Origin of the sequence: Saccharopolyspora gloriosae (genome assembly GCF_014203325.1) — a bacterium.
GTDB classification, from domain to species: Bacteria; Actinomycetota; Actinomycetes; order Mycobacteriales; family Pseudonocardiaceae; genus Saccharopolyspora_C; species Saccharopolyspora_C gloriosae.
The window spans coordinates 2,524,577-2,582,247 of the sequence record NZ_JACHIV010000001.1; the positions used below are offsets into that span (position 1 = coordinate 2,524,577).

The 57,671-nt window shown below is 73.0% G+C and carries 44 protein-coding genes (2 of these 44 running past the window's edge); 22 read left to right on the forward strand and 22 right to left on the reverse strand.

All coding sequences use genetic code 11. The annotated features are described in order from the left end of the window. On the reverse strand, window positions 1-697 hold the 5' portion of the coding sequence (locus BJ969_RS11165; protein WP_184478873.1) for an aldo/keto reductase. The gene continues 344 nt to the left of window position 1, outside the view; the window shows 697 of its 1,041 coding nt (coding positions 1-697); its start codon is at window positions 695-697; the stop codon falls past the left edge of the window. A 530-nt stretch (window positions 698-1,227) separates the two neighbouring features. Here BJ969_RS11165 and hpnC point away from each other — a divergent pair. From hpnC to BJ969_RS11205, 8 genes are all read left to right on the forward strand, one after another. Next, window positions 1,228-2,040 (forward strand): squalene synthase HpnC, encoded by an 813-nt coding sequence (hpnC, locus tag BJ969_RS11170; protein WP_343071339.1) that lies wholly within the window; start codon window positions 1,228-1,230, stop codon window positions 2,038-2,040. Next, entirely contained in the window at window positions 2,034-2,900 is an 867-nt protein-coding gene (locus tag BJ969_RS11175) for a phytoene/squalene synthase family protein (protein WP_221316388.1), read from the forward strand. Before hpnC ends, BJ969_RS11175 begins: the two co-directional genes overlap by 7 nt. Beyond that, window positions 2,897-4,261, forward strand: a complete 1,365-nt coding sequence (gene hpnE, locus BJ969_RS11180; RefSeq protein WP_343071340.1) for a hydroxysqualene dehydroxylase HpnE — start codon at window positions 2,897-2,899, stop codon at window positions 4,259-4,261. The genes BJ969_RS11175 and hpnE overlap by 4 nt, the downstream gene beginning before the upstream one ends. Next, window positions 4,258-5,271, forward strand: coding sequence for a polyprenyl synthetase family protein (locus BJ969_RS11185; protein ID WP_184478875.1), 1,014 nt, complete (start codon window positions 4,258-4,260; stop codon window positions 5,269-5,271). The genes hpnE and BJ969_RS11185 overlap by 4 nt, the downstream gene beginning before the upstream one ends. Before the next feature lie 53 nt (window positions 5,272-5,324). Further along, the gene (shc, locus tag BJ969_RS11190; RefSeq protein WP_343071704.1) at window positions 5,325-7,199 is read left to right on the forward strand and encodes a squalene--hopene cyclase; all 1,875 of its coding nucleotides are present in this window, start codon (window positions 5,325-5,327) and stop codon (window positions 7,197-7,199) included. A 13-nt stretch (window positions 7,200-7,212) separates the two neighbouring features. Continuing rightward, the gene (locus BJ969_RS11195) at window positions 7,213-7,863 is read left to right on the forward strand and encodes a nucleoside phosphorylase-I family protein (protein ID WP_184478877.1); all 651 of its coding nucleotides are present in this window, start codon (window positions 7,213-7,215) and stop codon (window positions 7,861-7,863) included. A 60-nt stretch (window positions 7,864-7,923) separates the two neighbouring features. Next, window positions 7,924-8,925 carry an adenosyl-hopene transferase HpnH gene (hpnH, locus tag BJ969_RS11200; protein WP_184478878.1) on the forward strand — a complete coding sequence of 334 codons (1,002 nt, stop codon included), beginning with the start codon at window positions 7,924-7,926 and terminating at the stop codon, window positions 8,923-8,925. An 82-nt stretch (window positions 8,926-9,007) separates the two neighbouring features. Then, window positions 9,008-9,664 carry a VC0807 family protein gene (locus BJ969_RS11205; protein ID WP_221315781.1) on the forward strand — a complete coding sequence of 219 codons (657 nt, stop codon included), beginning with the start codon at window positions 9,008-9,010 and terminating at the stop codon, window positions 9,662-9,664. A 6-nt stretch (window positions 9,665-9,670) separates the two neighbouring features. On the opposite strand, the gene BJ969_RS11210 is transcribed toward BJ969_RS11205, so the two are convergent. Genes BJ969_RS11210 through BJ969_RS11220 form a run of 3 tightly spaced genes read right to left on the reverse strand, consistent with a single transcriptional unit; the run spans window position 9,671 to window position 13,681 of the window. Next, window positions 9,671-10,384 carry an SDR family NAD(P)-dependent oxidoreductase gene (locus tag BJ969_RS11210; RefSeq protein WP_184478879.1) on the reverse strand — a complete coding sequence of 238 codons (714 nt, stop codon included), beginning with the start codon at window positions 10,382-10,384 and terminating at the stop codon, window positions 9,671-9,673. A gap of 7 nt (window positions 10,385-10,391) precedes the next feature. After that, on the reverse strand, window positions 10,392-11,291 hold the full coding sequence (locus BJ969_RS11215; protein ID WP_184478880.1) for a DMT family transporter: 900 nt from the start codon (window positions 11,289-11,291) through the stop codon (window positions 10,392-10,394). Continuing rightward, on the reverse strand, window positions 11,288-13,681 hold the full coding sequence (locus tag BJ969_RS11220; protein ID WP_184478881.1) for an MGDG synthase family glycosyltransferase: 2,394 nt from the start codon (window positions 13,679-13,681) through the stop codon (window positions 11,288-11,290). Before BJ969_RS11220 ends, BJ969_RS11215 begins: the two co-directional genes overlap by 4 nt. Window positions 13,682-13,882: 201 nt before the next feature. Here BJ969_RS11220 and cynS point away from each other — a divergent pair, with 201 nt between their 5' ends. Next, window positions 13,883-14,326 (forward strand): cyanase, encoded by a 444-nt coding sequence (gene cynS / locus BJ969_RS11225; RefSeq protein ID WP_184478882.1) that lies wholly within the window; start codon window positions 13,883-13,885, stop codon window positions 14,324-14,326. Window position 14,327: 1 nt separating this feature from the next. On the opposite strand, the gene BJ969_RS11230 is transcribed toward cynS, so the two are convergent. From BJ969_RS11230 to aroQ, 4 genes are all read right to left on the reverse strand, one after another. After that, window positions 14,328-15,203, reverse strand: a complete 876-nt coding sequence (locus tag BJ969_RS11230) for a LysR substrate-binding domain-containing protein (RefSeq protein WP_184478883.1) — start codon at window positions 15,201-15,203, stop codon at window positions 14,328-14,330. A 1-nt stretch (window position 15,204) separates the two neighbouring features. Continuing rightward, entirely contained in the window at window positions 15,205-16,392 is a 1,188-nt protein-coding gene (locus BJ969_RS11235; RefSeq protein WP_343071341.1) for a low temperature requirement protein A, read from the reverse strand. Window positions 16,393-16,498: 106 nt separating this feature from the next. Further along, window positions 16,499-17,254 (reverse strand): SDR family oxidoreductase, encoded by a 756-nt coding sequence (locus BJ969_RS11240; RefSeq protein ID WP_184478884.1) that lies wholly within the window; start codon window positions 17,252-17,254, stop codon window positions 16,499-16,501. Between the two features lie 160 nt (window positions 17,255-17,414). Then, the gene (gene aroQ / locus BJ969_RS11245) at window positions 17,415-18,002 is read right to left on the reverse strand and encodes a gamma subclass chorismate mutase AroQ (RefSeq protein WP_184478885.1); all 588 of its coding nucleotides are present in this window, start codon (window positions 18,000-18,002) and stop codon (window positions 17,415-17,417) included. 450 nt (window positions 18,003-18,452) lie between these two features. Here aroQ and BJ969_RS11250 point away from each other — a divergent pair, with 450 nt between their 5' ends. The 5 genes from BJ969_RS11250 (at window position 18,453) to BJ969_RS11270 (ending at window position 24,968) form a co-directional block, all read left to right on the forward strand. After that, window positions 18,453-20,066 (forward strand): AMP-binding protein, encoded by a 1,614-nt coding sequence (locus tag BJ969_RS11250; protein WP_343071342.1) that lies wholly within the window; start codon window positions 18,453-18,455, stop codon window positions 20,064-20,066. Window positions 20,067-20,184: 118 nt separating this feature from the next. After that, window positions 20,185-21,657, forward strand: coding sequence for a flavin-containing monooxygenase (locus tag BJ969_RS11255; protein WP_184478887.1), 1,473 nt, complete (start codon window positions 20,185-20,187; stop codon window positions 21,655-21,657). Window positions 21,658-21,802: 145 nt separating this feature from the next. Continuing rightward, window positions 21,803-23,491, forward strand: coding sequence for a GMC family oxidoreductase N-terminal domain-containing protein (locus BJ969_RS11260; RefSeq protein WP_184478888.1), 1,689 nt, complete (start codon window positions 21,803-21,805; stop codon window positions 23,489-23,491). Between the two features lie 51 nt (window positions 23,492-23,542). After that, a complete protein-coding gene (locus tag BJ969_RS11265; protein WP_184478889.1) occupies window positions 23,543-24,169 on the forward strand; it encodes an acetoacetate decarboxylase family protein in 627 nt (208 codons plus the stop codon). A gap of 139 nt (window positions 24,170-24,308) precedes the next feature. After that, the gene (locus BJ969_RS11270) at window positions 24,309-24,968 is read left to right on the forward strand and encodes a thiaminase II/PqqC family protein (RefSeq protein WP_184478890.1); all 660 of its coding nucleotides are present in this window, start codon (window positions 24,309-24,311) and stop codon (window positions 24,966-24,968) included. A gap of 264 nt (window positions 24,969-25,232) precedes the next feature. Here BJ969_RS11270 and BJ969_RS11275 read toward each other — a convergent pair whose 3' ends face one another. The 8 genes from BJ969_RS11275 to BJ969_RS11310 all read right to left on the reverse strand — a co-directional run bounded on the left by BJ969_RS11275 (window position 25,233) and on the right by BJ969_RS11310 (window position 39,142). Beyond that, window positions 25,233-27,317, reverse strand: a complete 2,085-nt coding sequence (locus tag BJ969_RS11275; protein WP_184478891.1) for a diguanylate cyclase — start codon at window positions 27,315-27,317, stop codon at window positions 25,233-25,235. 478 nt (window positions 27,318-27,795) lie between these two features. Then, window positions 27,796-28,410, reverse strand: a complete 615-nt coding sequence (locus BJ969_RS11280; RefSeq protein WP_184478892.1) for a TetR/AcrR family transcriptional regulator — start codon at window positions 28,408-28,410, stop codon at window positions 27,796-27,798. Between the two features lie 92 nt (window positions 28,411-28,502). After that, the gene (mycP, locus tag BJ969_RS11285) at window positions 28,503-29,738 is read right to left on the reverse strand and encodes a type VII secretion-associated serine protease mycosin (RefSeq protein ID WP_184478893.1); all 1,236 of its coding nucleotides are present in this window, start codon (window positions 29,736-29,738) and stop codon (window positions 28,503-28,505) included. A gap of 27 nt (window positions 29,739-29,765) precedes the next feature. Next, window positions 29,766-32,474 carry a hypothetical protein gene (locus BJ969_RS11290; protein ID WP_184478894.1) on the reverse strand — a complete coding sequence of 903 codons (2,709 nt, stop codon included), beginning with the start codon at window positions 32,472-32,474 and terminating at the stop codon, window positions 29,766-29,768. 341 nt (window positions 32,475-32,815) lie between these two features. Further along, a complete protein-coding gene (locus BJ969_RS11295; RefSeq protein ID WP_184478895.1) occupies window positions 32,816-33,208 on the reverse strand; it encodes a DUF2237 family protein in 393 nt (130 codons plus the stop codon). A 189-nt stretch (window positions 33,209-33,397) separates the two neighbouring features. Then, window positions 33,398-34,141 (reverse strand): decaprenylphospho-beta-D-erythro-pentofuranosid-2-ulose 2-reductase, encoded by a 744-nt coding sequence (dprE2, locus tag BJ969_RS11300; protein WP_184478896.1) that lies wholly within the window; start codon window positions 34,139-34,141, stop codon window positions 33,398-33,400. Window positions 34,142-34,166: 25 nt separating this feature from the next. Further along, window positions 34,167-35,891 carry an alpha/beta hydrolase family protein gene (locus BJ969_RS11305; protein WP_184478897.1) on the reverse strand — a complete coding sequence of 575 codons (1,725 nt, stop codon included), beginning with the start codon at window positions 35,889-35,891 and terminating at the stop codon, window positions 34,167-34,169. Window positions 35,892-36,001: 110 nt separating this feature from the next. Further along, window positions 36,002-39,142, reverse strand: a complete 3,141-nt coding sequence (locus BJ969_RS11310) for an AfsR/SARP family transcriptional regulator (protein ID WP_184478898.1) — start codon at window positions 39,140-39,142, stop codon at window positions 36,002-36,004. Window positions 39,143-39,626: 484 nt separating this feature from the next. Here BJ969_RS11310 and BJ969_RS11315 point away from each other — a divergent pair, with 484 nt between their 5' ends. After that, the gene (locus BJ969_RS11315) at window positions 39,627-43,601 is read left to right on the forward strand and encodes a Pls/PosA family non-ribosomal peptide synthetase (RefSeq protein ID WP_184485136.1); all 3,975 of its coding nucleotides are present in this window, start codon (window positions 39,627-39,629) and stop codon (window positions 43,599-43,601) included. Next, entirely contained in the window at window positions 43,598-44,920 is a 1,323-nt protein-coding gene (locus tag BJ969_RS11320; RefSeq protein WP_184478899.1) for a M1 family metallopeptidase, read from the forward strand. The genes BJ969_RS11315 and BJ969_RS11320 overlap by 4 nt, the downstream gene beginning before the upstream one ends. Here BJ969_RS11320 and BJ969_RS11325 read toward each other — a convergent pair. Then, window positions 44,909-45,373, reverse strand: coding sequence for a MarR family transcriptional regulator (locus tag BJ969_RS11325; protein WP_184478900.1), 465 nt, complete (start codon window positions 45,371-45,373; stop codon window positions 44,909-44,911). The two genes, BJ969_RS11320 and BJ969_RS11325, sit on opposite strands and share 12 nt — an antisense overlap. Window positions 45,374-45,534: 161 nt before the next feature. On the opposite strand from BJ969_RS11325, the gene BJ969_RS11330 reads away from it, so the two are divergent. Then, window positions 45,535-46,719, forward strand: a complete 1,185-nt coding sequence (locus BJ969_RS11330; RefSeq protein ID WP_184478901.1) for a 4-hydroxybenzoate 3-monooxygenase — start codon at window positions 45,535-45,537, stop codon at window positions 46,717-46,719. 10 nt (window positions 46,720-46,729) lie between these two features. Here BJ969_RS11330 and BJ969_RS11335 read toward each other — a convergent pair whose 3' ends face one another. The 5 genes from BJ969_RS11335 to BJ969_RS11355 all read right to left on the reverse strand — a co-directional run bounded on the left by BJ969_RS11335 (window position 46,730) and on the right by BJ969_RS11355 (window position 52,389). Continuing rightward, the gene (locus tag BJ969_RS11335; RefSeq protein ID WP_184478902.1) at window positions 46,730-48,388 is read right to left on the reverse strand and encodes an AMP-binding protein; all 1,659 of its coding nucleotides are present in this window, start codon (window positions 48,386-48,388) and stop codon (window positions 46,730-46,732) included. 32 nt (window positions 48,389-48,420) lie between these two features. Continuing rightward, entirely contained in the window at window positions 48,421-49,548 is a 1,128-nt protein-coding gene (gene metX, locus BJ969_RS11340; protein WP_184478903.1) for a homoserine O-acetyltransferase MetX, read from the reverse strand. 4 nt (window positions 49,549-49,552) lie between these two features. Beyond that, entirely contained in the window at window positions 49,553-50,890 is a 1,338-nt protein-coding gene (locus tag BJ969_RS11345) for a bifunctional o-acetylhomoserine/o-acetylserine sulfhydrylase (RefSeq protein WP_184478904.1), read from the reverse strand. A 256-nt stretch (window positions 50,891-51,146) separates the two neighbouring features. After that, window positions 51,147-52,112 (reverse strand): formylglycine-generating enzyme family protein, encoded by a 966-nt coding sequence (locus tag BJ969_RS11350; RefSeq protein WP_425503544.1) that lies wholly within the window; start codon window positions 52,110-52,112, stop codon window positions 51,147-51,149. Between the two features lie 139 nt (window positions 52,113-52,251). Beyond that, the gene (locus BJ969_RS11355) at window positions 52,252-52,389 is read right to left on the reverse strand and encodes a hypothetical protein (RefSeq protein WP_184478905.1); all 138 of its coding nucleotides are present in this window, start codon (window positions 52,387-52,389) and stop codon (window positions 52,252-52,254) included. A gap of 126 nt (window positions 52,390-52,515) precedes the next feature. Between BJ969_RS11355 and BJ969_RS11360 the strand changes: the two genes are divergently transcribed. The 5 genes from BJ969_RS11360 to hydA all read left to right on the forward strand — a co-directional run. Continuing rightward, entirely contained in the window at window positions 52,516-52,929 is a 414-nt protein-coding gene (locus BJ969_RS11360) for a DUF5313 family protein (RefSeq protein WP_184478906.1), read from the forward strand. Next, window positions 52,917-54,326: an NAD(P)/FAD-dependent oxidoreductase gene (locus tag BJ969_RS11365; protein ID WP_343071344.1), complete on the forward strand. Its 1,410-nt coding sequence runs from the start codon at window positions 52,917-52,919 to the stop codon at window positions 54,324-54,326. The genes BJ969_RS11360 and BJ969_RS11365 overlap by 13 nt, the downstream gene beginning before the upstream one ends. A 229-nt stretch (window positions 54,327-54,555) precedes the next feature. Then, window positions 54,556-55,398: a nitrilase-related carbon-nitrogen hydrolase gene (locus BJ969_RS11370; protein ID WP_184478907.1), complete on the forward strand. Its 843-nt coding sequence runs from the start codon at window positions 54,556-54,558 to the stop codon at window positions 55,396-55,398. Between the two features lie 254 nt (window positions 55,399-55,652). Continuing rightward, a complete protein-coding gene (locus BJ969_RS11375) occupies window positions 55,653-56,963 on the forward strand; it encodes an aspartate aminotransferase family protein (protein ID WP_184478908.1) in 1,311 nt (436 codons plus the stop codon). Continuing rightward, window positions 56,960-57,671 carry the 5' portion of a dihydropyrimidinase gene (hydA, locus tag BJ969_RS11380; protein WP_184478909.1) on the forward strand. The gene runs 689 nt beyond the window's last position, so only the first 712 of its 1,401 coding nucleotides appear in the window; the start codon lies at window positions 56,960-56,962; its stop codon lies off the right edge, out of view. The genes BJ969_RS11375 and hydA overlap by 4 nt, the downstream gene beginning before the upstream one ends.

Below are 57,671 nucleotides of genomic sequence, written 5' to 3' on the forward strand. Positions count from 1 at the left end.
TGCCCTCGGTGGCCTGCTGGCCGCGGCGGTACTTGCCGGACAGCAGCCCGCCCGCGAGCGGGCTCCACACCAGCACGCCCAAGCCCTGGTCGATCGAAGCGGGGATCAGCTCGTACTCGGCGTCGCGGCTCTCCAGCGAGTAGTAGATCTGGTTTGCCACGAACCGCTGGTAGCCGTGCCGATCGGCGACGCCGAGCGCCTTGACCAGCTGCCAGCCCGCGTAGTTCGACACCCCGAGGTAGCGCACCTTGCCGGACCGCACCAGCGTGTCCAGCGCTTCGAGCGTCTCCTCCAGCGGAGTCTGGCCGTCCCACTCGTGGACGTGGTAGAGGTCGATGTGGTCGGTGTCGAGCCGGCGCAGGCTCGCCTCGGCCTGGTTGATGATGTGGTGGCGCGAGAGCCCGGCGTCGTTGGGCCCGTCGCCCATCGGGAACCGCACCTTCGTGGACAGCAGCACGTCGTCGCGCTTGCCCGCGATCGCCTGGCCGACGATCTCCTCCGCGAGCCCGGTCGAGTACATGTTCGCCGTGTCGATCAGGTTCACCCCGGCGTCCAGGCACATGTCGATCTGCCGCTTGGCGCCGTCGACGTCGGTGTTGCCCAGGTCGCCGAACCTCCCCTCGCCGCCGAAGGTCATCGTCCCCAGGGTCAGCGTCGAGATTCGCAGTCCGGATCGTCCCAGCTGGCGGTACTCCACTGTTGCTCCTCCTGTCGGCGCTGCGGGCCGGTCACGGCCCCCGGGGGACAACGATCAACGCGCTCTCGTTTGTTCCCGCACGAAGTCTCCCGGCCACCGGGTTCATCCGTCTTGGTGCGGGACCGGTCGCTCGTGGTGAGGGGACGCCGTCCCGGATGCCCCGGTGGCGGTGAATCCACCGTCTGCGCCACGTCCGAAGTGACTCCCGGTCACGACACCACCGGCGCGGCCCGCGGGCATCGGCCGCGGCGGGATGCGCCCGGCGGCGCGAAACCCGGTTGCGAGACTCCTGCATTCCATATTCAGTCCACAGTGGACTCCGTCGTCGGACGTGAATTCCCCTCACCACTCGAAGGGGTTGCTTCGGCCTGCGTCCGGCTCAGCAGCGGTCCTACGCTGGCCGGACCATCCCTGGTCGTAGGCGGGAGAGGGCCACAGTGGACATTTCTCGGGCTCGCGGGCGCCCTGCCCGCGAGCGCACGACCGCGCGGGGTGCGGACTTCACCGCACAGCTCCCCGACACCGCGGCCGTGCTCGCTCGAGCGGGAAGCGAGAACTTCCCCGTCGCGGCGCGCGTGCTGCCCAGCGGGCCGCGCACGCACCTGATGGCGCTCTACGGGTACTTCCGCCTGGTCGACTACGCGGGCGACGAAGCACCCGGCAACCGCGAGATCCTCCTGGACCACCTCGAAGCCGACCTCCGCCACGCCTACCGGGGCACCCCGCGACTGCCGCTGCTGCGGGCGCTGGCCATCACCGTCCACGAGTGCGGAATCCCGCAGGACGTCCTGGTACGGCTGATCGACGCCAACCGCCGCGACCAGCACGTGCGCCGGTACCGCACGTTCACCGAACTCGTCGACTACTGCGCGCTGTCGGCCAATCCCGTCGGCGAGTCCGTCCTGCACGTCTTCGGCTGCGCGCGGCCCGAACTGGTAGCGCTCTCGGACCGCATCTGCACGGCCCTGCAGATCCTGGAGCACTGCCAGGACGTCCTCGAAGACCACCGCCAAGGCCGCGCCTACCTGCCGGAAGCGGACCTGCGCCACTACGGGTGCCGGCTCGACGAGCTCGAAACCGGCCGCGCGCCCGAGCACTGGCGAGCGCTGCTGCGCTTCCAGGTCACCCGAGCCCGCCGGTTGCTCGACTCCGGCGCGCTGCTGGTGGGGCGGTTGCCGTTGTTCGCGCGGCTCGCCGTCGCCGGGTACGTGGCAGGCGGACGAGCCACCGCCCGCGCGCTGGCCGCCGCCCGGTTCGACCCGGTCAGCGGTGACGTCACCCCTGCTCGCGCGCGCACCGCCGCCGAAGGCGCGCGCCTGCTGCTGTCAGGAGGCTCCTGGTGAACACCTCGGTGCAGGAGGCCTACCGGGAATGCGAGCGCATCACCCGCACCCGCGCCCGCAACTTCTCCTACGGGATCCGGCTGCTGCCGGGACCGAAGCGCCGAGCGCTGTCCGCGGTGTACGCGTTCGCCCGCCGCGTCGACGACATCGGCGACGGGGAACTGCCCGCTCCGGAGAAGCTGCGCCTGCTCGCCGAAGCCCGCGCCGCGCTGCACGACGCGAGCCCGCGCTCCGCGGACCCGGTCCTCGTGGCGCTGGCCGACGCCGAGTCGCGGCTCGCGCTGCCGATGCCCGCGTTCGACGAACTGATCGACGGCTGCGAGGCGGACGTGCGCGGCGCCGAGTACACGACGTTCGCCGACCTGCTGCACTACTGCCGCTGCGTCGCCGGATCGATCGGCAGGCTCTCGCTCGGCGTGTTCGGCACCGGTGACCGGGCGCTCGCGGAACGCCGCGCCGACTCCCTCGGGGTGGCGCTGCAGTTGACCAACATCCTGCGCGACGTCCGCGAGGACCACGACAACGGGCGCGTCTACCTGCCCACCGACGACCTGCGGCGCTTCGGCGTGCACCTCGTCCCCGGCGAACCCGGACCGGCCGCGCGCGACGCGGACGGGCTCGCCCGGCTCGTGCGGTTCGAAGTGCACCGGGCCGAGCAGTGGTACCGGGAGGGCTTCGCGCTGCTGCCGATGCTCGACCGGCGCAGCCGCGCCTGCTGCGCGTCGATGTCCGGGATCTACCTCGAAGTGCTGCACGCCATCGCCGTCGCGCCCGCGCGCGCCATGCGCTCGCGCACCTCGCTGTCGCCGTGGCGGAAAGCGGGCGTCGCGGCACGATCGCTGGCGGGGATGGCGCCGTGAGCCGCGACGTGCTCGTCGTCGGCGGCGGCCTTGCCGGGGTCACCGCGGCGTTGCGCTGCGCCGACGACGGGCTCGACGTGACGCTGCTGGAGAGCCGCGCCCGCCTCGGTGGCGCGGCGGGTTCGTTCCAGCGCGGTGAGCTGGCCGTCGACACCGGGCAGCACGTGATCCTGCGCTGCTACACGGCCTACCGCGCGCTGCTGCGCAGGATCGGCGCGGCCGACGGGGTCCGCATCCAGCCGAGGCTGCGGATCCCGGTGCTCGGCCCCGGCGGGCGGAGGAGCGTGCTGCTGCGGCGGCGGCTGCCCGCGCCGGCGCACCTCGCGCCCGCGCTGCTCGGCTACGGCGAGCTCGGGCCCGGCGAGCGCCTCCGCGCCGCGCGCACCGCGATCGCGCTGCGCGCGCTGGACCCGGCGGACCCGGCGCTCGACGAGATCAGCTTCGGCGCCTGGCTGCGGTCCCGCGGCGAAACGGGGAGAGCGGTCGACGCGCTGTGGGGACTGCTGTCGGTGGCGGCGCTCAACGCCCCACCGGACCGGGCGTCGCTGGCGCTGGCGGTGAAGGTGTTCCGCACGGGCCTGCTCGACACCCCGGACGCCGCCGACATCGGCATTCCGCGCCGCCCGCTGGGCGAGCTGCACGGCACCGTCGCGCACCGGGCGCTGGAAGCCGCCGGAGTCCGGGTGCTGCTGCGCACCAAGGCGGTCGTGCTGCGCCAGGACGAACTGGGCTGGCGGGTCCCGGTCCGCGGTCGCGGCGGGCAGGACGTGCTCAACGCCGACTCCGTCGTGCTCGCCGTGCCGCACTCGCACGCCACCGCGCTGCTGGCCGAACAGCCGCTGCCCGCCGCGCGGCGGTGGGGCGGGCTGTCGGCCGCGCCGATCGTCAACGTGCACGTCCGCTACGACCGGCCGGTGCTCGCCGAGCCGATGGCCGCCGTCCTCGACTCACCGGTGCAATGGCTGTTCGACCGGACCTCGATCGCCGGGGCTCGCCACGGCCAGTACCTCGCCATCTCGCTGTCGGCCGCGCACGAGCACCTGGACCGGCGGACCGATGAGCTGCGCGCCGTGTTCCTGCCCGCGCTGCAGGAAGTGCTGCCCAGGGCGCGGCGGGCTCGGGTCGAGGACTTCTTCGTCACCCGCGAACCGCGGGCGACCTTCGCCCAAGCCCCCGGCACCGGCGCGCTGCGCCCCGCGGCGGGCTGCGGGCCGACCGGCCTCGCGCTGGCGGGTGCGTGGACCGCCACCGGCTGGCCGGACACCCTCGAAGGCGCTGTGCGCAGCGGAGAACTGGCCGCGCACGTCGTGCGGGCGGCCGTCGGACAGGCTCGGCGAGCGGGCGTGGAGGTACCCCGATGACCATTGCAGTGCCCACCGTGCTGACCACCTCCCGCAAGCAGGTGGAGCCGGCGCTGCGCGCCGCGGTCGGCGAGCTCGACGACCACACTCGGCGCGTCTGCGAGTACCACTTCGGCTGGGTGCACGCCGACGGCACCCCGGACGGGCGCACGGGCAAAGCGCTGCGCCCCGCACTGGTGTTCCTCGCCGCGCGAGCGATCGCCGAGGACGGGCCGGGCACGGTGCGCGCGGCGGCGGCGGTCGAGCTGGTGCACAACTTCTCGCTGCTGCACGACGACCTGATGGACGACGACACCTCCCGGCGGCACCGGCCCACCGCGTGGACCGTGTTCGGCAGGCCCGCCGCGCTGCTCGCCGGGGACGCGCTGCTCGCGCTCGGCACGAACGTGCTGGTGGACGAGCCGATCGCGCACACCGCCGAGTCGGTGCGGATTCTGAGCTCGGCGACCGGTGGCCTCATCGTCGGGCAGGCCGCCGACCTCGGGTTCGAGTGGCGCCACGACGTCGGCCTCGCCGAATGCCTGCGGATGGTCGAAGGCAAGACCGCCGCGCTGCTCGGCTGCGCCTGCGCGCTCGGCGCGCTGACCGCCGGGGGCGACGCGGCGACGGTCTCGCGGCTGCACGCCTTCGGCCGCGAACTGGGCATGGCCTTCCAGCTCGTCGACGACGTGCTGGGCCTGTGGGGAGATCCGGCGACCACGGGCAAACCGGTGCTCTCCGACCTGCGGGCGCGCAAGAAGACCGCGCCCGTCGTGCACGCCCTCACCTCCGGAACCGCGGCGGGTGAACGGCTGCGCGGGCTCTACCAGGATCCCGAGCCGCTGATCGGGTCTCGGGCCGAGCTGGCCGCCGACCTGGTGCGGCAGGCCGGCTCGCGGGACTGGGCCGAGACCGAATGCGAACGCAGGCTCACCGCCGCGTACGCGCACCTGCACACCGGCGGCCGAACAGGTCCCGCGGTGGACGCCCTGACCGAACTCGCGGAATTCATCGTGCGGAGGCAATGGTGACCGAACAACTGACCCGATCCGGGGTCGAGCAGCAGACCCTTCCCGACCTGCCCGTGGGCGGCGGCGTCCGCGCGCACGCGGCGCTGCTGGCGGCCCGCGAACACCTGCTGTCGCTGCAGGACGACGCCGGTTGGTGGAAGGGGGAGTTGCAGACCAACGTCACGATGGACGTCGAAGACCTGCTGATGCGGCAGTTCCTCGGCATCCGGACTCCCGGTGAGACCGAGCGCGCGGCGCGCTGGATCCGCTCCCAGCAGCGGGAGGACGGCACGTGGGCGAACTTCCACGGCGGTCCCGGGGAGCTGTCGACGACCGTGGAGGCGTACACGGCGCTCAAACTCGCCGGTGACGCCTCCGACGCCGAGCACATGATCACCGCGCGGTCGTGGATCCTCGCCCACGGCGGAATCGAGGGCACGCGGGTGTTCACCCGGATCTGGCTGGCCCTGTTCGGCGAGTGGTCCTGGGACGACCTGCCTGCGATGCCGCCGGAAGTGGTGCTGCTGGGCAAATCGGTGCCGCTGAACCTGGCCGACTGGGCGTGCTGGGCGCGCCAGACCGTCGTCCCGCTGACCGTGGTCTGCACCCTGCGCCCCAGCCGCGAACTGGGCGTGAGCGTCTCGGAACTGCGCACCGGGCGCAGCGCGCCGCGACCGGCGGGGGCGTGGGACCGCGCCTTCCACGCGCTCGACGCCGTGCTGCACCGCTACCAGCGGCGGCCGGTGAAGGCCCTGCGGGAATTGTCGATGCGCCGGGCCGCGGAGTGGATCGTGGCCCGCCAGGAGGCCGACGGTTCCTGGGGCGGCATCCAGCCGCCGTGGGTGTACTCGCTGCTGGCGCTGCACCTGCTCGGCTACCCGCTGGAGCACCCGGTGCTGCGCGAAGGGCTCGCGGGCCTCGACGGATTCCTCATCCACGAGCTGACGCCGGACGGGCCGGTGCGGCGGATGGAGGCCTGCCAGTCCCCGGTGTGGGACACGGTGCTGAGCGTGCAGGCGTTGCGCGACGCGGGGCTGGCCGCCGACCACCCGGCGCTGCGCTGCGCCGCGGACTACCTGCTCGCCGAGGAGGTCCGGGTCACCGGGGACTGGGCGGTGCGCAGGCCGAACCTCGCTCCGGGCGGGTGGGCGTTCGAGTTCGAGAACGACGGCTACCCGGACACCGACGACACCGCCGTCGCGCTGCTGGCGCTGAACCGGGTCGAGCACACCAAACCCGTCGCGGTGCGCCGGGCCCTCGATCGCGGCGTGCACTGGCTCCGCGGCATGCAGTCCCGCGACGGCGGCTGGGGCGCGTTCGACGCCGACAACACCGGCACGCTCGTCACGCGGCTGCCGTTCTGCGACTTCGGCGAGGTCATCGACCCGCCGTCGGCCGACGTCACCGCGCACGTCGTGGAGGCGCTGGCGGCGCTGGGGCATCGCGACGACCCGGTGGTCCGGGCGGGGGTGCGCTGGCTGCTGGAGAACCAGGAGGCGGACGGCTCGTGGTTCGGCCGCTGGGGCGCGAACCACCTGTACGGAACGGGTGCGGCGGTGCCCGCGTTGGTCGAAGCCGGGTTGCCCGCCAGCCACCCGGCGCTGCGGCGTGCGGCGCGTTGGCTCGAACAGCACCAGAACTCCGACGGCGGCTGGGGCGAAGACATGCGCTCCTACACCGACGCGCGCTGGATCGGCGTCGGTACCTCCACGGCCTCCCAGACCGGGTGGGCGCTGATGGCGTTGCTGGCGGTGGGCGCGCACACCGGGGAGGCGGTGCGCAACGGCGTGGAGTTCCTGGCCACCACGCAGCGCCCGGACGGCACGTGGGACGAGCCGCACTACACCGGCACCGGATTCCCCGGCGATTTCTTGATCAACTACCACCTGTACCGGCTGATCTTCCCGCTCACCGCGCTCGGCCGCTACGAGCGCGCGGTGGCGCGGTGAGCAGGTGAACGCGATGGCCCGGCCCGGTTCGGCGGCACTCGGCGGCGGTGAACGCGCCACCGCCCGAGTGCGGTTGTGCGCGCCGCTGCGGTGCGAGGCGCTCGCGCTGCGCGGCGCGTCGAGCGCGCGCGTGCTGCGCACCGGGTTCGGGCCGCGGCGCAGCGCCCTCGCCGCAGCGCGACTCGACGGGCACCGGCCGCTGGCCGTCGCCGGGCTGGCCGGCGGGGTCGGTGCCACGGCGTGCGGAGTGGTCGTGGTCGCCGACGAGGTGCGCGACGAGTCGGGCGCGATGCGGTTGCCGGGGGCGAGAGTGCTGGCAGATCGGCTGCGCGCTGCCGGGTTCGCCGTGCTCGTCGGGCCGATCAGCAGCGCCGACCACGTGGTGAGCGGGCCGGAGAGAGCGGCTCTGGCCACCACGGGTGTGGTGGCCGTCGACATGGAGTCCGCCGCGCTGGCGCGCGCGGCGGACCGGCGGCTGCGCGCGGTGGTCCGGGTGGTGGTCGACACCGCCGTGACCCCGCTGGTGCACGTCCGCACGCCCGACCGAGCGGTGCGCGCGCTGCTGCGCTTGCGGCGGCTCGCCCCGGTGCTCGCCGATTGGGTCGCCGAAAGCGGTTCCGCGGACCGCCGATGTCGGCCGGGCCCCCGCGATCCATCCCAGTGAGACGCCGCCGGGCGGCGCTCGCACAACGTCAATCCACCGATCCGTGCTGGAGGTACGGCCATGGGCATTCCGATGCGGCAGGCCATTCGCGTCGGCTCCTACCTCGTGCGGCAGAAGCTCGCACGACGGGAGAAGTTCGCACTCACCCTGGAACTGGAACCGCTGTTCGCCTGCAACCTGGCCTGCGCGGGGTGCGGCAAGATCCAGCATCCAGCCGGCGTGCTCAAGCAGCGGATGCCGGTCGACCGCGCGCTGGCAGCCGTCGAGGAGTGCGGCGCGCCGGTGGTATCCATCGCCGGGGGAGAACCGCTGATGCACCCCGAGATCGAGGTGCTCGTCGCCGAACTCGTACGCCGCAAGAAGTTCGTGTACCTGTGCACGAACGCGCTGCTGATGCCGCGCAAGATCGACAAGTTCCGCCCGTCGTCCTACTTCTCCTGGGCCGTGCACATCGACGGCCTGCAGGAACGCCACGACGCCTCGGTGTGCAAGGAGGGCGTGTTCGCGCAGGCCGTGGACAACGTGAAGGACGCGCAGCGCCGCGGGTTCCGGATCACCACCAACAGCACGTTCTTCAGCACCGACACCCCGGCGTCCGTGATCGAGGTGCTCGACTACCTCAACGACGAGCTCGACGTGGACCAGATGATGCTCTCGCCCGCGTACGCCTACGACAAGGCTCCGGACCAGGAGCACTTCTTGGGGGTCACCGAGACGCGGGAGCTGTTCGCGAAGGTGTTCGCCGACGGCAGGCGCAAGAAGTGGCGGTTCAACCACTCGCCGAAGTTCTTGGACTTCCTGGAGGGCAAGGTCGACTTCGGCTGCACCGCGTGGGCGATCCCGTCGTACTCGCTCTACGGCTGGCAGCGCCCCTGCTACCTGATGGGCGACGGGTATGCCGAGACGTACCGGGAGCTGCTGGAGGACACCGACTGGGAGTCCTACGGGCGGGGCAGGGACCCGCGGTGCGCCAACTGCATGGCCCATTGCGGTTATGAGCCGACGGCGGTACTGGCCACGATGGGTTCATTGCGCGAGTCAATTCGTGCCCTGAACGGGTGAGAGCGTTCACCCGCACCCCTGGTTTTCGGCAACAGAACGGTTACGATTGGGTTCCCGCCCCCGACGACGGACACCGATACGAATGCAGAAGCCATCGCAGGTCGTGCACCTCGACGCGCTCCCATCGCACCTGTGGCACGCCGCCAAGCACCTGGGCGAGACGGTCATCGCACCGCTCGTGCTGTTCTACGTCCTGTTCACCTTCACCGGCCTGACCGGCGGTCTCATCGCCGCGCTGGTCTGGGGGCTGGGGGCCGTCGCGGTCCGGTTGGCGCTGCGCGTGCAGGTGCCGTTGGTGCTGATGTTGACCACCGGGGTGCTGGTGGTCCGCACCGTCGTGGGGTTCGTGACGAACAGCTCGTTCCTGTACTTCCTTGAACCCAGCCTGCAGAACTTCCTGGTAGCGCTGCTGTTCCTCGGGTCGCTGCTGTTCGAGCGGACGCTCATCGCGAAGCTCGCCGACGACTTCTGCATCCTGCCGCCGTCGCTGATCGGCAACGCCAGGGTGCAGCTCTTCTTCCGCCGGGTGTCGCTGCTGTGGGCCCTGGTGTTCACGATCAACGGGTTCACCACGCTGTGGGCCCTGGCGCAGGCGACCATCGGGCACTTCCTGCTGGCCAGCACCGCGGGCTCGTTCAGCCTGGTCGCGGTCGCGGCGGTCGCCTCCATCTGGTGGCTGCGCCGGGAACTGCACGGTGAGGGCATCACGCTGCGGTTCGCCCGCCGCGCGACCGCCTGACCCGCCTCAGCCGAAGCGGCGCGCGAGCCGGTGGAACGTCGCCGGCAGCGCGCCCTGAGCGCGGGCGGCGAGGCCCAGCCAGCTCGGCACGAACACCTCCGCGGTCCCCTCCGCCAGCGCGCGCAGCAGCACGTGCGCGACCCGCTCCGGCGGCACCGGACGCGGGCGGCGGCGGGTGTAGGCACCGCGCCGGTCGAAGAACCGGGTGTCCACCACGCCGGGGAACACGGTCGTGACCGGCACGCCTTCGTGGGCGACGCTCGCGGCGAAGGCGCGCAACCCCGCCTTCGTCGCCGCGTACACCGCCTCCTGCCGCACGCCCACCACGGCGATGGACGAGACGAAACCGACCTGACCGCCGCGCCGCGCCAACCCGGGCAGCGCCGCGCGAGTCAGCTGCAACGGCGCGGTGAGGTTGAGCGCGACCAGCTCGTCCACCAGCCCGTCCGGCATCGCCGAGAGCGGCGCCGCGCAACCCAGCCCGGCGTTGTTGATCAACAGGTCGGTTTCGGCGGCGGCCGCGGCCACCCGGTCCAGCCCGGCCGGATCGGTCAGATCGGCCACCAGCGCCCGGCCGCTACTGCGCCGTGCCACGGCGGCGAGCCGTCCGGCGTCCCGCCCCACCAGCACCGGCTCGCACCCCATCGAGCCCAGCTCCAGCGCGAGCGCGGCACCGATGCCGGAGGAACCGCCGGTCACCAGGGCGCTGCGCCACGTCATCGGGGCCTCATCCGGCGCGCATCTCCGCGACCCGCCGCAGGTGCTCGCCGCGGTGGGTCAGCACCCAGATCCCCGCCATCAGCGCGACCGCGGCGAGGGCTTGGCCCGCCAGCGCGGGCGGGGAGGTCTCGACGCGCTCGCCGAGCCAGCTCACCCCGATCGCCATGCCCACCAGCGGATCGACCGCGGTGATCACCGCCAAGGCGGGGGAGATGAACTTGCCCTGCTGGAAGGTGTTCTGGCTCAGCAGGAACCCCACCGGCCCCAGCGCGCACACGACGTAGAGGGTGGGGTGCACGAACGGTTCGGCGATGCCGCCGTGGCGGAGCTGCTCGGCGACCACCTTGATCAGCCCCGCGGTGACGCCGTAGAGCACTCCTGTGGCCAGCGCCAGCGCCAGCACCCGCACCTCGCCGGGGAACCGGTGCGCGGTCAGCACGCATGCCAGCACGACTACCGCGAGCAGCACGGCCAGCGGTCGCACGTCGGTCGTCGCCGTGAACCCGGTGCCCTCCCCGGCGGGCCGTGCCAGCAGCAGGAACAGCGCCAACCCCGCCATCACCGCCAACGCGCCCAGCACCAGCACCCGGTCGAGCCTGCGGTGCGCCATGCCGGCCGCGAACACCGCCCCGAACAGCACCGAGGTCACCAGCAGCGGCTGGACCAGCACGAGCGGGCCGAACGCGAGCGCCACCATCTGCAGCGCCAAGCCCGCCAGGACGGTCCCGATGCTCAGCAACCAGATCGGCTTGCGGACCAGGTCCCACAGCAGCCGGGGGTCCAGTGTGCGGCTGGTGGGCACCTGCTTGGTCGCCCGCTGCTGCACCGCGCTGGCCAGGCCGAACCCGGCCGCGCCGAGCACCGCGGCGGGCACCGCCACGACCAGCGTCGTGCCCGTCGAACTCACGAGTCGACGCCTGCCGGCTCGGCTTCGCGCAACGCGGTGAACGCGTCGCGCAGGTGGTCGGCGAGCTTGTCCACGTCGGCGAACAGGCCCGGATCGGTGGTGATGCCGATGCCGGTGCGCTCCGCCCAGTGCAGCATTCCGACGGCCAGGCCCACGCCGTCGGCCAGCGGCAGCACCGGGTGCGCGGTGTGCAGCGACGCCCCCGCGATCGACGCCGGTTCGACCCGGCCCGGCATGATGGAGACGAGCGCCTGGAAGAACCGCGCGCGGTACGCGGCCCGCACCGCGCGGGCGTGCAACGGCGCGGGCAGCGCGGCGAGCGCGCGCAGCACGGCCGCGGCGGCCTGCGGACGGCCGTGCGCTTGGGAGCGGCCGAGCCGGGCCGCGACCTCGTTGAGCCGGCGCCGCGGTGCCATCGGGCCCAGCGGCAGGTCGACGGCCACCCCGGCCGCGTGGTTGCCGAAGTCGTCGTCGCTCTCGCCGGTGCTGCGCGGCACCATCGCGCGCAACGACCGCTGCACCGCGTTGTTCTCGTCGAGCCGGTGCAGCGCCTCCGCCAGCACCGCCAGCAGCAGCGCGCTGCGGGTGACCCGGTGGGCGCTCGCGCAGTCGCGCACTTCGTCGGCGGGCAGCTCCAGCCACGCGAACCGGCGCGCGGAAGTGCTGTTCCTCGGCGCGGTCGCGGCGGGTGCGGCACTCGTGGCGGCGAGGCTGAGCAGGCCGCGCAGCACGATCGCGGCCCTGCGCGGCCCCGACGGGACCGGTGCCGCGGGAGCGGGCGGCTCCGGTGGGACGTCGGAGACGAGGCGGAGCAGCGAAGAGGTCATCGCCAGTCCGTCGCCCAGCGCGTGGTGCATCTTGATCAGGATCGTCACCCGTTCCGTGCCGGGTTCGCGGACGAGCTTCGCCGACCAGGGCGGCCGGTCCCGGCGCAGCGGGGTCGTGAAGAAGTCGCGCTCGACCTCGTCGCGTTCGCGGGGGTCGCCGGTGCGCAGCTCGTGGTGGCTCAGGTGGTCGGGCACGGAGATCTCCCGGACCGGCACCCAGCACGGGCGGTGGCCGTGGGGCGTGCTCAGCCGGTGGTGCAGCATCGGCAGGTCCGGTGCTCTGCTGCTGATCAGGCCGCCGAGGTGGTCGATCCAGTCGGCGGTCGTCATGGCCCGGTCCGTGGAGCTCAGCGACAGGACGGCACCGGTCTGCTGGGGCACTTCGGCCGAGTCGGCGTGCACGAAGAACGCGTCCTGGGCGCGCAACCGCCGGGGCTGGGACGGCACCCGCAGGTGCGCGAGTTCGGCTACCTGGTCCGCGAACCGGCCGGTGGCGGCGAGGTGGTCGAGCACGCGCTGCTCGGCGGCGCGCAACTCGGCCGGTTCGGCGAGCAGCCGGTGCACGGTCTTGGTCAGCGCGCCCGCGTCCTCGCACAGCTCGGCCAGTCCCGCTTCGGCCATCAGCAGCGCGTTGGCGCGGCCGTGCCCGGCGATGGGTTCCACCATCAGCACCGGGCGACCGCACGCGAGCGCTTCCAGCGCGGTCGCGCCGCCCGCATTCGTCACCACGACGTCGGCGGCGGCCGTGTACGCGGGCACGTCGCGCACCCAGCTCAGCGGAACCAGGCGAGCGTCCTGGTCGGCGCGGTGGCGCAGCCGCCGCAGCAGCGCGTCGTTGTGCCCGCACAGCACCACGACGCGGTCGATCCCGGTGCGCAGCGCGGCCTCGGCGGCGCGCTCGACGGAACCGAAACCCAGCGACCCGCAGGAGATCAGCAGCACCCGGCCCTCGGCGGGCAGCCCGCAGTCGCGGCGCGCGGCGGCCTTGTCGCGGGGGTGGAACCGGGTCTCGACCGGAGGGGCGCTGACGGCGTGCACCGAGCGGGGTTGCGCGCGGTGCGCGGCGCGCAGCCCGTTCTCGCTCATCACGTAGTGCAGGTCGATCCGGGAGTACACCCAGAACGGGTGCGGGGCGAAATCGGAGATCACCGCCGCGATCGGCACGTCGAGCTGACCTCGCCCGCGCAGCCAGTCCAGACCGGCGGTGCCCAGCGGGTACGTCGAGACGATCAGGTTCGGGCGGCGCGCCGCCAGCAGCGGGCGCAGCCGCCGTCCGCACCAGGACCCGACGAAGCGGCGGCAGCCGTCGGCGAACCACCGCTGCCGCCACAGCGCGGCGTAGAAGAAGTCGTAGAGCCACGGGGTGGATTCGACGTTGGTCACGTAGATCCGCTGGAAGGTCCGCGGCACCCAGGAACCCATCAGCTCCAGCGCGTCCACCCAGGTCACCGAGCACTCCGGCCAGCGGGCGCGGGCGGCCTCCTCCACGGCTCGCGCGGTGGCGTTGTGCCCTTCGCCGATGGTGGCGCTGACCAGCAGGAGGCGGCGTGGCGGCTGAGTCACGAGGCGAGCTCCTTCCGAGGACGGCTCGTCGTTCCGGAGGCTAACCGCGCCGCCGGGGCTCGGCTTGATGAGCGGATGCGGCTGGTGAGCTCGTCTCGGGAAGGGGCGGTGTCCGCCGGATTGCCCGGCGCTGTGCCGCGGTCACGATGGTGGGCGGACTGGTCGACGGCCCGGTCGACCGGACGGGACGGAGGAGCGCGCATGACCGGCAAGCAGGAAGCGGCGGCCAAGGTCCGGGAGAAGAAGACCGAGCTGGGGGTGACGTGGGCGCAGCTGGCGGAGGCGGTGGGCAGGCCGGTGGCGTGGACGACCTCGGCGCTGCTGGGCCAGCACCCGATGCCGGAGCGGGAGGCGCGGGCGGCGGTGGAGCTGCTGGAGCTCGGCCCGGACGTGCTGCACGCGCTGCGGCTGCAACCCACCAGGGGAGCGCTGGACGCGGCGGTGCCCACCGATCCCACGACGTACCGGTTCTACGAGGTGCTGCAGGTGTACGGGCCGACGCTCAAGGAGCTGATCCACGAGGAGTTCGGCGACGGCATCATGAGCGCGATCAACTTCCGGCTCGACGTGCGCCGCGCGCCGGATCCGAAGGGTGACCGCGTGGTCGTGACGCTGGACGGGAAGTTCCTGCCCTACGAGTGGTGAGCTAGCCGCCGGTGGCGGCGAGGAACGCGTCGCGGACCTCGCCGGTGGTGTGCGCGGGCCACAGCGCGTGCAGCGGGGCGAACACCGCGGGGCGCAGCTCGACGACCTGGGTGCGCCCGCCCGCGGCCGGTCCGGGCGGTGCGGTGACCAGCGCGACGTGGTTCGTGGCGATGACGGCGGTGACCGGCGGAGTGCCCTGGATCGGGTTGCGCACGTAGTCCGGTTCGAACCCGGCCTGGCGGCAGTGCGCCAGCAGCAGATCGGTGTAGCCGGACCGGCCGGGGTCGCCCCAGACGACGAGCCGTTCCCCGGCCAGCTCGGCCAGCCGCACGTGGTCGCGCCCGGCGAGGTGGTGGTCGGCGGCCACGGCGACGGCCAGCCGGTCCTGGGTGAGGGTGGTGCGCGTCAGCCCGCGCTCGGGCCGCATGCCCCGGCACAGGCCGAGGTCGATGTCGCCGCCGATCAGGTCTTCGGCCAGCCGCGGCGGGTAGTGCTGGTGCACGTCGGTGTGCAGACCGGGCAGGTCGGCCAGCGCCGTGTGCACGAGCGCGGTGACCTCGTCGCTGGTCACCGCCGGGGTGTGGCCGATGCGCAGGACTTCGGTGCCACCCCGCCCGATGCGGCGCGCCCGCTGCAGCGCCGAGCGGGCGACGCCGTGCAGGACACGGGCGTCGTCGATGAGCGCCTGCCCCGCGGGCAGTGCCGTGACGCCGCCGGCGTCCCGGCGCAGCAGGGGGACGCCGACCTCGCGTTCGAGGCTGCGCACGGAGGTGCTCAGCGCCTGCTGCGAGAGGTGCAGCCTGGCCGCCGCGCGGGTGAACCCGCCCTCTTCGGCGACGGCGACCAGGTGCTCCAGCTTGCGCAGGTCCAGGCCCACGTCAGGACCTCGACGCCGAGCGCGCGGTGCTCACGAGTTCCGCCGCGAGCGTGGCTGTGGTGGCCAGCCCGATCGCCAGCACGGCGGGACCGATGCCGAGGGCGTCGCTGGTTGCGGCCAGCACGAGGACCAGCACGGCACCGGCGGCGATGATGATCGGCCTGCCGACGGCGCCGGTGCCGGTCATCCGGTGCAGCAACAGCAGGACCAGCAGGAACAGCCCGACCGGGACGGCGAGGGCGAACGCGTCCGCGTGGACCGAGGTGTGCGCGGTGTGCTCGGCGATGTTGAGCGCGGTGTGCAGCCCGGACCCGACCGCGGCGATCGAGGCGAAGATCAAGTAATGGCCGTATCCCCAGATCAGCGCGGTCCGCAACGACGCGAAGGTGGTCTCGGCGCCGGTGAAGTAGATCCACCACAGGGAGAACACGAGGACGAGCCCGCCGAGGATCACCATCAGGACGGACGGGGACAGGCCGTGCTCGGAGATCGCGTCCTGCACGCCGGCCAGCGTGGCGAGGATGACTTCGCCGAGCACGATGATGGTCAGCAGGCCGTACCGCTCGGCGATGTGCTCCGGGTGCCAGCTGGTGGCCTCGCCGCGGTACTCCGCCCAGATGGGCACGAGCATCTCGGCGACCGCCAGCGCGACGAATCCGATGAGCCCCCAGGGCTGCGGGAGCGCGAGCCGGGCGATCCAGCCGAGCTGGACCACGGCGATCCCGGTGGCGTAGCGCAGCGCGGTGCGGCGTCCCTGCGCGTGCTCGGCCGCCGCGCGCAACCACTGCCCGATCATCGCCACCCGCATCACGACGTAGCCGATCGTGATCACGGTGAAGTCGTACTCGGTGAACGCGGCCGGAACGCCCGCGGCGAGCACCAGCACTCCGGCCATCTGCAGCAGCGTCAGCAGCCGGTACGGGACGTCGTCGGTGTCGTAGGCCGAGGCGAACCAGGTGAAGTTCATCCACGCCCACCAGATCGCGAAGAACACCATCAGGTAGCCGGCCAGCCCGGCCCCCGCGTGCCCTTCGCTGAGGGCGTGGTGCCACTGGGTGGCGGCCTGCGACACGGCCACCACGAAGCACAGGTCGAACAGCAGCTCCAGCGGCGTCGCCGCACGGTGCCCCTCGCGCGGGTCCCGCGCGCGCATGACCGTGTGCCAGTCGGCGATTCCTCGTTCAGTCACGTTCCCTCTCCTGGCGTGTCCGGAGCACGCTCCCCGTGCCCGTGGGGCGGCCGACCCCCCGCTCCGGCCGCCCCACGATCCTGCGTCACCCTCTCGGGTGGTCCGATCAGCGGGTGGTGTAGCCGCCGTTCGCGAAGATCGTCTGCCCGGTGATCCACCAGCCCTCGGTAGCGAGGAAGCGCACCAGCGGCTCGATGTCCTCGATCTTGGTGAGCTGGTTGCCGAGGCCCTGGGACTTGTGGAACTCCACCCGCTCGGGGGTCTCCTGCGGGTAGAAGAACGGGGTGTCCATCGGGCCCGGCGCGATGTTGTTCACCGAGATGCCGCGGTCGGCGAACTCCTTGGAGGCGGCGCGGGTGAAGTGCTCCAGCGGCGCCTTGCCGCCCGCGTAGGTGGAGTAGCCGTCGGTGAACGCCGCCAGCAGCGCCGTCACCAGGTTGATGATCTTGCCGTTGTCGTTGATCCGGCGACCGGCCTCCTGCAGGAAGAAGTACGCGGCCTTCGCGTTGATCGCGAACATCCGGTCGTACTCCTCCTCGGAGGTCTCGACGATCGGCTTGCGCAGCACCATGCCGGTGGTGTTGACCGCGACGTCGACCCCGCCGAACTCGTCGACCGCCACGTCGAACAGCCGCCGCACGTCGTCGACCTGGGTGAGGTCGCCCTGCACCGTGACCGCGGCGGAACCCGCGGCCCGGATCGCCTCGGCGGTCTGCTCGGCGTCGGCCTTGGAGGTGTCGGAGTGGTGGTGGACCACGACCTTGGCACCCGCCTCGGCGAGTTTGGTGCTGATCAGGCCGCCGAGGTTCTTGCCGCCTCCGGCGACCACCGCGACCTTGCCGTCGAGCGTGTGCGCTGCCATCTCGCCCTCCTGTTGATCGGTCGGCCGGCGATACCCCGTTCGCAGCACGGGTTCGCCCCTGTGCCGACGACGTTAGGCAGGATGGGCGAACAGGGGAAACGCGAACGTCGGGTAGCCCGACAAGGTCGGTTGATAAGTCCAGGTCGCCGCGCGTGCGGGGTCAGCTGCAGACGCTGCTCAGCGCGTCCCCGAGCTCCTCGCCGTGCAGGTCGTCGAGGCGGTGTTCGACGACGGTTCCGAGCACGGCGACGGCCAGGTCCGCCCGGCAGTGGGTCGTGGGGGAGCGCACGGGTTCTGTCGCGCGCAGTTCGCGCACCGCCTCGGCGCTGATCCGGTCGAGTCGCGGACGCACCTGCGCACCGAGGTCGGGCCGGTGCGCCGGACGCAGTTCCGGGTGCTCGTCCCAGCGCTCGTGCAGTCCGCGCTGGACGTCCTTGCCCGCCTCGATCTGGTCCCGGAAGAACCGGATTCCGACGGCCGGGTCCAGTCCGGACGCGGAGGACAGGTCGGCGACGGTGTCGAGGACCTCCTGCTCGCGCCGCGGATCCTCGATGGGGGTGCCGGTGCCGTACTTGGCGGCGGCGACCTCGTCGGCGAGCAGCAGCCGTTGCGCGGCGAGGTCGACCAGCGGGGCGAGCCGGGCCCGCGATTCCGCGGCGGGCTCGGGGGCGCTGAGCGCGGCCGGGGCGGTGATCGCGCTCAGCGCGCTCAGCACGGCGGCGGTGATCGTGGTCGATCGCAGGTTCATGTCCGCTCCTCGTGGTCGGGTGCGGAGGAGTCTGCCGTGCCGAAGGCGGAGGTCAGAAGCGGACACGCCCCGGCGTGTCGGACGCACGACCGGTCGTGGCACGGATTCCGCGCCGCGCGATCCACTGTGTATCCGATGTGGACGAAAGCGCACGAGCGCGAACGCGGACCGACGTCGGGTCCGACGTGCAGGAAGGCGATGCGATCACCGTCGTTGATCCGAAATGGACAGTCGAGGTGCGGCGCAACGGAGTGCGCCACTGCTCCTGTCGGCGTAACCGGAGGGCGGATCTTTATCACCCGCGTGACAAAGAAATCCGGCCGCGGCTCAGCTCGCTTGACGTGCTCGGCGCCGACGTCGAAAAGTGGTCGGATCAGTCCGGCGGAGATCCGCAGAACCGGCGAGGGAGCGTTCATGGCGAAGGAAGGCCGAAGCGACCGTGCGGGAGCGGTGCGCAGAACCGTCCACGGCGCGCGCGGAATGCGAGTGCTGGCGCGAGCAGGCATGGCCTCGCCCGCCGCGCCGGGCCAGGCGCTGCGCGGACTCGCCGACGTGCGCGCGTGGGGGCCGCTGGTGGGCGCCCTGCGGCACGTGTCCCGCACCCGGCCGGACGCCGTCGGGCTCATCGACGAGCGCGGCGGCATGACCTACGCCGAGCTGGACCGCGCATCGGACCGGCTGGCGATCTCGTTGCGGGACAGGGGATTCGAGGCCGAGCACACGATCGCCGTGCTGTGCCGGGATCACCGCTGGCTGGTGCTGAGCCTGCTGGCCTGCGGCAAGCTCGGCGCGCACGCGGTGCTGGTCAACACCGGGTTCGCCGCGCCGGAACTGACCGAAGTGCTCGCCCACGAGCGGGCCGCGGCGCTGGTGGTCGACGCCGAGTTCCAGCCGCTGGTGGCCGAGGCGCGGCTGCGGCTGCCGTGCTTCCAGGCCTGGCCCGCCGCCGGCGCGCGGCGCGGCACGACGCTGGAGGACCTGCTCGAGGAGGCCCGGCGGGCGCCGGAACCCGACCCGGTGGTGCCGCAGCCGCGCCGTCCGGGCGGTGTGGTGCTGCTGACCAGCGGCACCACCGGCCGCCCGAAAGGCGCTCGCCGCGAGGTGCGGTCGGCGTTGAGCGCCGCCGAGTTCCTGGACCGGATCCCGCTGCGCTCCGGCGAAGCCACCTTCATCGCGTCCCCGCTGTTCCACGCCATCGGCTACTCGCAGCTGACGCTGGCGTTCGGACTCGGCAGCACCGTCGTGGTGCGGCGCAGGTTCGACGCCGAGCAGGTGGCCCGCGCGGTGCACGAGCACGGGTGCACCGCGCTGGTGCTGGTGCCGACGGTGCTGCAGCGGCTGCTCGACCTGGACGAGGACTTCCTGCGCGCGACCACGTCGACGTTGCGCGTGGTGGTGGTGTCGGGTTCGGTGCTGGCGCCGGAACTGGTGCAGGACGCCGCCGAGCTGATCGGTGAGGTGCTCTACAACCTGTACGGCTCCACGGAGGCGGCGGTCGCCGCGGTCGCGACGCCGCGAGAGCTGCGCCGGGCCCCAGGAACGGTGGGGCGCAGCCCGCGCGGGTGCGCCGTGCGGCTCTACGACGCGGAGAACCGGCGCATCACCCGGCCCGGCGCGGTGGGGCGGATCTTCGCGGGCGGGCCGCTGATGTTCACCGGGTACACCAGCAGCGCCGGCCGGCCGCAGATCGACGGGCTCGTCGACACCGGGGACCTCGGCCACCTCGACGACTCCGGCCTGCTGTTCGTGGACGGCCGAGCCGACGACATGATCATCTCGGGTGGGGAGAACGTGTTCCCCGCCGAAGTCGAGCACGTGATCGCCACCCACCACGCCGTCAAGGACGTCGCGGTGCTCGGCATCGCCGACGCGGAGTTCGGCCAACGCCTGCACGCCTACGTGGTGCCCATCCCCGGAGCCGAGCTGCACCCGCAGGAGATCGTCGAGTTCGTCCGCGCCCGGATGGCGCGGCACAAGGTCCCCCGCGAGGTCGAACTGGTGCGCTCGGTGCCGCGCAACCCCACCGGCAAGATCCTGCGCCGCGCCCTCGCCGAACCGCGCTGAACCCGCAGCGCACCGCAGTGTCCGAAACTGTCAATGATCTGACCGTCGGCGTCAGACCGGACGAGCGAACCCGGCTTAACGTGATCGTGTCCGCAGCGCACGAACACGAGGAGCATCCATGTCGCCGATCCGCCAACCGCATGTCGCCATCATCGGCAGCGGGTTCGCGGGCATCGCGGTGGCCGCTCAGCTCAAGCGCGCCGGGCACACCTCCTTCACGATCTTCGAGCGCGCTCCCGGCGTCGGCGGGGTGTGGCGCGACAACACCTACCCGGGCGCGGCCTGCGACGTTCCCTCGCACCTGTACTCCTACTCGTTCGTGCCGGAACCCACGTGGCGGCGCCGGTTCGCCGAGCAGCCGGAGATCCTGCAATACCTGCGCCGCTGCGTCGAACAGCACCGGCTGACCCGGCACCTGCGGTTGAACACGGCCATCGAGGCGGCCGACTACGACGAGAGATCCCGGCGCTGGCGGCTGCGCACCGGTTCGGGCGAGGTCGTCGAGGCCGACGTGCTGGTGCCCGCGGTGGGCCAGCTCAGCGAACCGCTCATCCCGGAGCTGCCGGGCATGGGCGACTTCGCGGGCCCGATGTTCCACTCGGCCCGCTGGGACCACCAGGTGGACCTGCGCGACAAGCGGGTCGCGGTGATCGGAACCGGGGCGAGCGCGGTGCAGTTCGTGCCCGCCATCGCGGGCCGGGTGCGGGAGCTGACGGTGTTCCAGCGTTCCGCGCCGCACGTCGTGCCGCGGCCCGACCGCGCCTACCGGCCCTGGCACCGGTTCGTGTTCCGCAACGTGCCCGGCGCGCAGTCGCTGGCGCGGTTCGGCCTGTGGAGCTTCTTCGAGGCCGCCGGTCGCGGCCTGACGACGGCGCAGCCCATCGGCAAGGTGTTCTCGCTCGTCGCGGGCTGGCACCGGTCCACCCAGCTGCGGGCCGAGCAGGTGAGCGACGACCTCGCCCCGGACCATCCGATCGGGTGCAAGCGGGTGCTGTTCTCCAGCGAGTACTACCCGGCGTTCAACCGGCCGGGCGTGCGGGCGGAGACCAGCCGCATCGAGCGGGTCACGCCGCAGGGCCTGCGCACCGCGGACGGCACCGAGCACCCGGCCGACGTGGTGATCTTCGGAACGGGGTTCGACGCGAGCAACTTCCTGTCCTCGATGGCGGTGCGCGGTGTCGGCGGCACCCGGCTCGACGAGGTGTGGGAGCAGGGCGCCCGCGCCTACCTGGGCATGGCGGTGCCGCGGTTCCCGAACATGTTCGTGATGTACGGCCCGAACACCAACCTCGGTTCCGGTTCCGTCGTGCACATGCTGGAGAGCCAGGCCAAGTACGTGGTGCGCCTGGTGCGCAGGCTCGCGCGGCGTCCCGGCGCCGCGCTGGAGGTGCGCCCGGAGGCGGCGGAGCGCTTCGACCGCGAGATCCAGCAGCGGCTGCGCGACAGCGTGTTCACCTCCTGCCAGAGCTGGTACCGCGACGAGAGCGGCCGGATCAGCACGAACTGGCCGGGTTCGATGACCGAGTACCGCCGCCGCACCCGCTGCCCCGACCTGTCCGACTACCAGGTGCTCGCGCCGTCCACGACATGATCGCCCGACGCGGCGCGGCCGCGGTGATCACCCGCCGTCGCGGCGATTCCCGCTCCCGGTACGGTCACGCGACTCGTCCTGCAAGATCATCAAGAGCTGACAATTCGAGCGGGCCGACGCCGGCCCGGATCCCTGCGAGGTGTGCATGCCCGGCCACGATTACGACGTGCTCGTCATCGGCTCCGGTTTCGGCGGCGGAGTCTCCGCGCTGCGGCTCACGGAGAAGGGCTACCGCGTCGGAGTGCTGGAAGCGGGCAAGCGGTTCACCGACGCGGACTTCCCGAAGACGTCGTGGCGGCTGCGGGACTACCTCTACATCCCGGCGCTGGGCTGCTACGGGATCTTCCGGTTCAGCCTGCTCAAGGACGTGCTGATCCTCAGCGGAGCGGGGGTCGGCGGCGGATCGCTGGTCTACGCGAACACGCTCTACGAGCCGCCCGCGGAGTTCTACGCCCACCAGCAGTGGGCCGGGATCACCGACTGGAAGGACGAGCTCGCCCCGTACTACGACCAGGCCAAGCGGATGCTGGGCGTGACGGAGAACCCGCGCGACACGCCCTCGGACCGCGCGATGCGCGAGGTCGCCGAAGACCTGGGCATCGCCGGGACCTACCACCGCGCCCAGGTCGGCGTGTACTTCGGCGAGCCGGGGGAGACGGTGCCCGACCCGTTCTTCGGCGGCGCCGGACCGGAGCGCAAGGGCTGCCTGCACTGCGGTGAATGCATGACCGGCTGCCGGCACAACGCGAAGAACACGGTGGCGAAGAACTACCTTCACCTGGCGGAGAGCGCGGGCGCGGCGGTGCACCCGATGACCACGGTGACCGCGGTGCGCCCGCTGCCCGACGGCGGCTACGCCGTCGACACCGTGCGCACCGGGCGGCGGATCCGCAAGCAGCGCCGCACGTTCACCGCCGCCGAGGTGGTGTTCTCCGCTTCCGCGCTGGGAACCCAGAAGTTGCTGCACAAGATGCGCGACGAGTCGGTACTGCCGCGGATCTCGCCCCGGCTCGGGGTGCTCAGCCGCACCAACTCCGAGCAGATCCTCGCCGCCCGCGCCCGCGGCGACGAGCAGGACTACAGCGAGGGCGTCACCATCACGTCCTCCATCCACCCGGATTCGACGACCCACATCGAGCCGGTGCGCTACGGCAAGGGCAGCAACCTGCTGGCACTGCTGGAGGCGACGCTGGTCGACCCGAAGCCGGGCCGGAACCGGTTGCTGCTGGGGCTGCGGCGCATGTTGCGCAACTGGCGGGACCTGCCGACGCTGCACAACCCGCGCCGCTGGTCGCAGCAGACGATCGTGCTGCTGGTCATGCAAGCGGTGGACAACTCCCTGACGCTGCGGACCAAGCGCGGGTTGTTCGGCCGCAAGCTCAGCAGCGAGCAAGGCGCGGGGGAGCCGAACCCGACGTGGATCCCCTCCGGGCACGCGGCGGCGCGCTCGCTGGCGGACAAGATCGACGGAGTGCCCGCGGGCAGCTGGGCGGACCTGGCGAACGTGCCGATCACGGGGCACTTCATCGGTGGCTGCGCGATCGGTTCGGACGCCGAGCACGGCGTGGTCGACGCCTACCACCGGCTCTACGGCCACCCCGGGCTGCACGTCGTGGACGGTTCGACGATCTCGGCGAACCTCGGGGTGAACCCGTCGCTGACCATCACCGCGCAGGCCGAGCGCGCGATGGCGCTGTGGCCGAACAAGGGCGAACCGGACCGCCGCCCCGAACTCGGCGAGCCCTACCAGCGGATCACCCCGAGCCGGCCGGTCGGCCCCGTCGTCCCCGAGGCGGCACCCGGCGCGCTGCGGCTGCCGGTGACACCGGTCTGACAGCCTGTTCCGGTGGGGACCGGACCAGGACACCCATGAAGAGGAGCACCGATGCCCTATCCGCCCGAACCCTGGGAGCTGCGCGGCAGCCTGCATCTGTCGCTGTGGCGGCTGCCCGACGCGGAGCTGCCGGGCACTCCGGTGGAGACGCCGCCGATCCTCGTCGGCGGGTCCGGGTTCGTCGGCACCGCCTGGGTGGTCTACGGCCAGGGCAGCGTCATGGAGTACAACGAGCTGCTCACCGCGGTGCTGGTGCACGACCGGTTGACGCCGCGGGTGCACATCAGCCACATCTGGGTCGACAGCGCCGATTCCGAGCAGGGCGGCCGGGAGCTGTGGGGCATTCCCAAGCGGCAGGCCGAGTTCCAGCTGCGCTCCAGCACCGGTGAGTCCCGCTTCTCGCGGGTGACGTCGTTCGCGGCCGGTGGCATCGCCTCCGCCGGGTTCAGCCGCGTCGCGTCGCTGCCCGGGGCCTGGCCGTTCGCCTACCGCATCGCCCAGGACCTCAACGGGTTCCAGCAGACGCCGGTCAGCGGATCGTCCAGCGTCGTCTGGTGCACCTCGTCGTGGCGATTCGAGCCGGACGGTCCGTTGGGCTGGCTGGGCGGACGGCGGCCGGTGGCGAGCCTGGCGCTCAACGACTTCGCGATGCGGTTCGGCTCCGAAGGCGCCCGGTAGGGTCCCGCGACGGCGCCGGCACCAGCAGCTCCGGGCGCCGGAAAAATCCCGTTTTCCGTTGGTGTGAGCCGGAATCGGGCGTTGTGGCGAACTCGGCCACGACGCCCGTTCCGGGCCCGGTCGTGCGACCATCTAGGTCATGACTGGTTCCGCACGCGCACTGCTCGACTCGATTCATCACGAACTCGCCCCCCGCGAAGGGGAGAATCGACTGGTGCCGCTCGTGCAGGAGGGCACCGCCCCCCGGTCGGTGCTGGGCGCGCTGGCCGCCGAGGAATCCCGCATCGTGCCGTGCGACTGGCGCAGCTTCCTGACCCTGTCCGCGCGCGCCGCCGACCGCCCCACCCGCGAGTTCTTCGCGGGTCTCGCCCAGGGCGAGGGGGCCGCGCTCGAAGCGCTGCCGAAGCTCTCCGCCGCGCTGGGCTGGAGCGAGCAGGACGTCGCCGACTACCGCCCGAAGGCCGGGTGCCAGGCGTATCCGGCGTACATGTCGTGGCTGGCGCTGCACGCCGACCCCGGCGACGCGGCGGTGGCGATCGTGTCCAACTTCGCCGCGTTCGGCGCGTATTGCGCCGAGGTCGCCCGAGCGCTGCGCACCCGGTACGGACTGTCCGATTCGGACTGCGAGTTCTTCGACCTGTTCGGCACTCCCGTGCCCGGCGCCGACGAGCAGGCCGAGGCCGCGGTGCAGGCGGGGCTCGACGCGGGTACCACCACCGAGGCGCTCGCCCGCCAGTACGCGGGCCTGTTCCAGGACTACGAGCTCATGTTCTGGAACACGCTTCCTGACGAGATGTAGCGATGGGGCTCGATCTTTGATCTTGGCCTGCGTAGGGGTCGGGTGGCGGAACCTCAGCGTTCTTCTCGCTGCGGGATCTTTTTCCCGAGTGGCTCCGCCACGAGGGAAGAAGCTGTCCTCGTGAGGAAACCGCTGAGAACCCGCGGGTGGTCGTTGTGCTCTGGCTGGTCACTGCTCAGCTGCTTCGCCGCTGACAAGACAACGACCGACAGCGCCGCTCACCTGGGAAGTCGATGTCAAGACAGGTGGTCGGCGGCTGGTTCGTCAGCTCTTGGCCGGGAGCAGTGGTGGTAGCCGGTGGATCTCGCCGTCGGCGTGCAGGCGCAGGAAGGCGTCCACGACGGCCGGGTCGAACTGCGTGCCGCGGCCGTCGCGCAGTTCCTGCAGCGCCTCGTCGACGGTGAGGGTGCGCCGGTAGGGCCGGTCGGCGAGCATCGTCGCCCACGCGTCGCAGACCGAGATGATCCGCGCCTCGAACCGGATCGTCGCCGCGGCCAGTCCCAACGGGTAGCCCTTGCCGTCCCAGCGCTCGTGGTGCTGGCGCACGATCTCGGCGATCTCGTGCAGGTCCGGCACCGACCGCAGCAGGTGGTAGCCGTGATCGGGGTGCTGGCGCAGCAACGCCCACTCCGCCTCGTCGAGCGCGGCGGGTTTGCTCAGCACCGACTCCGGGATGACGATCTTGCCGACGTCGTGCAGGCGCCCGGCGAGTTCGGTGTTGTGCACGGTCGCGGCGTCGCCGCCCATCGCCCGGCACACGACCCGCGCGTAGGACCCGACGGCGCGACCGTGCGAGTGCGAGGACAAGTAGTGGTCGACCTGGTCGCTGACCGAGTGCAGGTAGCCGAGCGCCGCGGTGTGGTCCACCGCGGTCACGGCGACCGGGCGCTCGCCCACCGAGATCCGGTCGCGGCCTTCGGCCTTCGCCGCGTACAGCGCGCGGTCGGCGGCGGCCACGATCTGCATCGGATCGTCCTCCTGACCGGTCGCCCGCGCCGCCCCGACCGAGGTGGTGACCGCGATCCACTCCGCGCGCTCGACGACGACCGGTTCCCGCGCGACCGCCAGCCGGAGCCGTTCGGCGATCGCCGGCACGTCCTCGTCGGCCACGTCCGTGCTCAGCAGCGCGAATTCCTCGCCGCCGTAGCGGGCCAGCACGTCGCCTTCGCGCACGACCTCGCGCAGCCGGTTCGAGATCTCCACGAGCACGCGGTCGCCCACCGGGTGCCCGTAGCGGTCGTTGATGGACTTGAAGTGGTCGACGTCCACGATGAACACGGCGAGCCGCGTGCGGGCCCGGCTCGCGCGCCCCAGGGCCTTCGGCAGTTCCATCTCGAAGTACCGCCGCGTGTGCAGCCCGGTCAGCGAGTCCGTCACCGCGAGCCTGCGCTGCTCGGAGACCATCACCACCAGCCTGCCCAGGGTGAGCAGGAACAGCACCGCGCAGGCCACCGCGATCGCGTTCACGTAGCCGTCGGAGACCCGGGCGTTCTCCAGCACCAGGATGCCGGGCGCGATGAGCGAGGCGGCGGCCAGCATCGTCACCCGCAGCGGGCTCAGGTTCAGCTCCCGGCCCGGCCCCGTCTGGGTCAGCGCGGCCATCGTCGGGTGCAGTCCGGCGGTGCCGAGGGCGATGTTGCCCGCGAGCCACAGCGCGTCCAGGAAGTTCCCGGCGAAGTAGCTGCCGTCGATCCGCTGCAGCACGTAGATCGAATCGGCGCCGAGGAACGCCAGCAGGTTGCCCACCAGCAGGAAGAACGACGGCGGGCGCGGACCGGGGTCGAGCAGCAGCCGCAACCCCACCGCCAGCAGCGCCAGGTCCAGCACCGGGTAGGCCACGTAGGCCGCCGTGGTCAGTCCGGACTCGGTCCCGCTGGTCAACGGCTTGATCAGGTACAGCCAGGACAGCAGGGCCGCCGCCACGCCCAGCACCGTCGCGTCGATGAGGCTCAGCAGGTCGCGCCGCGGCGAACGCGCTCTGATCAGCAGCAGCACCCCGGTGACGATCAGCGGGTAGTGCGCCAGGTAGAGGACGTCGGCGACGAACGGGAACGTGGTGATGCCCAGCAGGTAGTGCGCCGTGTAGAAGCTGGTGTCGGCGAGGAAGTACACGGCTTGGCTGCTGGCGATCAGCAGCCACGGCAGGCGCCAGCGCGGCCGGTGAACGCGCAGTCCGTACAGCAGGGCGGGCACCGCGGAGGCGCTGATGCCGCAGTAGAGCACGATCCGCAGCGGGTTCGTGGCGTCGTTCTCCGGGATGGCGAAGTAGGCGACGGCCACCAGCGCGCAGACCACCAAGTAGACCGGCCAGACGAGGCCGCCGAACGTCCGCCGAACCGAGCTGATCATCGAAGCCTTTCCACTGGGGACACGACCGTAGCGGTCGAGCGGTGGTCGATGCCATGCGTAAGAGCCCGATCCGCCGAAGATCGGCATCCACCCTAGTGGTTCTTTCAGAACGACCTTCGTAGCTGGTTGCTCAGCGGAACCTCAGCGGCTTCCTCGCTGCGGGATCGTTTTCTGATGTAGCAGCCCTACACGGCGAAATCGCTGTCCTCGCGAGGAAGCCGCTGAGAACCCGCCGGCGGTCGGTTTGCTCTGGCTGGTCACTGCTCAGCGACTCCGCCGCTGACAAGGCAAAGTTCAAAAGATCGTTCTGCACGGCCTCCTAGTGGCCGAGGTCCGCTCGCCCGATGATGTGGATCACTGCGGATGCGCTCGCGGATCAGGGGAATCGGGCCGACGGCGCGAATCCGGGCGCGGACCGGCGAGGAGCCGGGGCCAATGCCATCCACAGTGGAACAAGAACGAGCGGCGAGTGCGCCGCTCAGCGCAGCAGTGAGGTGATCAGGTCGTCCAGCCCCGCGCGGATCCGTTCCAGCGACATGCCCGCGACCTCCTGCTGGTAGGTGATCAGCACCGAGGCGAACGGCGCCAGCAACGCGTCGGCCCACACCTGCGCGTCCCCCTCCGGCCGGGCCGAACGCAGCAGTTCCGCCAAGTGCGCGCGATGCGCCCCGTAAGCGCCGCTGAGGTGGCGGGCATGCGCGCTGTTGGTCTCGGCGACCAGCAGCAGCGCCGACTGCTCGTCGACCCGGTCGAGCAGCGCGTCCAGGAACGCCCGGATCCGCTCGGCGGGCGCCGCACCCGGACCTAACGGCGCGGGCCCGCTGAGGAACGCCTCCTGGAACTCCCGCTCCCGCTCGTCGAGCAGCGCGTAGGCCAGCCCCGCGCGGTCCCCGAACCGCCGGTAGACGGTGCCGACGCCGACCCCCGCGGACTGGGCCACGTCCTCCATCGACAAGGACTCCACGCCGTGCCTGCGCACCATGCCCTGCGCGGCGTCCATGATCCGCCTGCGGTTGCGCGCGGCGTCGGCGCGTTCGACGTGCGCCGCGCGCTCGGTGCACGGCGGGTCGCAGGCCGGCTGGTCGGCTCGCATCGGAATCCCTCCCTCGATCCGCTACGTCCGCACAGTGTGCCGATCCGGCGCGGCGAGCCCAACGGCGCCGTGCCCTGCGACCCGGTGAACGGTCACTCCGGCGCGGACTCCTGCGGTCCGTCGACCACCTTCACCACCCGGCGCCTGCGCCACCGCCGCTGATGTCCGACCGGGCCGAGCCGGGTGCCGATCACGGCGGCGATCACCACCAGCACCAGCCCGGCGATGCTCAACGTCACCACCCGCATCGGCACCGGGTTGTCCACCGGGATGTCCGGGTGCGCCGCGCGTCCGGCGGGAGTGCCTCCCGCGGCGGCGCCGCCCTCCTCGGGCAGCACCGCGGTCACCGCCGAGTACGGGTTCACCGTGCCCCAGCCCATCTGCGGGTCCGGGACCGTGACGCCTGGCCGGGTCGCCGTCGCCTGCAACCGGTACTTGACCTGCTCCGCGGTCAGTTCCGGGTGGTAGGAGCGGACCAGCGCCGCGGTCCCGGTGACGAACGGCGTCGCGAAGCTCGTGCCGCTGTCCTGCCAATGCCCCGGGCCGCCCGGCCCGAGGCTCATCACGTCCACGCCGGGGGCGACGAGGGCGACGAAGTCGCCGGTCTGCGAGAAGTTCGCCCGCGCGCCGCTGGAATCCACCGCGCCGACCGCCAGCACGCCCGGGTACGAAGCCGGGTACGGGATCGGGTTGCCCTCCTGGGCGCCGTTGGCGACCGCGGCCACGACCAGCACGTCCCGCGACTGCGCGAATTCGATCGCGCTCCGCAGCTCCTGGTCGTCGTAGTAGGTGCTCTCGGAGATGTTGATGACCTTCACGCCCGAGTTCACCGCCGTGCGGATGCCTTCGGCCATGGTGTGCGCGGAACCGCCGTCGGTGGACTGGGTGTCCCGGATCGGCAGCACCTGCGCGTCCGGGGCGACCCCGGCGAACCCGACGCCGGGCTGCTGGCGCGCCGCGATGATCCCGGCCACGAACGTGCCGTGCCCGAGGCAGTCGGTGTTCGCGGGCCCACCGCCGGAGGAGTAGACGTCGTGCCCGACGAGGACGCCGCCGGCCAGCTGCGGGATCGACGCGTCCACCCCGGAGTCGATGACGCCGACGAGCACGCCCTGCCCGCGGGTCAGCTCCCACGCGCGTTCGGGCGCGATCAGCTGCTGCGCCCACGGCCGCGCCACCTCGGTCCGCACCGGCGGCGGGCGGCAGTCGGTGCCGGTGGCCTGGGTGCGGGGGAGCTGCGGGCCGGGCACGGCGGCGGCGGGCGCGGCCGCGGTCAGCAGCATCCCTGCCACCCCCAGCGCGGCGAGGACGGGTCGGCTTGCTCGCATGGTCCTGTTCTGCCTCATCGATCGATGTCAGTGCGCGGCCGCCGAAACCGGTTGCGGCGCAACCGGATCCGCGCCCGCGCCGGTGGGCGCGCGGGAGGCCGCGGGGGCGCCGCGCACCTCGCCCAGTACGAGGCCGACCGGTTCGCCGAACCGCTCGACGTGGTCGGCGTCGGTGAGCACCCGCAGCGGATTCGCGTGCCTGCGGTGCAGCGCGCGGCGCAACCTCGGTAGCACCGCCTCGTCGGCCTCGGTGAGCTCACCGGGAGCCGGGGCCTCGCCGGGACGCAGCTCGCGCAGCAGCACCGCGGGCGGCGCGGCCGATCCGCTCCCGTCCTGCTCGGTGTCCTGGCGATCCACCGCGAGCACCTTGAACCGGGTCGCCGCGCTGAACACCACCTCGTCCGGCGCGCCCTGGCCGATCGCGGCGACGCGGCGCGCCGACAGCGACCAGATCACCACGTCCACGTGCGGATCCTCCACGGTCACGTCGCTCGCGGAGGTCCCGCTCAGGAACGCGGGCTCGTCGAGCAACGTGCCCGGTTCGTAGCCCGGCAGCGGAGAGTGCCCGTCGCGCACCCGAGCGGTGCGGAACGAGGCGCCGCGGTGCACCGGCAACCTGCGCAACCCGGAGGTCAGGCAGGCCGCGTAGTCCCGGACCGCCGCGGCGTCCGGACCGCGCAACGCCCGGTTGATCGCGTTCCCGCCCGACGGCCCGCCCCCGATGTAGAGGTGCACGGCCACGAAGTCCGCCTTGGAGTCCGGCTCGCCCGCCGATTCGCGCAATGCCGGGAAGGTCGCGAGCGCGGTGTTCACGGACGGCAGCGAATCGTCGAACGCCTCGCCCGCCCACTGGGAGAAGCGGGTGCGTTCCTCCGCGGTGCTCTGGTGGTCGGCGGGCAGCGGGTCGTCCGGCAGCGGCGCCGGGACGAGTCGCAGCACCGGCGCGGGCGGCTGCTCGGCCGATGCCTCGGGCGTCACGTCGCGGACCTGGTCTCCGTCGATGCGCAGCATGACGGTGTCCTGCGTCGCGGCGGGCTCCGGAGGCGCGCTGCCCTCGTCCTGCGGGGAGGTGCTCGGCACCACCGGCATCCGCATGGTCGTGGCGTTGGCCGGCTGCTCCGGAGCGTCCGGTGCGGGCTGGTCCGGCGGGGCGAGCACCGGCGCGCGCACCGTCTCCTGATCGACCGGGCGGGGCCGGAGCAGGTTCGGCGCCGGGCCTTGCGACTCGGTGCGCGGGCGCGTCGCGGGGAGCGGGGGAGCGGTGATCGGTTCCGGTGCCGCCGCGTCCGCTGCCGGGGTGCTCGCGTCGGGCGTCGTCGTGCCGCCGTCGGAGGGTGGCTGCTGCGGAGCGTTCTCGGCGGGCGCGGCCCCGGGCGGCGCGGCGGCGACGGCGCCACCGGCGGCGGACAGCGTCGGGAACTCCAGCCGCTGCGCGAGCTCGCCCGCGGCCGTCCGCAGCTGGGCACGCAGCGGCTCGTCGGTCAAACCCAGCACCAGCAGCCGCAACCTGCCCCGCTGCTGCGGGCTCAACCCGCCCAGCAGCGCGTGCAGCACCTGCGGAACCTGCTGCGGCAGTCCGACGTGCGGGCGGCCCAGCGTCAGGGTCATGCGGTCGGGTTCGAAGGCCAGCCGATCAGCGGGGTCGGGCGCACCGGCCTGCATCCCCTCGACCAGGGCCAGGCCGGAAGGCACCACCTTCGCCTGCAGCTCACCCGGCACCGGCCGTCCGGGACTGGCCTGCGCCATGCCGCCCCACCGGTACAGCGCCGGACCTGCGGGCACCCAGCCGCGCGGCGCGGCGGCGGCCGAGACGACCTGCGCACCGCTGGCCGAATACCGCAGCAGCAGCGGGAACGGCTGCCACTGCGCACCGTCGGCCGCGCGGGCGACGGCGCGTTCGACCCCGTCCTCGCCGCGGCGCACCGTGCCCGTCGCGGCGAACACGTCGTGCCCGAGCAGCCGGGCCAGCTGCTGCATCCACTCCGCCGCGGCGGTGTCCGCCGAGGTCGGGATCAGTTCCATGCTGCCGCGCACCGCGGGCGGCAGCGGCCCGACCGCGGCGGCGACCTGCGCGGGAGTGACCGACGGCGCCAGCAGCACCCGAGGACGCTGGGCGGACTGCGGGACGACGACGCCAGCGTCGGGCGCGCGCGGGCTCTCCGCGGGCCGCAGCAGCAGGCCCGCGGGCACCGGCTCGGCCAGCAGGCCGGAGACCGAATTGGCCGCGCGCGGCAACGCCGACTCCCAGCGCGGCGTCGGCAGCCGCAGCGCGAAGGGCTGCGCGACGGTGCCGGTGCGGAACAACCGCCATGCGTGCTCACCGGTACCGGCGAAGATCGCCCCGCCCGGAACCAGCGCCAGCGGCCCGTCCGGAGCGAGCACGTCCACGCGGAACTCATCGGCCAGCCGCTGCGCGGGCGACCACCCCTGCGGACCCGCCTGGTGCAGACCGGACACCGCGACCCACACCTGCGGCGGCTGCGGCCCGCGGTTCACGCCGCCGAGCACACCGCGGAAGGCCTCGTGCAGCGAACCGAGGAAGGACGGATCGGTGACCGCGGCGGCCGAGGCCAGCACCACACCGGAACCGGGCGGTTGCGCGACCGTGTCGAAGAACCGCTGTTCGCGTTCGTCCTGATCGTCGACCTTGCGGATCACCGCTTTGCCCGCCTGGGCCTGGACGTACAGGCTCGGCGAGCCGGGGGACCCGGTCGTGCTGGAGTCCGGTGCTGACATCAACCGCTCTCGTTCCGCGCGCAGTCCGCCCCTCCGGTGCGGGCTTCGGTGCCCGCGCGAAGGCGCGGCCGTACCGGCCCCAGTCTGATCGACCGGCGACAGGAGCGGAACGCGTTCCGCTGCCACCGGCGATGTTCGCAGGGGTTTCCCTCACCCGGCGGTGTCGGCGTCGGGCGACCGGCCCAACGAGGGTGGGCGGCGAGATCCGGATCATCGCACGCGTACGCGCGGACCTCGCCGGTACCCGGGCGGAGCTACGTGAGAACTCGATCCCGCAGCGAGGAAGTCGCTGAGGTTGCGCTACCCGGCCCGCTGCTCAAGCCGAGATCGAAGACAGGCGATCAGGTCAGCGTGCTCGGATCTGCGGGCACGTCCACGGCGTGCTCCTGCAGTGCGCTCAGCGGGACCACCTCGATCGCCTTCGCGTGGGTGGCGGCCAGCAGCACCGGCGGAGCCGCCCCCGCCGAATAGGCCTCCAGCCAGCGAGAAGCGCACACGCACCAGCGATCACCGGGCTGCAGGCCCGCGAAGCCGTACTCCGGGCGGGGCGTCACCAGATCGTTGCCCGTCTCCTGTTGCTGCACGAGGAATTCGGTGGAGACCACGGCGCACACCGTGTGCTCGCCGACGTCCTCCGGTCCGGTCGAGCAGCAGCCGTCGCGGTAGAAACCGGTGAGCGGTTCGGTGCCGCAAGGCTCCAGTTCGCCACCGAGAACGTTGCGATCGGTCGTCATGAGGGCACCTTCACTCCAACACCTGGACGCCGGTAGGGGGCGGGCCCGAGCCGGGTCGAACTCCCCGGAGGGCGACCGCCCTCGGAGGTTGGACGCCCTGCGACCTCAGGCCCCGAAACCTGAGCTCCCAGTGTGGCGAGAACGGCGGTATCCGTCCAGTGGCGCGTTTTCGCCCCCGGTGCCCGATTCCTAGCGCGGCATCCGGCGCCAGATCGGGCGCGGCACGTACCGCAGCACCCCGAACAGCACCCGCAGCGCGAACGGCACCCACACCTCGACGCGGCCCCGGCGCAGCGCCCGCACCGCTGCATCGGCGACCTGACCGGGGGTGCTGGAGAACGGGGCGGGGGACATGCCCTCGGTCATCCGTCCGACGACGAAGCCCGGCCGCACCACCAGCAGGCTCACCCCGCTGCCGGCGAGCGCGTCCGCGAGCCCCGCCGCGAACCCGTCGAGCCCGGCCTTCGCCGACCCGTAGACGTAGTTCGCCCGCCGCACCCGCACCCCGGCCACCGAGGAGAACACCACCAGCCGCCCGGCGCCTTGCGCGCGCAGCACGGTCGCGAGGTGCGTGAGCACCGAGACGTGCGCGACGTAGTCGGTGTGCACGATCGACACCGCGTGCTCGGCGTCGTGCTCGGCGCGTTCCTGATCACCGAGGATGCCGAAGGAGACGATCACGTCGTCCAACGTCCCGTGCCGGGCGGTGAGGTCGTCGAGCAGCGTCCGGTGCGTGCCGAGGTCGTCGGCGTCGAACTCCACCCGCTCGACCTCGGCGGCTCCGGCTTCGCGCAGCAGTGCTTCCTGCTCGTCGAGGTCGTTGCTGCGCCGGGCGGCCAGGACCACCGTGCGGGCGCCGTCGCCGACCAGGCGGGCGGCCAGTTCGACACCGATCTCGCTGCGGCCGCCGAGGACCAGAACCGTTGAGCTCATCGCGGATCAGTGTGCCCGACGACGATCAGCGCACTCCGGGTGAGGGTGCCAGTCCGCTGCGGCAGAACGCGACGACCTTCTCCCGCAGCGTTCCCCGGTCCACCGCGGCCACGGCGTCGTGCCCGGCGTCGACCTCGAAGTACCGGAAGGCGGGGCCCGCGACGGACGGCCCGGCGAGCCGCCGGCGCAACGTCCGCGCCCGGCCGACCGGCACCGTCTCGTCGCCGGTGCCGTGCACCAGCAGCACCGGCGCGGTGTTCGCCTCCATGCCCCGCGCCAGTTCGTCGTCGTCGGTGAGCAGCGGCGCCAGCGCGACGCACGCCGACCACAGCCCCGGCGTGCTGCCCGCGGCCTGCAGCGCGAGCCGGCCGCCGTGGCCGCCGCCGAGCAGGATCGGACCGGGCAGTCCGGGCCGCTGCGAACGCAGGTGGTGCCCGAGCGAGATCACCCCGGCCAGGTCCGGCCCGCCCCACTTGCCGTCCTCGGCGCGGTGGTTCGGCGCGATGACGGCCACGCCCACCGCCGCCAGGTCCTGGAACAGCGGGTGGAACTCCCAGCGCCACAGCGCACCTTCGGTGTGGTGCAGCGCGAGCACCACGTGCTCGCAGGAACGCCACTTCGCGCCGCCGTAGACGATGGCCTCGATGCCGCCGCCGAGCCGCAGCAGGTCCGCCGACGCCCACGGCGGCTGCTCCGGGCCCGGTTCCTCCGGGATCGCGGAGCAGGATCCGCTCGGCGAGACCGTCACCAGCGTCGACGGCCGGGCGGGCGAGGAGAACGGCACCCGCACCGTGCGTCCGTTCAAGTGCGCCTGATCTCCGGTGCGGCCGGGCGGCAGGGTGAGCGCGGTGAGCTTGTCGTCGCGCGGGGAGTAGAGGTCCAGCGCCGACAACGCGCCCGATTCCCGCCGCAGCAGCACCCGCTGGCCGCCGTCGTCCACGGTCAGCGGGATGTGCGTCGGGCACAGCCGGTCCGGGAACCGCACGCTGCCCGCCCCGTCCAGCAGCACCCACCCGACCCGGTCCGCGCCGGTGGAGGTGGAGCGCACCAGCAGCAGCTTGGAGCGCTGGTGGTGCAGCAGGATCCGGTCGTCGCTGCCGGGCGACAGCGAGAACAGCGGCTGCCACGATCCGCGCCGCAGGTCGGCGAGCACCCCTTCGACCGCGTGCCCGGGCCGCGACAGGTTCAGCGCGAGCAGATCCGCGTCGGTGTCGAGCCACACACCCCCAGAGGCGGCTCCTGGCAGCCGCACGAGTGGCTCGACACCGGGCGGGCCGTCGGTGAGTCGCCAGACGGCCGTCTGTTCCGGGTCCTCGCGGGCGACCAGGAAGCCCAGCTGCGCCGCCGACGGGCTCGGCAGCAAGTAGCCGTCCGCCGCGCGCACTTGGCCCAGGATGTGGGTGCGCGGCACCGGCGGGGCGATCAGTTCCAGCTCGGCGAGGTCGCCGCGCTCGGTCAGCAGCAGCACCCGCCCGTCGCCCAGCGGCAGCACCTGCGCGTAGGGATCGACGGCCTTGCTGTGGTGGATCAGTTCAGGTTCGGAGGGGCGGATCTTGCCGGGGATCTGGCCGAAGCGACGGCTGCGCAGCACGTGCGGCCGGGCGCCGCGGGCCGCGAAGGACCACAGCTCCAAGGTGGACGCCTCGGCGCTGGTGCGGACGCAGGCGATCTCCCGGCCGTCGGGGGAGAAGCCGAAGTTCGACCTGGCCACGGCCAAGGTGGCGGGCCGGATCGGGGCGGGTGCGCTCATGCGCGCCTCGGGCAAGCGGAATGCACTCCGCGACAGTAGAAAACCGCTGTTCAGGGCGGTTTAGGGTTTGCTTAAGGGTGGGCCTGCGTCACCCGTAACGGGCAGGATCGTCACTCGGAGGTGTCAGTGCGGCGCCGATTTCCGGGGATGCCGGGGAACGGCCGCGGATCGACGGAGATCTCGCGCATCCGCTTGCTGTAGAGCTCGTAGCGGCGGCGGGCCTCGCCGAAGCGCTCCGCGCGCAGCAGGGTGCTCACCAGGTCGAGGTGCGCTTCTTCGTCGTAGCAGTCGTCGCGCAGCAGCCGCAGGGCGAACCGGGCGACCCGGTCGGTGTCGCCTTCGGCGCGCAGCCGCCGGGTCAGCGCCCGGAGCACGGCGACGTGCGTGGTGCGCAACTCGTCGGCCAGCGCGTCCGCCCAGGCCTGGTACGGATCGTCCTCCAGGAAGTCACCGGTGTAGGCGGCCTCCGCGTCCAGCAGCTGCGCGGTCGCCGAGGGCAGCTCGTCGCGATGCGCCTGCAACGCCCGGTCGGCCTGGGCGAGGAACGCTTCGACGTCCACGCGGACGTAGCGCGGATCGAGGCCGACGGTGCCGGTCTCGCTGGTCAGCAGGACCGAACCGGTCATCGGCCCGGGCCCTGAGAGCACGTCGCGCACGGTCGAGAGCAGCACCGAGAGCCGGTTGCCCGCCCGCACCGGGTCCACTTCGGGCCACAGCAGTTCCATCAGCTCTTCGCGGCGCAGCGGGCGCCGCTTCGCGACGAGGATCTTCAGCAGCTCGCGGGCTTTGCGGGACTGCCACGCCGCGCGCGGCACCGGCAGCCCGGCGTGTTCGATCCGGAACACGCCCAGCGCGCGCAGCGCCACCGGCGGGGCCAGTCGCGCCACCGCGGCGAGCGGGCCGGCGGCCGTCCGGGAGTCGGGTGTCGCGCCGTGCTCGCGCAGGGTGCGTTCGGCGAGGTCCGCGACCGCTCCGGCACCGTCGCGCACGGGGCCCAGCCGGTGGCGCAGCAGCACGGCCTGCGCCTCTTCGACGGCGAAACCGCCTTCGCGCCAGATCTGCACGGCCTCGTCCAGCGCCGGTCCGTGCTCCAGCGGGTCGGGGGAGGTGACGGCGGTGAGCGCCAGCGCTTCCGCCAAGCCGGGCTCGTCGCCGCGGGAGCGGGCCTGTTCGGCGGCGAGCGCGGCGTCGGCGATCGCCGGTTCGAGGTCCCCGGCCTCCCACGCGATCCAGCCGCGGGTGAGCAGGGCGCGCACCTCGTGCAGGTGCTCGCCGAGGTCGACCGCGCGCTGGGCCAGCGCGCGCGCCTGCTCCGGGTCGTCGACCGCGCGGATCCGGGCGAGCCCGATCAGCGCGGCGCTCGTGCCGAGCACGTCCCGCGCGGGTTCCGCCAGTGCCAGCGCCTCCTCGTAGGCGGAGCGGGCCCGTTCGAGCCTGCCGCGCTGGCGGTGCACGTCGCCGCGCACGCACAGCGGCCAGGCGAGGTAGCCGGTGCCGAACCGGCCGAATCCGTCGCAGGCGGCGTCGATCGCGACGGTCGCCTCGTCGAACCGGCCGAGCCGGGCGAGGGCGGTGCCGCGCTGGGTCAGCGCGTGCGCCCGCAGCAGCGGGTCCCCGTGCTTCTCCGCGATCCGCAGCGCCGCGTCGGCGTGCGCCAGGGCCGGGGCGGGTTCGCCCGCTTCGGTGCAGTGCAGCGCGCGCAGCGCGTGCAGCCTGCCGAGCGGTACCGCCGGGGCGTTCTCCGCGGCGTCGAACCAGGCGGTGCGCGCCTCGCGCTGGTCGCCGCGGGCGGCGGCGAGCACGGCGCGGGCGATGCGGGCGGCGGTGGACGCCGCTGATCCGGGTGTGCAGCGTGCGGCGATCTCCTCGGCCCGGGTGGCGGCCTCCCGGCCGCGTGCGACGTCGCCGGTGAGGCGGTGGGCCAGCGCGGCGATCGCGGACAGCCGGGCCTCGTCGGACGTGGTTCCGGTGCCGTGCGCGGCGGAGCAGGCGTCGAGCGCTTCGGCGGGTTCGGCCCTGGCCAGCGCGGCGGCGGCGATCCGCCACGCCAGCGCGGGATCGGCCGGTGAGCCCGCCCGCCGCCAGCTCGCGGCGGCCTCCGGCCAGCGGCCCCGCAGCCGGTGCGCCTGGCCGACGAGGAGCGCGATCGCCTCTCCTGCCGAGTCGCCGAGCAACGCCGCGGCGTCGAGGACCACGTCCACGTGCCCGTCGTCGAGCAGCCTGCCGCCGACGTCGGTGAGCAGCGCGGCGCAGCGCTCGGTGTCGCGCGCGGCGACGAGGTGGCGCAGCGCGCGCTCGTGCCGACCGGCCCGGTGGTCCTCCTCGGCGGCCTGGCGGTGCAGCGAAGTGCGGATCTCGGGGGTCACCGTGCGCGGTTCCGCGAGGAACTCGGCCAGCGGGGGCACCAGCGCCCACCGCCCGGTTCCGGAGGGCCGCAGCAGGCCGCGCCGGGCGAGGTCGGTGAACACGCCGCCGGGTTCTTCGGAGGTGACGTCGCCGAGCACGGCCAGCCGGTGCAGCGCGTGCCGCGCGCGCTCCGGCTCGCGGTCGAGGACTTCCTCGGCGAGGTACGGGTGGAACCGGTCGGCGGTCGGCATCCCGGAGCGGCGGGGTTCGGGCACGGTCCGCAGCGATTCGATGGCGCGGCAGACCGCGGCGGGCCAGCCACCGGTGCGTTCGCTGAGCTCGTGGGCGAGCGCGACGTCGCCGTCTCCGAGGGCGCCGTCGAGCAGTTCGGCGATCTCGTCGGTGTCGAAGGCGAGCAGTCCGGCGTCGATCTCGCCGACCTTGCCCTGCCCCCGCAGCCGTTCCAGGGAGAACGGAGGTTCGTGGCGCGACAGCAGCACCAGCCGCAGGCGGGGCGGCGCGGTGCGGCACAGGTCGGCGATGAGCGAGACCGCGTGCTCACCGGCCTCGTGCAGATCGTCGATCACCAGGTGCAGATCCGCGGGCAGGTCGCGCAGCCAGTCGCAGATCGCCCCGCGCTCGGTGGCCGGGGCGGGGCCGGGCAGGTGCGGGAGAGCGGCGTCGACGAGGTGGGTGAGCAGCCGTCCGGCGTCGTCACCGGAGCTCTCGGGCGACCACCAGGCGGTGGTGACGCCCGTGGCGGCCCATTCCTTGACGGCCGTCGTCTTGCCCCATCCGGCCGCCGCGATCACCAGGCACACCCGGTTCCGGGCGGCCGTGTCGAGCGCGTCGTCCAGCACCGGGCGCGCAACGGTGCCCGTGCCGAGCTGGTCGCGACGTCCCATCACACCTCCCCACCTGCGTTGATCCGCTCCATGGTGAGATCGGTCCGGGTGCGCCGCCGAGTGCGGGAACGATTCGCGCGCGGTAGCGGGGACGCTGGGTGCTGAACCGGTTCGGAGGTTCGCCTTAACGTGCGGGCGCGTCGTCGAGCCGGGCGGTTTCCGCCGAGGACTTCGGGCGGTGCGTGGTCGGCGTTCGGCCGAGTCCCCGCGCATCGGGTGAAGTCCCGGGCTCGTGGTCACCTGCACGGGTAGGACCGGGCGTGAGGTCTTGACCGGAGCCCGTTGGAGGCTCGGTGAGGCCGGACACGAATCCCCGGTCGAATGCCGGCCATCCCGTTCACCAGGGGTAATGTGATCGTTCTGTCTCTCGCGGATGGGTCGGATCCGCGGGCATCGACTGGAAAAGGTGCGGCATGAGCGTCAGCGGTGATCGACTTCCGGATTCCGGTGTTCCCGGCGGAAGGGCCGTCCGGTGACGCTGTCGATGAACCGGGGCGGCACCGAGTCGCCCGGCTCCGCCTTCCCCGTCTTCGACCTGCTGGCACAACCGCACTCGCCCGGTTCGACCGCGGCCGCCGCCGCGCTCGCGCGCACCGCGCTGGCCGTGCCGGAGCCGCCCGCGACCGCGCTGTTCGACGCGGGCCCGGCCGCCCCGGAGCGCACCCTGCTGGACGTGCTCGCGGCCACCGTTCGTGCGCACCCGGACGCGCCCGCCCTGGACACCGGCGTCGAGACGTTCACCTACCGGGAGCTGGCCGATCGCGTCGAGTCCGATGCGCGGCGGCTCACCGCGGCGGGCATCGGCCGCGGCGACCGGGTCGGGATCAGGGTCGAGTCCGGCACGTCCGAGCTGTACCTGGGCATCCTCGCGGTGCTGGCGGCGGGCGCGGCCTACGTGCCCGTCGACGCCGACGATCCGCCGGAGCGCGCGGAGCTGGTGTTCGGCGAGGCCGAGGTGTGCGCGGTGCTCACCGGCGGCGAACCGGTCGAGCGCGGTGCCCCGACGGGCCGGACCGGTGCACCGGAGCCGGACGACGACGCGTGGATCATCTTCACCTCCGGATCCACCGGCACCCCGAAGGGCGTGGCGGTGCGGCACCGCTCGGCCGCGGCGTTCGTGGACGCCGAGGCGCGGCTGTTCCTGCCGGACGCGCCGATCGGGCCCGGCGACCGGGTGCTCGCGGGCCTGTCGGTCGCGTTCGACGCGTCGTGCGAGGAGATGTGGCTGGCCTGGCGGCACGGCGCCTGCCTGGTGCCCGCGCCGCGTTCCCTGGTGCGGGCGGGCGCGGACCTGGGGCCGTGGCTGGTGCGACGGTCGATCAGCGTGGTCTCCACGGTGCCGACGCTGGCCGCGCTGTGGCCGGCGGAGGCGCTGGCCGGGGTGCGGCTGCTCATCTTCGGCGGCGAGGCCTGCCCTCCGGAGCTGGCGGAGCGGCTCGTCGGCGACGGTCGCGAGGTGTGGAACACCTACGGCCCGACCGAGGCGACGGTGGTGGCCTGCGCGGCACGGCTGGACGGGCGGGGTCCGGTGCGGATCGGGCTGCCGCTGGCGGGCTGGCGGCTCGCGGTGGTCGACGAGCGCGGGATGCCGGTGGCGCCGGGCGCGCAGGGCGAGCTGGTGATCGGCGGTGCCGGGTTGGCCCGCTACCTCGATCCGGCCAAGGACGCGGAGAAGTTCGCGCCGTCGCCGTCGCTGGGCTGGCCGCGGGCCTACCGCAGCGGGGACCTGGTGCGGGCCGACCCGGAGGGACTCGTGTTCGTCGGTCGCGCCGACGAGCAGATCAAGCTCGGCGGCAGGCGCATCGAGCTCGGTGAGGTCGACGCCGCGCTGCAGGCACTGCCGGGCGTGTCGGGCGCGGCGGCGGCGGTGCGCCGCACGAAGGCGGGCGGTGAGCTGCTCGTCGGCTACCTCGTCGCCGAGGACGCCGCGGAGTTCGACACCGACGACGCCGTGCGCAGGTTGCGGGAGGTGCTGCCCGCGTCGCTGGTCCCGCTGCCCGCGGTGGTGGACGCGTTGCCGACGCGCACCTCGGGGAAGGTGGACCGCGCGGCGCTTCCCTGGCCGCTGCCGCAGCGGGAGCAGCCGCCGGTCGACGGGCTCTCGGAGACCGAGTCGTGGCTGGTCGAGGAATGGGCGGAGATCCTCGGCATGCGCCCGGACGGGCCGGACGCCGACTTCTTCCGGCTCGGCGGCGGCAGCCTCGCCGCGGCGCAGCTGGTGACGCGGTTGCGCACCCGGCACCCGCAGGTCTCGGTCGCCGACCTCTACCAGCACCCGCGGCTCGGTGAGCTCGCCGCGGAGCTGGACGAGTTGGACGCGGTGACCACCGCCCGCGCCGACGTCGCCCCGGTCCCGCGGCGGACGGGCTGGTGCCAGCTGCTGCTGATGGTCCCGCTGTGCACGCTCACCGGGCTGCGGTGGACGGCGGTGCTGGCGGCGATCGGCACCGTCCTGTCGGCGACGGGCCTCGCGTGGGCTCCGTCGACGTCCTGGTGGGCGCTGGTCGCGGCGTGGGTGGTGCTGTTCAGCCCGCTGGGGCGGATCGCGCTCGCCGCGGGCGGCATCAGGATGCTGCTGCACCGGGTCCGGCCGGGCCGCTACCCCCGGGGCGGGGGCGTGCACCTGCGGTTGTGGGCGGCCCAGCAGTGGGACCAGCGGTGCGGCGCGAGCTCGGTCTCCGGGGCGTTCTGGACGACGCACTACGCGAAGGCGCTGGGCGCGAAGATCGGCGAGGACGTCGACCTGCATTCGCCGCCGCCGGTGACGGGGCTGCTCAAGGTGGGTCGTGGCGCGGCGATCGAGCCCGAAGTGGACCTGTCCGGGCACTGGGTGGACGGCGAAACCGTCCACATCGGACGAATCCGGATCGGGGCGGGCGCCCGGGTGGGCGCGCGGAGCATGCTGCTGCCGGACTCGCGGGTGGGCAAGGGCGCGGAGGCCGCGGCGGGCTCCACCGTCCACGGCGTGATCCCGGCGCACCAGCGCTGGGCGGGCTCGCCCGCGGCGCGTTCCGCGAGCGGCCCGGCGGAGTGGCCCGCGCACCGCCCGCCGCGCTCCCGCACGTGGAGCGCGGTGTACGGCGTCACCTCGGCGCTGTTCGCGGCGGTACCGGTGGTGGCGGCGGTGCCCGCGCTGCTGATCGTCGCCGCCGCGCTGGCGGGCACGCCGACGCCGCGAGCCGCGCTGGGAGCGGCGCTCGCGGCGGTTCCCGCGGCGACGGCCGCGTACTTCGGCGCCTACGCGCTGCTGGTGCTGATCGCGGTGCGGGCGCTGGGAATCGGTCTGCGCGAAGGCCACCACCCGGTGCACGGGCGCATCGCCTGGCAGGTGTGGACGACGGAACGCCTGATGGGCATGGCCCGCACCGCGCTGTTCCCGCTGTACGCCAGCGTGTTCACGCCGATGTGGTTGCGGCTGCTGGGCGCGAAGGTCGGCCGGGGCGCGGAGATCTCCACGGTGCTGGCGCTGCCGAAGATGACGAAGGTCGCCGACGGGGCGTTCCTCGCCGACGACACCATGGTGGCGACCTACGAGCTGGGCAACGGCTGGTTGCACGTGGCCCCGGCCCGCATCGGCAAGGAGGCGTTCCTCGGCAACTCCGGGATGACCGCGCCGGGCCGTTCGGTGCCCAAGCGCGGCCTGGTCGGGGTGCTCTCGTCCACGCCGCGCAAGGCGAAGAAGGGCTCGTCGTACCTGGGCATGCCGCCGATGCCGCTGCGGCGCGCGAAGGTGCGCTCGGACGCGGAGCGCACCTTCGACCCGCCGCTGCGGCTGGTGTTCGCGCGGGCGCTGGTGGAGCTGTGCCGGATCGTGCCGGTGATGGCCTCGGCGGCGCTGGCGGTGCTCGCGCTCGGCGCGCTCGCGTGGCTGTGGGCCGCGGCCGGGCCGTGGGTCGCGGCGGCGCTGTCCGGGATCGTGCTGCTGGCGGCGGGCGTGCTGGCGTGCGCGGTGACGACGCTGGCGAAGTGGGTGCTGGTGGGCCGGTTCCGGGTGCGCCAGCAGCCGCTGTGGAGTTCCTTCGTGTGGCGCGGCGAACTGGCCGACACCTTCGTCGAGGTGCTGGCGGTGCCGTGGCTGGCGGGTGCCGCGACGGGCACGCCGCTGCTGACGACGTGGCTGCGCACGATGGGCGCGCGCATCGGCCGCGGCGCGTGGGTCGAGACCTACTGGCTGCCGGAGTCGGACCTGGTGCGCCTCGGCGCCGGGGCGACGGTGAACCGGGGTTGCGTGGTGCAGACCCACCTGTTCCATGATCGGATCATGAGCATGGACGAGGTGGTGCTGGACGAGGGTGCGACGCTCGGCCCGCACGGGATCGTGCTGCCCGGCGCGAGCATCGGCGCGCGCACGACGGTCGGCCCCGGCTCGCTGATCACCCGCGGGGACGCGGTGCCCGCGGACTCCCGCTGGCGCGGCAACCCGATCTCCGCCTGGCGTGGCGGGAAGCGGCGCTCATGACGGCCGCTGCGGGAGCGGACCGCTCCACCGACTCGTACCTGCCCGCGCACGGCAACGGCGGCTACCGCGTCGAGCACTACGACCTGGACCTGGACTACCGCGTCGGCCCGAACCGGCTGTCCGGGGACGTGACGGTCTCGGCGGTGGCGACCCAGGCGTTGTCGGCGCTGAGCCTGGACTTCGCGGACCTGCGGGTGCGCCGGGTGCTCGTCGACGGCGAGCCCGCGAAGTTCGGCCACCGCGCGGGCAAGCTGCGCGTCCGGCCCCGGCGGGCGATCGCCGACGGCGCCCGGTTCGAGGTGCGGGTCCGGTACGCGGGCAATCCGCGCCCGGTGCGCGGGCAGTGGGGCGACATCGGCTGGGACGAGCTGACCGAGGGCTCTCTGGTGGCGAGCCAGCCGATCGGCGCCCCGTCCTGGTTCCCCTGCAACGACCACCCGTCGGACAAGGCGGCCTACCGGGTGTCGGTGACCGCGGACGCGGGGTTCACCGTGCTGGTCACGGGTGATCTGCTGTCGCGGCGCACCAGCGGCGCGGGCTCCACCCGGTGGGTCTACGAGCGGGCCGAGCCCACGCCGACGTACCTGATGGGCGTGCACACCGGGCGCTACGAGGAGGTCGAGCTCGCGGCCGGTCCGGTGCCGCAGCGGGCGGCGGTGCCCGCGCACCTGCTGCCGGTGTTCCGGGAGACGTTCGGACGCCACGGCGAGATCATGCGGGTGCTCGGCGAGCTGTTCGGCCCGTACCCGTTCGCGGAGTACGTCGTCGTGATCACCGACGATGACCTGGAGGAGCCGATCGAGGCCCAAGGCCTGTCGGTGTTCGGCCGCAACCTGCTCGACGGGCACCGCACCCACGAGCGGCTGGTGGTGCACGAGCTGGCCCACCAGTGGTTCGGCAACAGTCTGACCCTCGGCGACTGGCGCGACATCTGGCTCAACGAGGGGTTCGCGACCTACGCGGAGTGGTTGTGGTCGGAGGCCGTCGGCGAGGGCACCGCGGCCGAGCACGCCCGCGAGTGGCACGCGCGGATGCGCGCCGCCGAGCCCGGTCTGCGGGTCGCCGATCCGGGGGTGGCGCGGATGTTCGACGAGGGCGTGTACAAGCGCGGGGCGTTGGTGTTGCACGCGTTGCGCGGCGAACTCGGCGACGACGCGTTCTTCGGCCTGCTGCGGCGCTGGGTGGCCGAGCACCGGCATGCCACGGTGTCCACCGCCGAGTTCACCGCGCTGGCCGAGCAGTGCGCGGCGCGGCCGCTGGAGGGCTTGTTCGAGACCTGGTTGCACGGCACCGAAACGCCCGCGGACTCAGGTTTCTGAGGCGACCTCGGACCGGGGGTCGCGAATCCGCTCCCCGGCTCGCGCGACCCGTCCGAGCAGGCCGAGCAGCTGTTCGCGTTCCGCGCCGTCCAGCGGCGTCAGCAGGATTTCGATCATCCGCTCGGTGCGCCGCACCAGACCGGTGTGCGCGGTGCGCCCGGATTCGGTCAGCCGCAGCACGTTGCGCCTGCCGTCGGCGCTGTCCCTGGCTCGTTCGACGAGTCCGCGGCGGACCAGCCGGGCGATGACGTCGGCGGCGGTGGAGCGGTCCAGCGCGATGCGTTCGGCGAGCGTGCGTTGATCGAGCCCTCCTTCGTCGGCGAGCCCGTTGAGCACCGCGAACTGCGGCGGGGTGACGTCGTCGGAGACGGCGGCCGCCCACAGCATCGTGTGCACCTGCTGGACGCGCCGGAACAGGTGGCCGGGATGCGTGCTGAGATCGATGGAGCCCACCCGCCCATTGTGCGCCACCGCTGATCCGATCCGTGTACGGATCATGTCTGCATCGAGCAAGGAGTGGTTGATTCGTTGACAACCCGGTCTTCGCGGTGGACGGTGTAGTCAATTCATCCGTACACGGATCAATTCCGGTGCGAGGCCGAAGGAGACGTTCGATGCGGACCAGCGTGGCCATCATCGGAGCGGGGCCGGCGGGCCTGCTGCTGGCGCGGTTGCTGCAACGCCAGGGGATCGAGTCGGTCGTGCTGGAATCCCGCTCCCGCGAGCACGTCGAGCACCGCCAGCGCGCCGGCATCCTCGAACAGGGGACCGTCGACGTGCTGCGGGACTGCGGCGCGGGCGAGCGGATGGACCGCGAAGGCCTGGTGCACGACGGGATCGAGCTGCGCTTCGGCGGCGCCGGGCACCGCATCGACATGGCCGCGCTCACCGGCGGGCGCCGGGTGATGGTGTACGCGCAGACCGAGGTGGTGCGCGACCTGGTCGCGCTGCGGATCGAGTCCGGGGCGGCGCTGCTGTTCGAAGCCGAGGTCTCCGAAGTGCGCGGAGCCGACACCGACCACCCGCGGGTCCACTACCGCCACGACGGCGCCGAGCACGTGCTCGACGCCGACTACGTGGTCGGTGCGGACGGCTTCCACGGAGTCGCGCGCAAGGCGATCCCCGCTGAGCGGGTCCGCACCTACGAGCGGACCTATCCGTTCGCGTGGCTCGGCATCCTCGCCGACGTCGCACCGTCCACCGACGAACTGATCTACGCGAGCCACGAGCGCGGATTCGCCCTGCACAGCATGCGCACCCCGCAGGTCAGCAGGCTCTACCTGCAGGTGCCGCCGGATACCGACGCGCGGGACTGGCCGGACGAGCGGATCTGGGACGAGTTGGACCTGCGCTTCGCGGTCGACGGGGACTGGCGGCTGGAACGCGGGCCGATCACCGACAGGTCGGTCACCCCGATGCGCAGCTTCGTCGCGGAACCGTTGCGGTACGGGCGGTTGCTGCTGGCCGGGGATGCCGCGCACATCGTGCCGCCCACCGGCGCGAAGGGGCTCAACCTCGCCGTGGCCGACGTGACGCTGCTGGCGCAGGCGCTCACCGCGGCGCTCGGCCACGGCGACGACAGCCAGCTGGGGTCCTATTCGGACACCGCGTTGCGCCGGGTGTGGCGCGCCGAGCACTTCTCGTACTTCATGACCACCCTGCTGCACTCCGACCCGGCGTCCGACGACTTCGCCCGCCGCCTGCAGCGCTCCCACCTCGACCACGTCGTCGCTTCGGCGGCGGCGGCCACCTCGCTGGCGGAGAACTACGTCGGTTTCCCGCTCGGCGCGCGGCTGTGAAAGCCGGGCCTCAGTCCGCGTGCCGGGCGCGGAGCTCCCGGCGCAGGAGCTTCCCGGTGGTCGTCTTGGGGAGTTCGGTTAGGACTTCGACCTGCCTGGGGTACTTGTAGGCGGCCAGCCGCGCGCGGCAGAACTCGACCAGTTCCTCCGGCGCCGCCTCGTGATCGGGTCGCAGGCTCACGTACGCCCGCACGGTTTCGCCCCGGTAGGCGTCGGGCACGCCGATCACGGCGGCCTCGCGGACGGCGGGGTGCTCGTAGAGCACGTCCTCCACTTCGCGTGGCCACACCTTGAACCCGCCCGCGTTGATCTGGTCCTTCTTGCGGTCCACCAGGTAGAACCAGCCGTCCGCGTCCATCCGGGCGACGTCGCCGGTGCGCAGCTCGCCGCCGGGCAGCGCGGACTCGGTCTCCTCCGGTTTGCCCCAGTAGCCGGCGACCACCTGCGGGCCGGAGATCACCAGCTCGCCGACCTCGCCCGGCGGCAGCTCCCGGCCGTCCTCGCCGATGATCCGCGCGCGAGTGGAGTACACCGGCACGCCCACCGACAGCGCACCCGAGCTCTCGTCCACCGGCGCTTCCACCGCCCACGGCTGGGCGAACGCGGCCGATGTCGTCTCGGTGAGCCCGTAGACGTTGTGGATCCGCTGCCCGAAGCGCCGCTCGAAGGCCAGCACCGTGCTCGGCGGGATCGGCGCGCCGCCCGAGTAGATCCGGCGCAGGCTCGCCAGGTCGTCGCGCGTCGCACCGGTGTTGAGCAGCGCGATGAACACGGTGATCGCCCCGACGGTGAACGTGGGCCGGTGCTCGCGCACGGCGTCGACGACGGCACCGGGATCGAAGCGGTGGGTGAGCACCAGCGCCGCCGGGGTCAGCAGTGCCAGCGCCAGATGCCCCACCAGGCCGGTGATGTGGAACAGCGGAGCCACCCCGAGGATCACGTCGTCCGGCCCGAGGCCGACCCAGTCCCGCCACACCCGCGCGTCGAACACGACGTTGCGGTGGGTGTTCATCGCGCCCTTGGGCGGCCCGGTGGTGCCGGAGGTGTAGGTGAGCACCGCGACGTCCTCGGGCGCGAGCGGCACCGGAACGGGCCGCCTGCCCCGGTGCTCGTCGAGCAGCGCGGCGAGGTCGGTGGTGCCCGCGGGCACGGCCACGTCCGGTTCCGGCAGGACACGCGGGTCGTCGCGGGTCTGGTGGGCGCGCTCGGCGGTGGTGATCGTCCAGGTCACGGCGGTCTCCGCCAGCGCCCCGGCGGCGACCGACTCGTGCAGCCCGCGCAACGCCACCAGCACCGCCGCCCCGGAATCCGCCAGCAGCAGCGCGAGTTCGCGGCGCTTGTTCATCGGGTTGATCGGCACCGCGACGCAGCCCGCCTTCCACGCCCCGAGCAGCGCGATGGCGAACTGCGGCACGTTCTGCAGGTACAGCGCCACCCGCTCGCCCGCCGCCACGCCCCGGTCCTGCAGCGCGACGGCGAACGCGTCGCTGAGCCCGTCGAGCTCGGCGGCGGTGAGCGCCGCGTCGAAGTAGTGGATCAGCGGTCGATCCGGGAACCGCCGCACGGCGTCCTGGAACATGGCCACGGCGTGCGGGTGCTCGGCGTCGAAGTCGGTCGGCTGCGCCGCGTCGTACCGGGCCGGCCGAGGACGCTCGTGGTAGGCGGACATGCGTTCACCGTTGGCCGCGCGGGACGTGCTCGTCAAGTGCCCTTGAGCAGTTCGCGCACCAACTCGGAGACCTGCTCGGTCTCGATGAGGAACCCGTCGTGGCCGTAAGACGAGCCGATGATCCGGGCCGAGGTGCCGAGCCCGCGGGCGAGGGCGTGCTGATCGGCGGGCGGGAAGAGCCGGTCGCTGTCCACCCCGGCGACCAGCGTCCGGGCGCCGACCCGGCGCAACGCCGCGCCCACTCCGCCGCGGTCCCGGCCCACGTCGTGCGCGGACATGGCTTCGGTGAGCCGCACGTAGCTGGCGGCGTCGAACCGGCGGACCAGCTTCTCCGCGTGGTGGTCGAGGTAGGACTCCACCGCGTAGCGCCCGCCCGCCGCCGGGTCCTCGCCGTCCTGGGCCGCCGAGCCGAACCGGGCCTGCAGCTCCTGCGGGCTGCGGTAGGTGATGTGCGCGATCCGGCGGGCCAGCCCGAGCCCCGCGTGCGGGCCGCGCCCGGCGGGCAGCTCGTGGTAGTCGCCGCCCAGCCAGTCCGGATCGGCTCGGATCGCGTGCAGCTGCGCCGAGGACCAGGCGATCTGCTCGGCGGTGGCGACCGCGGAGCAGCACAGCAGCAGTGCCGAGCGCACCCGGTCCGACTGGTCCACGGCCCACTCCAGCGCGCGCATCCCGCCGAGCGAGCCACCGATCACCGCCGCCCAGCCGTCCACGCCGAGCGCGTCGGCGAGCGCCACCTCGGCTCGCACCAGGTCCCGCACGGTCAGCGCGGGGAACCGGCTTCCCCAAGCCCGGCCGTCCGCAGCGGTGGTGGCCGGGCCGGTGCTGCCCTGACAACCGCCGAGCGCGTTCGGCGCCACCACGAACCACCGGTCGGTGTCCAGCGCGAGGCCCGGCCCGACGACGCCTTCCCACCAGCCGGCGCTCGGATGCCCCGGCTCCGCCGGTCCGCGCAGGTGGGCGTCCCCGGTGAGGGCGTGCAGCACCAGCACGGCGTTGCCGCCGTCCGGGGCGAGAGTTCCCCACGTCTCGTACGCGAGCCGCGCGCCGGTGAGCCGGGAACCCGACTCCAGGTCCAGCGGATCGAGCCCGAGCCAGCGCCGCCGGCCGGGCGGGTGCCCTTCCCGCCAGGCACCGGTGGCGGGAAGGGGCCGCGACGTCATCTGCTCAGCTCTCCAGCTCGGCCTTCGCCGCGCGGAACGCCGACTCCAGGTCGGCCTTGAGATCGTCGACGTTCTCGATGCCGACCGACAGGCGCACCAGGCCAGGCGTCACCCCCGCGTCGAGCTGCTCCTGCTCGGTCAGCTGGCTGTGCGTGGTGCTCGCCGGGTGCGCGATGAGGCTGCGCACGTCGCCGATGTTGACGAGGTGGCTGAACAGCGAGACGCCCTCGACGAACTCGCGGCCCGCCGAGACACCGCCGCGCAGCTCGAAGGACACGATGGCGCCGAACCCGTTGCTCAGGTAGCGGTTGCCGAGCTCGTGCCACGGGCTCGACGGCAGGCCCGCGAAGTGCACCTTCGCCACTTCGTCCCGCCCTTCCAGCCATTCGGCGAGCTCCAGGGCGTTGCGGTTGTGCCGCTCGATGCGCAGCGACAACGTCTCCAGGCCCTGCAGCACGAGGAACGCGTTGAACGGCGAGATCGCCGGGCCGAGGTCGCGCAGCCCCTGCACCCGCAGCTTCGCGGCGAAGGCTCCGTGGCCGAGCGCGGGCCAGTAGCGCAGGCCGTGGTAGCTCGGGTCGGGCTCGTTGAAACCGGGGAAGCGCTCCGGGTTCGCGCCGAAGTCGAAGGTGCCGCCGTCCACGACGATGCCGCCGACGGCGGTGCCGTGGCCGCCGAGGTACTTCGTCGCCGAGTGCACGACGATGTCCGCGCCGTGCTCCAGCGGGCGCAGCACGTAGGGGGTGGTGACGGTGTTGTCCACGACCAGCGGCACACCCGCCTCGTGCGCGACGTCGGCGATGGTGCGCACGTCGAGCACGTTGCTGCGCGGGTTGCCCAGCGACTCGGCGAACACCAGCTTGGTGTTCGGCCGGATCGCGGCGCGCCACGCGTCGGGGTTGTCGAAGTCGTCGACGAACGTGGTCTCGATGCCCAGCTTCGGCAGCGTGTGGTGGAACAGGTTGTAGGTGCCTCCGTAGAGCGAGGAGCTCGCGACCAGGTGGTCACCGGCCTGCGCCAAGGTCAGCACCGCGAGCGTCTCCGCGGCCTGCCCGGAGGCGACGGCGACCGCGCCGACACCGCCTTCCAACCGCGCGACGCGCTGCTCCAGCACGTCCTGGGTGGGGTTGTTGATGCGGGTGTAGATGTTGCCGGGCTCGGCGAGGCTGAACAGGTCCTGCGCGTGCTGGGTGTCGCGGAAGACGTACGAGGTGGTCTGGTAGATCGGCGTGGCGCGGGCGCCGGTCGCCGGATCGGGCTGCGCCCCGGCGTGGACCTGGAGCGTGTCGAACGACCAGCCGGCTTCGGCGTCGTCGTTCGGGGCGGGGACGTCAGCGGACATGGGGACTCCACAGTGGACGGTGGCGCGACGGGGCGCCACGAAGGGAAGGGCGATGGCGAGATGCCCGCCGCGCAGCTGCGACGGGTGAGGTGGTGCGGCGGCTCAGCGTCCGCGGCGCGAGAAGATCAGCGGGCGCGACAAGCGGACGTGGTCACGCGCACGAGATCAACGTGTCGGCGTTCCACCAGGCGGATCATGTGGCGGAGCTTAACCGCTGCGGCACCCGGAGCAACAGGTCGTTCACCATTCGGGAGGATCACCGCGGCCGAACGCACCGGAAACCGAGGTTGCCGACGGAACTGTCCGGGGTGTTGGCGGTGCGCGCGGCCACCCGGTAGCGGTTGCAGTACGACTCGTGGCACAGGTAGGAGCCGCCCCGCATCACCCGGCTGTCGCCGTCCGGCGGGCCCTGCGGATCGGTCGAGCCCGCCGCGACGTGCTCGGTGCCCCAGCGGTCCGCGCACCACTCCCACACGTTGCCCGCCACGTTGTGCAGGCCGAAACCGTTGGCGGGGAAGGAATCCGCGGGCGCGGTTCCCCGGAACCCGTCCTCGACGGTGTTCTTCGCGGGGAACATGCCCTGCCAGATGTTGCAGCGGTGCTCGCCGTCCGGGGTGAGCTCGTCGCCCCACGGGTAGCGGCGCTGCTCCAGGCCGCCGCGCGCGGCGAACTCCCACTCGGCCTCGGTGGGCAGCCGCCCGCCGGCCCACCGGCAGTAGGCGTCGGCGTCGTTCCACGACACGTGCACCACGGGATGGTCGGCGCGGTCGCCCACGTCCGAACCGGGCCCTTCCGGGCTGCGCCAGGTGGCGCCTTCCACTCCGCACCACCACGGGGTCTGCTCCGGTCGGGGCGCTGATCGGCGCAGCGCTGCGGGCAGGAACGCGGCGAAGACGTAGGACCAGCCGAAGCGCTCCGCGTCGGTGACGAATCCGGTGTCGGCCGCGAACTCGGCGAACTCGGCGTTGGTGACTGCCAGCGGGCCGATGTCGAACGGGCTCACCCGGATCTCGCGCACCGGGCCCTCGCCGTCCTGCGGGAAGCCGTCGGCGTCGGTGGTGCCCATCAGGAACGCGCCGCCGTCGAGTGCGATCCAGCGGCGGTCGGGAGCCGTGGCGGCGGGAGCGGGAACGTCGGGCGGGGCGTCCGCCTCGCTCCGGGTGCGCCCAGGGGCGCAGCAACCGTCGTGCTCGTCCACCGTGCTCCGGTCCGCGTCGTTCACGGCGCCCACTCTAGGAGCGTTTTCGCCGCGCGCACCCGGGTGGGGTGGTGGCGTGCGTCTCCACGCGGAGGTGCCGGAGTGCGGGGACCGATCCGGCCGGTAGCACGACCGGATCAGTCCACAAGAGACGGACGGGTGATCAGGAATGGGTGCGCGACTCGCGCACCAGCTGGGCCACCGCGGCCCCGGCTCCCCGGAACCCGTCGTCGAGCAGATCGGTGAACATCACCGCGCCCACCACGAGCACGAACAACATCACCACAACGAGAATGAACATGACGCAACCCCTTTCACCAGGAACATCGTCTTCCGGGGGAGATCGTTACCGGGCGTCGGAGTGACGCGCGTGACGCGCGTTCCGCGTTCCTGCCGGAGCTTCGGCGCCGGCCACTAATCTAGGGGAGTGCGAACACCTCGGCCCGATTCACCGCGGCCGGTCTCCGGTCGGCCGAACCCGGCGCTGTGGGTCTGGTACGCGTTCGGCGGCCGGTTGCCGGACCGGTGCGCCGAGTGGGTGCTGCACGACGTGACCTGCCGGACGTGGGTGCTGCGCCACGTGGCGCGGGCGCTGACCCAGCTCTCGCCGTTCTGCCTGCTGGTGCTGCTGCCGGGCCCGTGGTCGATCAGGTTGACGGCGGTCGGGATGGGGTTGTTCGTGGGCTTGTTCTACTCGCTGTGCCTGATGGGGGAGGCGTGCGAGCACCGGGTGATCAAGCACGGCTACCCGCCGGGGATCGGCCGGGAGACGCGGGAGCTGCGCAAGGACGTGGATCGGGCCGGCAAGCACGGGACCGGGTTCCGCCGGTGGTGGCAGTGACCGGCCCGCCCGTCGGGGACGCGCTGGCCGACGCCGAGCCCGCGGCCTTCTGGCCGGACCGCACCCCCGTCGCGCCGCGCGCACCGCTGCCCGGCTCGGAGTCCGCCGACCTCGTCGTGGTCGGTGCCGGGCTGACCGGGCTGTGGACCGCCGTCCTGGCCAAGCAGCGCGATCCCGAGCTGGACGTGCTCGTCCTGGAGGCCGGGCGGGTCGGCTCCGGCGGTAGCGCGCGCAGCGGTGGCTTCCTGTCCGAGTCGCTCACCCACGGCCTCGCCCACGGCGCTCAGCTGTGGCCGGCGGAGATCGGCGCGCTCGTCGAACTGGGCAGGCGCAACCTCCGCGAGATCGGCGAGTTCGTCGAGTCCGAGGGGATCGACGCGGACCTGCGGTGGTGCGGGAAGACCGCCGTGGCCACCGAACCGCACCAGGTCGGGGAGCTGCGCGACGAGGCCGACCTCTACCGCGAGCACGGCTTCCCGGCGGTGTTCCAGGGCGCGGGCGGGGTGCGCGCCGATCTGCGCTCGGACTCGTTCCGCGCGGGCCTGCGATTACCGGACGCCGGGGGACTGGTCGACCCGGCGAAGCTGGTGGGCGGGCTCGTCGCGGCGGCCGAACGGCTCGGCGTGCGGGTCCACGAGCGCAGCCCGGTCGGCTCCGTGCGCTCCCGCGGCGGTGGGCTGCGACTTCGGTGTCCACAAGGGACGGTGCGGGCGAGGCGGGCGGTGCTCGCGACGAACGCCTTCCCGGCCCCGTTGCGGAGGCTGCGCCGCCGCGTGCTGCCGATCTGGGACTACGTGCTGGTCACCGAACCGCTCTCCGCGGCGGCGTGGGACTCGCTGGGCTGGCACGACCGGCAGGGAGTGACGGACTCGCACAACCTGTTCCACTACTTCCGGCCGACTCCGGACGGCCGGATCCTGTGGGGCGGCGGTGCCGCCGAGTACTACTTCGGCGGTCGCACGGCCCCGGCGCTCGCCGCGCGGCCCGAACCGCACCGGCGGCTCGCCACGACGTTCTTCGCGACGTTCCCGCAGTTGGAGGGCACTCGGTTCAGCCACCGCTGGGGCGGGCCGATCGACGCGACCACCCGTTCCACCCCGGTGTTCGGCACCGCGCTCGCGGGCCGGGTCGCCTACGCCGCCGGGTTCACCGGCCTCGGCGTCGCCGCCTCCCGGTTCGGCGGGCAGGTCGTGCTGGACCTGCTCGCGGGCGCGGCCACCGAGCGGACTCGCTGCGCGCTGGTGCGCACCCGACCGCTGCCGTACCCGCCGGAGCCGTTGCGCTGGCCGCTGGTGCGGGCCACCCACCGGGCGCTGGAACGCGCCGACGCCGCCGCGGGGGAGCGGGGGCGGTGGCTGCGCCTGCTCGACCGGCACGGGCTCGGGCTCGGGAGCTGATCGGCGGCGGCGCCGGTCCGGTCCGACACACCGGCGCTTCCTCCTTCTGAGCGAACCCGCCGGGAGGCCGCTCCCGGCCGGCGCCCGCGTTCCCGCAGCGAGAGCCCGTCTCGGAAGACTTGCCGGTGCTCAGTGGAAACGATCGTCGGCGGCGCGGTCATTGCAGGGCCCTGAACCGGGTCATATGTTCGGGACGTCCCTGCCCGTTCCGTGCACGAGGGGTGTCGCCATGCCGAACAGAGTTCGCGCCGCACTGGTCCAGGCGAAGTGGACCGGCGACGCCCAGTCCATGATCGACGCGCACGAGCAGCACACCCGCGCCGCCGCCGCGCAGGGCGCCCAGGTGATCGGCTTCCAGGAGGTGTTCAACGCCCCCTACTTCTGCCAGGTGCAGGAGGCCGAGCACTACCGCTGGGCGGAGGCGGTCCCGGACGGCCCCACCACCACCCGGATGCGGGCGCTGGCCCGCGAACTGCGGATGGTGATCGTCGTGCCGATCTTCGAGCTCGACGGGCCCGGGTTCTACTACAACACCGCCGCCGTGATCGACGCCGACGGCGAGTACCTCGGCAAGTACCGCAAGCACCACCTGCCGCACCTGCCCGGGTTCTGGGAGAAGTTCTACTTCCGGCCCGGCAACCTCGGCTGGCCGGTGTTCGACACCGCGGTCGGCCGGGTCGGCGTCTACATCTGCTACGACCGGCACTTCCCGGAAGGCTGGCGGGCGCTGGGACTCGCCGGGGCGCAACTGGTCTACAACCCGTCGGCGACCAGCCGCGGGCTGTCGTCCTACCTGTGGAAGCTGGAACAACCCGCCGCCGCCGTCGCCAACGAGTACTTCGTCGCCGCGATCAACCGGGTCGGTGTGGAGGAGTACGGCGACAACGACTTCTACGGCAGCAGCTACTTCGTCGACCCCTACGGCCGCTTCGTCGGCGACGTCGCCAGCGACGGCGAGGAGGAACTCGTGGTGCGCGACCTCGACTTCGACCTGATCGACGAGGTGCGCACCCAGTGGGCCTTCTACCGCGACCGCCGCCCCGACGCCTACGGCCTGCTCACCGAACCCTGAGCGCCTGCCTTTGATCTTGACCTGCGTAGGTGTCCGGGTGGCGGAACCTCAGCGGCTTCCTCGCCGCCCCTGTGCCGGTGTGATCGCGATTTCTGATGTAGGCCCCTGCACAGCGCAATCGTTGTCCTCGCGAGGAAGCAGCTGAGAACCTCCGGTGGTCGGCTTGCTCAAGCCGGTCACTGCTCAGCGGCTCCGCCGCTGACAAGACACAGACCAAGACCACCGGACCCTCCGGGCCGAGAGGAAGGAACGCGATGACCGACACGGGCACGCACACCGAGCTGGCGAAGCGGCGCAAGGCGGTGCTGCCGGACTGGGTCGCGACCTACTACCAGGACCCGATCGACATCGAACGCGGCGAAGGGCGCCACGTCTGGGACGCCGAGGGCAACCGGTACCTGGACTTCTTCGGCGGCATCCTCACCACCATGACCGCGCACGCGCTGCCCGAGGTGACCGCCGCGGTCAGCGAGCAGGCCGGGCGCATCCTGCACTCCTCGACGCTGTACCTGAACCGGCTGATGGTGGAACTCGCCGAACGCGTCGCGGAGCTCTCCGGCATCGAGGACCCGCGGGTGTTCTTCACCTCCAGCGGCACCGAGGCCAACGACACCGCCCTGCTGCTGGCCACCGGTCACCGCGCCTCGAACCAGGTGCTGGCGCTGCGCAACAGCTACCACGGCCGGTCCTTCTCGGCGCTGGCCATCACCGGCAACCGGGCCTGGTCGCCGACGAGCCTGTCGCCGGTGCAGACGACCTACGTGCACGGCAGCAGGCGCCGCGGCACGGCGCTCGCCGAGCTCTCCGACGCCGACTTCACGGCGGCCTGCGTGGACGACCTGGAGGACGTGCTCGGCCAGCTGCACGGCAACGTGGCCTGCCTGATCGCCGAACCCATCCAGGGCGTCGGTGGTTTCGCCGTGCCACCGGACGGGCTGTTCGCCCGGTTCAAGGAGGTGCTCGACCGGCACGGCATCCTGTGGATCAGCGACGAGGTGCAGACCGGTTGGGGCCGCACCGGCGAGCACTTCTGGGGCTGGCAGGCGCACGGCGACAGCGGCCCGCCGGACATCGTCACGTTCGCCAAGGGCCTCGGCAACGGGCTCTCCATCGGCGGCGTGATCGCGAGCGCTGAGGTCATGAACAGCGTCAAGGCGAGCTCGCTGTCAACCTTCGGCGGCAGCCCGATCACCACCGCGGGGGCGCTCGCGAACCTGAACCACCTGCTGGCCCACGACCTGCAGGGCAACGCCCAGCGGGTCGGCGCCGTGCTGCGCGCGGAACTCGACGACGCCCGGCTGCGCCTGCCGCACGTGTCCGACGTGCGGGGCAAGGGGCTCATGATCGGGGTCGAGCTGGTGCGTCCCGGCACCGGGGAACCGGACGCCGCCGCTGCCACGGCGGTGCTGGAGCACACCAAGAGCGCCGGGCTGCTCATCGGCAAGGGCGGTCTCGACGGCAACGTGCTGCGCATCGCGCCGCCGCTGAGCCTCACCGAGCCCGAAGCCCGCGAGGGCGCCGCGATCCTCGTCGACGCGCTCACCAGAGCGGGGGAGCGGTCATGACGAGAACGGTGATCCGCGGCGGGCTCGTGATCACGGCGACCGAGGAGGTCGAAGCCGACGTCCTCGTCATCGACGAGCAGGTCGCCGCGCTGGCCACCCCCGAACTCGGCGAGCAGTGGCTCACCGACGCCGACGCGGTGCTCGACGCGAGCGGGCAGTACGTGATCCCCGGCGGGGTCGACGGGCACACCCACATGGAGATGCCCTTCGGCGGCACCTTCTCCTCCGACACGTTCGAGACCGGCACCCGCGCCGCCGCGTGGGGCGGCACCACGACGATCATCGACTTCGCCATCCAGTCCATCGGCCGGTCCGCGCGGGAAGGCCTCGACACCTGGCACGCCAAGGCCGACGGGCGCTGCGCGGTGGACTACGGGTTCCACCTGATCCTCTCCGACGTGCACGACGCGTCGCTGCGAGAACTGGACGGCCTGGTCGCGGAGGGCGTGACCAGCTTCAAGATGTTCATGGCCTACCCCGGCGTGTTCTACAGCGACGACGGCCGGATCCTGCGCGCCATGCAGCAGGCCGCGGGCAACGGGGCGCTGACCATGCTGCACGCCGAGAACGGCATCGCCATCGACGTGCTCGTGCAGCAGGCCCTGGCGGCGGGCCGCACCGACCCCCGCCAGCACGGCGCCGTGCGGCATCCGCTGCTGGAGGCGGAGGCGACCCACCGCGCCATCCAGCTCGCCAGGGTCGCCGACG

What these genes read in the sequence shown, in the direction of transcription:
- BJ969_RS11305 (WP_184478897.1), bottom strand. Translation starts at nt 35,891, where the DNA reads ATGAGCGCACCCGCCCCGATCCGGCCCGCCACCTTGGCCGTGGCCAGG.
- BJ969_RS11280 (WP_184478892.1), bottom strand. Translation starts at nt 28,410, where the DNA reads ATGCGAGCCGACCAGCCGGCCTGCGACCCGCCGTGCACCGAGCGCGCG.
- BJ969_RS11240 (WP_184478884.1), bottom strand. Translation starts at nt 17,254, where the DNA reads ATGGCAGCGCACACGCTCGACGGCAAGGTCGCGGTGGTCGCCGGAGGC.
- BJ969_RS11185 (WP_184478875.1), top strand. Translation starts at nt 4,258, where the DNA reads ATGACCATTGCAGTGCCCACCGTGCTGACCACCTCCCGCAAGCAGGTG.
- BJ969_RS11265 (WP_184478889.1), top strand. Translation starts at nt 23,543, where the DNA reads ATGCCCTATCCGCCCGAACCCTGGGAGCTGCGCGGCAGCCTGCATCTG.
- BJ969_RS11320 (WP_184478899.1), top strand. Translation starts at nt 43,598, where the DNA reads ATGACGGCCGCTGCGGGAGCGGACCGCTCCACCGACTCGTACCTGCCC.
- hpnH (WP_184478878.1), top strand. Translation starts at nt 7,924, where the DNA reads ATGGGCATTCCGATGCGGCAGGCCATTCGCGTCGGCTCCTACCTCGTG.
- BJ969_RS11370 (WP_184478907.1), top strand. Translation starts at nt 54,556, where the DNA reads ATGCCGAACAGAGTTCGCGCCGCACTGGTCCAGGCGAAGTGGACCGGC.
- BJ969_RS11315 (WP_184485136.1), top strand. Translation starts at nt 39,627, where the DNA reads ATGAACCGGGGCGGCACCGAGTCGCCCGGCTCCGCCTTCCCCGTCTTC.
- BJ969_RS11275 (WP_184478891.1), bottom strand. Translation starts at nt 27,317, where the DNA reads ATGATCAGCTCGGTTCGGCGGACGTTCGGCGGCCTCGTCTGGCCGGTC.
- BJ969_RS11375 (WP_184478908.1), top strand. Translation starts at nt 55,653, where the DNA reads ATGACCGACACGGGCACGCACACCGAGCTGGCGAAGCGGCGCAAGGCG.
- BJ969_RS11270 (WP_184478890.1), top strand. Translation starts at nt 24,309, where the DNA reads ATGACTGGTTCCGCACGCGCACTGCTCGACTCGATTCATCACGAACTC.
- cynS (WP_184478882.1), top strand. Translation starts at nt 13,883, where the DNA reads ATGACCGGCAAGCAGGAAGCGGCGGCCAAGGTCCGGGAGAAGAAGACC.
- dprE2 (WP_184478896.1), bottom strand. Translation starts at nt 34,141, where the DNA reads ATGAGCTCAACGGTTCTGGTCCTCGGCGGCCGCAGCGAGATCGGTGTC.
- BJ969_RS11330 (WP_184478901.1), top strand. Translation starts at nt 45,535, where the DNA reads ATGCGGACCAGCGTGGCCATCATCGGAGCGGGGCCGGCGGGCCTGCTG.
- BJ969_RS11335 (WP_184478902.1), bottom strand. Translation starts at nt 48,388, where the DNA reads ATGTCCGCCTACCACGAGCGTCCTCGGCCGGCCCGGTACGACGCGGCG.
- BJ969_RS11210 (WP_184478879.1), bottom strand. Translation starts at nt 10,384, where the DNA reads ATGACGTGGCGCAGCGCCCTGGTGACCGGCGGTTCCTCCGGCATCGGT.
- BJ969_RS11355 (WP_184478905.1), bottom strand. Translation starts at nt 52,389, where the DNA reads ATGTTCATTCTCGTTGTGGTGATGTTGTTCGTGCTCGTGGTGGGCGCG.
- BJ969_RS11255 (WP_184478887.1), top strand. Translation starts at nt 20,185, where the DNA reads ATGTCGCCGATCCGCCAACCGCATGTCGCCATCATCGGCAGCGGGTTC.
- BJ969_RS11345 (WP_184478904.1), bottom strand. Translation starts at nt 50,890, where the DNA reads ATGTCCGCTGACGTCCCCGCCCCGAACGACGACGCCGAAGCCGGCTGG.
- aroQ (WP_184478885.1), bottom strand. Translation starts at nt 18,002, where the DNA reads ATGAACCTGCGATCGACCACGATCACCGCCGCCGTGCTGAGCGCGCTG.
- BJ969_RS11290 (WP_184478894.1), bottom strand. Translation starts at nt 32,474, where the DNA reads ATGTCAGCACCGGACTCCAGCACGACCGGGTCCCCCGGCTCGCCGAGC.
- BJ969_RS11205 (WP_221315781.1), top strand. Translation starts at nt 9,008, where the DNA reads ATGCAGAAGCCATCGCAGGTCGTGCACCTCGACGCGCTCCCATCGCAC.
- BJ969_RS11310 (WP_184478898.1), bottom strand. Translation starts at nt 39,142, where the DNA reads ATGGGACGTCGCGACCAGCTCGGCACGGGCACCGTTGCGCGCCCGGTG.
- BJ969_RS11195 (WP_184478877.1), top strand. Translation starts at nt 7,213, where the DNA reads ATGGCCCGGCCCGGTTCGGCGGCACTCGGCGGCGGTGAACGCGCCACC.
- BJ969_RS11260 (WP_184478888.1), top strand. Translation starts at nt 21,803, where the DNA reads ATGCCCGGCCACGATTACGACGTGCTCGTCATCGGCTCCGGTTTCGGC.
- mycP (WP_184478893.1), bottom strand. Translation starts at nt 29,738, where the DNA reads ATGCGAGCAAGCCGACCCGTCCTCGCCGCGCTGGGGGTGGCAGGGATG.
- BJ969_RS11295 (WP_184478895.1), bottom strand. Translation starts at nt 33,208, where the DNA reads ATGACGACCGATCGCAACGTTCTCGGTGGCGAACTGGAGCCTTGCGGC.
- metX (WP_184478903.1), bottom strand. Translation starts at nt 49,548, where the DNA reads ATGACGTCGCGGCCCCTTCCCGCCACCGGTGCCTGGCGGGAAGGGCAC.